The sequence below is a fragment of the Streptomyces sp. NPDC056628 genome (genome assembly GCF_042792555.1).
GTDB lineage: Bacteria > Actinomycetota > Actinomycetes > Streptomycetales > Streptomycetaceae > Streptomyces.
Window position 1 is genome coordinate 1 of record NZ_JBHTWG010000045.1, and the last position, 54,093, is coordinate 54,093.

General features: G+C 73.3%; 45 protein-coding genes and 1 pseudogene. 28 read left to right on the top strand and 18 right to left on the bottom strand.

Translation table 11 applies throughout. The features are described from left to right. Positions 1 to 132: 132 nt before the first annotated feature. Positions 133 to 735, bottom strand: a complete 603-nt coding sequence (locus tag ACFRAC_RS32770) for a TetR/AcrR family transcriptional regulator (RefSeq protein ID WP_382937246.1) — start codon at positions 733 to 735, stop codon at positions 133 to 135. 210 nt (positions 736 to 945) lie between these two features. Between ACFRAC_RS32770 and ACFRAC_RS32775 the strand changes: the two genes are divergently transcribed. The 5 genes from ACFRAC_RS32775 to ACFRAC_RS32795 all read left to right on the top strand — a co-directional run bounded on the left by ACFRAC_RS32775 (position 946) and on the right by ACFRAC_RS32795 (position 5,723). Next, complete coding sequence (locus ACFRAC_RS32775; RefSeq protein WP_382937250.1) at positions 946 to 1,815, top strand: alpha/beta hydrolase; 870 nt, start codon at positions 946 to 948, stop codon at positions 1,813 to 1,815. A 137-nt stretch (positions 1,816 to 1,952) separates the two neighbouring features. Further along, on the top strand, positions 1,953 to 3,305 hold the full coding sequence (locus ACFRAC_RS32780) for a sensor histidine kinase (protein WP_382937253.1): 1,353 nt from the start codon (positions 1,953 to 1,955) through the stop codon (positions 3,303 to 3,305). Beyond that, a complete protein-coding gene (locus ACFRAC_RS32785; RefSeq protein ID WP_062673638.1) occupies positions 3,302 to 3,967 on the top strand; it encodes a response regulator transcription factor in 666 nt (221 codons plus the stop codon). The genes ACFRAC_RS32780 and ACFRAC_RS32785 overlap by 4 nt, the downstream gene beginning before the upstream one ends. Before the next feature lie 31 nt (positions 3,968 to 3,998). Beyond that, the gene (locus ACFRAC_RS32790; RefSeq protein ID WP_382937258.1) at positions 3,999 to 4,433 is read left to right on the top strand and encodes a VOC family protein; all 435 of its coding nucleotides are present in this window, start codon (positions 3,999 to 4,001) and stop codon (positions 4,431 to 4,433) included. Positions 4,434 to 4,502: 69 nt separating this feature from the next. After that, positions 4,503 to 5,723 (top strand): cytochrome P450, encoded by a 1,221-nt coding sequence (locus tag ACFRAC_RS32795; RefSeq protein ID WP_382937260.1) that lies wholly within the window; start codon positions 4,503 to 4,505, stop codon positions 5,721 to 5,723. A 114-nt stretch (positions 5,724 to 5,837) separates the two neighbouring features. On the opposite strand, the gene ACFRAC_RS32800 is transcribed toward ACFRAC_RS32795, so the two are convergent. Both ACFRAC_RS32800 and ACFRAC_RS32805 read right to left on the bottom strand, forming a co-directional pair. Then, entirely contained in the window at positions 5,838 to 7,436 is a 1,599-nt protein-coding gene (locus ACFRAC_RS32800) for an ABC transporter permease (protein WP_382937263.1), read from the bottom strand. Continuing rightward, complete coding sequence (locus ACFRAC_RS32805) at positions 7,433 to 8,341, bottom strand: ATP-binding cassette domain-containing protein (protein WP_382937270.1); 909 nt, start codon at positions 8,339 to 8,341, stop codon at positions 7,433 to 7,435. The genes ACFRAC_RS32800 and ACFRAC_RS32805 overlap by 4 nt, the downstream gene beginning before the upstream one ends. A gap of 115 nt (positions 8,342 to 8,456) precedes the next feature. Between ACFRAC_RS32805 and ACFRAC_RS32810 the strand changes: the two genes are divergently transcribed. Continuing rightward, a complete protein-coding gene (locus ACFRAC_RS32810; protein WP_382937407.1) occupies positions 8,457 to 8,948 on the top strand; it encodes a GbsR/MarR family transcriptional regulator in 492 nt (163 codons plus the stop codon). A 16-nt stretch (positions 8,949 to 8,964) separates the two neighbouring features. Here the strand turns inward: ACFRAC_RS32810 and ACFRAC_RS32815 are convergent, their stop codons facing one another. Beyond that, positions 8,965 to 9,822 (bottom strand): diacylglycerol kinase family protein, encoded by an 858-nt coding sequence (locus tag ACFRAC_RS32815; RefSeq protein WP_382937279.1) that lies wholly within the window; start codon positions 9,820 to 9,822, stop codon positions 8,965 to 8,967. A 186-nt stretch (positions 9,823 to 10,008) separates the two neighbouring features. On the opposite strand from ACFRAC_RS32815, the gene ACFRAC_RS32820 reads away from it, so the two are divergent. After that, positions 10,009 to 11,292 (top strand): adenylosuccinate synthase, encoded by a 1,284-nt coding sequence (locus ACFRAC_RS32820; RefSeq protein WP_382937284.1) that lies wholly within the window; start codon positions 10,009 to 10,011, stop codon positions 11,290 to 11,292. A gap of 65 nt (positions 11,293 to 11,357) precedes the next feature. Here the strand turns inward: ACFRAC_RS32820 and ACFRAC_RS32825 are convergent, their stop codons facing one another. The 4 genes from ACFRAC_RS32825 to ACFRAC_RS32840 form a co-directional block, all read right to left on the bottom strand. Then, entirely contained in the window at positions 11,358 to 12,008 is a 651-nt protein-coding gene (locus ACFRAC_RS32825) for a hypothetical protein (RefSeq protein WP_108707958.1), read from the bottom strand. A gap of 77 nt (positions 12,009 to 12,085) precedes the next feature. Continuing rightward, positions 12,086 to 14,557 carry a dolichyl-phosphate beta-glucosyltransferase gene (locus tag ACFRAC_RS32830; RefSeq protein ID WP_382937292.1) on the bottom strand — a complete coding sequence of 824 codons (2,472 nt, stop codon included), beginning with the start codon at positions 14,555 to 14,557 and terminating at the stop codon, positions 12,086 to 12,088. Continuing rightward, the gene (locus tag ACFRAC_RS32835; protein ID WP_382937410.1) at positions 14,554 to 15,255 is read right to left on the bottom strand and encodes a GntR family transcriptional regulator; all 702 of its coding nucleotides are present in this window, start codon (positions 15,253 to 15,255) and stop codon (positions 14,554 to 14,556) included. Before ACFRAC_RS32835 ends, ACFRAC_RS32830 begins: the two co-directional genes overlap by 4 nt. A gap of 143 nt (positions 15,256 to 15,398) precedes the next feature. Beyond that, positions 15,399 to 16,754: an aspartate aminotransferase family protein gene (locus ACFRAC_RS32840; RefSeq protein WP_382937298.1), complete on the bottom strand. Its 1,356-nt coding sequence runs from the start codon at positions 16,752 to 16,754 to the stop codon at positions 15,399 to 15,401. Between the two features lie 340 nt (positions 16,755 to 17,094). On the opposite strand from ACFRAC_RS32840, the gene ACFRAC_RS32845 reads away from it, so the two are divergent. After that, a complete protein-coding gene (locus tag ACFRAC_RS32845) occupies positions 17,095 to 19,236 on the top strand; it encodes a protein kinase (RefSeq protein WP_382937302.1) in 2,142 nt (713 codons plus the stop codon). 4 nt (positions 19,237 to 19,240) lie between these two features. Here ACFRAC_RS32845 and ACFRAC_RS32850 read toward each other — a convergent pair whose 3' ends face one another. Beyond that, positions 19,241 to 19,993 (bottom strand): SLATT domain-containing protein, encoded by a 753-nt coding sequence (locus ACFRAC_RS32850; protein WP_382937309.1) that lies wholly within the window; start codon positions 19,991 to 19,993, stop codon positions 19,241 to 19,243. A gap of 292 nt (positions 19,994 to 20,285) precedes the next feature. Between ACFRAC_RS32850 and ACFRAC_RS32855 the strand changes: the two genes are divergently transcribed. The 7 genes from ACFRAC_RS32855 (at position 20,286) to ACFRAC_RS32885 (ending at position 26,704) form a co-directional block, all read left to right on the top strand. Continuing rightward, the gene (locus ACFRAC_RS32855; RefSeq protein WP_361345547.1) at positions 20,286 to 20,627 is read left to right on the top strand and encodes a YbaB/EbfC family nucleoid-associated protein; all 342 of its coding nucleotides are present in this window, start codon (positions 20,286 to 20,288) and stop codon (positions 20,625 to 20,627) included. 88 nt (positions 20,628 to 20,715) lie between these two features. Further along, positions 20,716 to 21,315 (top strand): recombination mediator RecR, encoded by a 600-nt coding sequence (gene recR, locus ACFRAC_RS32860; RefSeq protein ID WP_009309432.1) that lies wholly within the window; start codon positions 20,716 to 20,718, stop codon positions 21,313 to 21,315. Then, positions 21,308 to 21,970 carry a DUF5063 domain-containing protein gene (locus ACFRAC_RS32865; protein WP_382937327.1) on the top strand — a complete coding sequence of 221 codons (663 nt, stop codon included), beginning with the start codon at positions 21,308 to 21,310 and terminating at the stop codon, positions 21,968 to 21,970. Before recR ends, ACFRAC_RS32865 begins: the two co-directional genes overlap by 8 nt. 188 nt (positions 21,971 to 22,158) lie before the next feature. Continuing rightward, positions 22,159 to 23,436: an aspartate kinase gene (locus ACFRAC_RS32870; protein WP_382937330.1), complete on the top strand. Its 1,278-nt coding sequence runs from the start codon at positions 22,159 to 22,161 to the stop codon at positions 23,434 to 23,436. Further along, on the top strand, positions 23,436 to 24,500 hold the full coding sequence (locus ACFRAC_RS32875) for an aspartate-semialdehyde dehydrogenase (protein WP_382937337.1): 1,065 nt from the start codon (positions 23,436 to 23,438) through the stop codon (positions 24,498 to 24,500). The genes ACFRAC_RS32870 and ACFRAC_RS32875 overlap by 1 nt, the downstream gene beginning before the upstream one ends. A 399-nt stretch (positions 24,501 to 24,899) precedes the next feature. Beyond that, positions 24,900 to 25,580, top strand: coding sequence for a SigE family RNA polymerase sigma factor (locus tag ACFRAC_RS32880; protein ID WP_382937344.1), 681 nt, complete (start codon positions 24,900 to 24,902; stop codon positions 25,578 to 25,580). Between the two features lie 74 nt (positions 25,581 to 25,654). Beyond that, entirely contained in the window at positions 25,655 to 26,704 is a 1,050-nt protein-coding gene (locus ACFRAC_RS32885) for a hypothetical protein (RefSeq protein WP_382937346.1), read from the top strand. 40 nt (positions 26,705 to 26,744) lie between these two features. On the opposite strand, the gene ACFRAC_RS32890 is transcribed toward ACFRAC_RS32885, so the two are convergent. Next, positions 26,745 to 27,584: an SURF1 family protein gene (locus ACFRAC_RS32890; RefSeq protein ID WP_382937350.1), complete on the bottom strand. Its 840-nt coding sequence runs from the start codon at positions 27,582 to 27,584 to the stop codon at positions 26,745 to 26,747. A 133-nt stretch (positions 27,585 to 27,717) separates the two neighbouring features. On the opposite strand from ACFRAC_RS32890, the gene ACFRAC_RS32895 reads away from it, so the two are divergent. Continuing rightward, positions 27,718 to 29,553 (top strand): prolyl oligopeptidase family serine peptidase, encoded by a 1,836-nt coding sequence (locus ACFRAC_RS32895; protein WP_382937353.1) that lies wholly within the window; start codon positions 27,718 to 27,720, stop codon positions 29,551 to 29,553. Between the two features lie 37 nt (positions 29,554 to 29,590). Here the strand turns inward: ACFRAC_RS32895 and ACFRAC_RS32900 are convergent, their stop codons facing one another. Further along, positions 29,591 to 31,492 carry an NAD-binding protein gene (locus ACFRAC_RS32900; RefSeq protein ID WP_382937413.1) on the bottom strand — a complete coding sequence of 634 codons (1,902 nt, stop codon included), beginning with the start codon at positions 31,490 to 31,492 and terminating at the stop codon, positions 29,591 to 29,593. A 211-nt stretch (positions 31,493 to 31,703) separates the two neighbouring features. Here ACFRAC_RS32900 and ACFRAC_RS32905 point away from each other — a divergent pair, with 211 nt between their 5' ends. Beyond that, positions 31,704 to 32,945 carry an amidohydrolase family protein gene (locus ACFRAC_RS32905; RefSeq protein WP_382937357.1) on the top strand — a complete coding sequence of 414 codons (1,242 nt, stop codon included), beginning with the start codon at positions 31,704 to 31,706 and terminating at the stop codon, positions 32,943 to 32,945. Here ACFRAC_RS32905 and ACFRAC_RS32910 read toward each other — a convergent pair. Continuing rightward, entirely contained in the window at positions 32,929 to 33,696 is a 768-nt protein-coding gene (locus tag ACFRAC_RS32910; protein WP_382937359.1) for a glycosyltransferase family 2 protein, read from the bottom strand. The genes ACFRAC_RS32905 and ACFRAC_RS32910 overlap by 17 nt on opposite strands. Before the next feature lie 230 nt (positions 33,697 to 33,926). Continuing rightward, on the bottom strand, positions 33,927 to 37,961 hold the full coding sequence (locus tag ACFRAC_RS32915; RefSeq protein WP_382937362.1) for an AAA family ATPase: 4,035 nt from the start codon (positions 37,959 to 37,961) through the stop codon (positions 33,927 to 33,929). Positions 37,962 to 38,403: 442 nt separating this feature from the next. Here ACFRAC_RS32915 and ACFRAC_RS32920 point away from each other — a divergent pair, with 442 nt between their 5' ends. The 3 genes from ACFRAC_RS32920 to ACFRAC_RS32930 all read left to right on the top strand — a co-directional run bounded on the left by ACFRAC_RS32920 (position 38,404) and on the right by ACFRAC_RS32930 (position 41,898). Next, entirely contained in the window at positions 38,404 to 41,070 is a 2,667-nt protein-coding gene (locus tag ACFRAC_RS32920; RefSeq protein ID WP_382937365.1) for a LuxR C-terminal-related transcriptional regulator, read from the top strand. Then, positions 41,067 to 41,597, top strand: a complete 531-nt coding sequence (locus tag ACFRAC_RS32925; protein WP_382937368.1) for a hypothetical protein — start codon at positions 41,067 to 41,069, stop codon at positions 41,595 to 41,597. Before ACFRAC_RS32920 ends, ACFRAC_RS32925 begins: the two co-directional genes overlap by 4 nt. Positions 41,598 to 41,700: 103 nt before the next feature. After that, entirely contained in the window at positions 41,701 to 41,898 is a 198-nt protein-coding gene (locus ACFRAC_RS32930; RefSeq protein ID WP_382937371.1) for a hypothetical protein, read from the top strand. Between the two features lie 32 nt (positions 41,899 to 41,930). Here ACFRAC_RS32930 and ACFRAC_RS32935 read toward each other — a convergent pair whose 3' ends face one another. Then, a complete protein-coding gene (locus tag ACFRAC_RS32935; RefSeq protein ID WP_382937373.1) occupies positions 41,931 to 43,340 on the bottom strand; it encodes a DUF2252 domain-containing protein in 1,410 nt (469 codons plus the stop codon). Between the two features lie 239 nt (positions 43,341 to 43,579). Here ACFRAC_RS32935 and ACFRAC_RS32940 point away from each other — a divergent pair, with 239 nt between their 5' ends. From ACFRAC_RS32940 to ACFRAC_RS32955, 4 genes are all read left to right on the top strand, one after another. Beyond that, entirely contained in the window at positions 43,580 to 44,242 is a 663-nt protein-coding gene (locus ACFRAC_RS32940) for an HdeD family acid-resistance protein (RefSeq protein ID WP_382937375.1), read from the top strand. A gap of 18 nt (positions 44,243 to 44,260) precedes the next feature. Then, a complete protein-coding gene (locus tag ACFRAC_RS32945) occupies positions 44,261 to 45,622 on the top strand; it encodes a hypothetical protein (RefSeq protein WP_382937377.1) in 1,362 nt (453 codons plus the stop codon). 79 nt (positions 45,623 to 45,701) lie between these two features. Next, positions 45,702 to 46,172, top strand: a complete 471-nt coding sequence (locus tag ACFRAC_RS32950; protein WP_382937380.1) for an SHOCT domain-containing protein — start codon at positions 45,702 to 45,704, stop codon at positions 46,170 to 46,172. Between the two features lie 62 nt (positions 46,173 to 46,234). After that, positions 46,235 to 46,657, top strand: a complete 423-nt coding sequence (locus ACFRAC_RS32955) for a hypothetical protein (protein ID WP_382937382.1) — start codon at positions 46,235 to 46,237, stop codon at positions 46,655 to 46,657. A gap of 33 nt (positions 46,658 to 46,690) precedes the next feature. Here ACFRAC_RS32955 and ACFRAC_RS32960 read toward each other — a convergent pair whose 3' ends face one another. Continuing rightward, the gene (locus tag ACFRAC_RS32960) at positions 46,691 to 46,903 is read right to left on the bottom strand and encodes a twin-arginine translocase TatA/TatE family subunit (RefSeq protein WP_382937386.1); all 213 of its coding nucleotides are present in this window, start codon (positions 46,901 to 46,903) and stop codon (positions 46,691 to 46,693) included. Between the two features lie 167 nt (positions 46,904 to 47,070). On the opposite strand from ACFRAC_RS32960, the gene ACFRAC_RS32965 reads away from it, so the two are divergent. The 3 genes from ACFRAC_RS32965 to ACFRAC_RS32975 all read left to right on the top strand — a co-directional run bounded on the left by ACFRAC_RS32965 (position 47,071) and on the right by ACFRAC_RS32975 (position 49,963). Beyond that, positions 47,071 to 47,478: a BlaI/MecI/CopY family transcriptional regulator gene (locus tag ACFRAC_RS32965; RefSeq protein WP_382937391.1), complete on the top strand. Its 408-nt coding sequence runs from the start codon at positions 47,071 to 47,073 to the stop codon at positions 47,476 to 47,478. 6 nt (positions 47,479 to 47,484) lie between these two features. Next, positions 47,485 to 48,417 (top strand): M56 family metallopeptidase, encoded by a 933-nt coding sequence (locus tag ACFRAC_RS32970; RefSeq protein ID WP_382937394.1) that lies wholly within the window; start codon positions 47,485 to 47,487, stop codon positions 48,415 to 48,417. Between the two features lie 178 nt (positions 48,418 to 48,595). After that, on the top strand, positions 48,596 to 49,963 hold the full coding sequence (locus ACFRAC_RS32975; protein ID WP_382937397.1) for an LCP family protein: 1,368 nt from the start codon (positions 48,596 to 48,598) through the stop codon (positions 49,961 to 49,963). Positions 49,964 to 50,029: 66 nt separating this feature from the next. Here the strand turns inward: ACFRAC_RS32975 and ACFRAC_RS32980 are convergent, their stop codons facing one another. Together ACFRAC_RS32980 and ACFRAC_RS32985 are read right to left on the bottom strand one after the other, a co-directional pair. Further along, positions 50,030 to 50,485 (bottom strand): tellurite resistance TerB family protein, encoded by a 456-nt coding sequence (locus ACFRAC_RS32980; protein WP_361345508.1) that lies wholly within the window; start codon positions 50,483 to 50,485, stop codon positions 50,030 to 50,032. A gap of 80 nt (positions 50,486 to 50,565) precedes the next feature. Further along, positions 50,566 to 51,564 carry a sporulation protein gene (locus tag ACFRAC_RS32985; RefSeq protein WP_382937401.1) on the bottom strand — a complete coding sequence of 333 codons (999 nt, stop codon included), beginning with the start codon at positions 51,562 to 51,564 and terminating at the stop codon, positions 50,566 to 50,568. A gap of 706 nt (positions 51,565 to 52,270) precedes the next feature. Between ACFRAC_RS32985 and ACFRAC_RS32990 the strand changes: the two are divergent. Next, positions 52,271 to 52,354: pseudogene (locus tag ACFRAC_RS32990) on the top strand (class F sortase); the annotation flags it as partial. Between the two features lie 239 nt (positions 52,355 to 52,593). Here ACFRAC_RS32990 and ACFRAC_RS32995 read toward each other — a convergent pair. Continuing rightward, positions 52,594 to 53,628 carry a glycoside hydrolase family 5 protein gene (locus ACFRAC_RS32995; RefSeq protein ID WP_382937403.1) on the bottom strand — a complete coding sequence of 345 codons (1,035 nt, stop codon included), beginning with the start codon at positions 53,626 to 53,628 and terminating at the stop codon, positions 52,594 to 52,596. Positions 53,629 to 54,093: the final 465 nt, after the last annotated feature.

A 54,093-nucleotide genomic window follows, 5' to 3' on the forward strand; every position in this document is an offset into this window, starting at 1 on the left:
CCGCCCCCTCCCCGCGTTGGCGGGACCTGCCGCCAACCCCCAGACCGCGGACGACCTCCGCCTTGCGATGCACCGCGCCAGACGCCGCGGACCCCGCCCTTCGGGCGGACGACGCTACTTTCGAAACACGCCCTAGACCACGAACACCCCCGCCGCGGCGGCGGCGTGCGCGGCGCGTGCGGCGCGCTCCGCGGCGGGGACGTCCGGGGGCGTCCCGGTCGTCAGCAGCCCGTAGTAGAGGGGCGCCGACACCGCCCGCACGACCGCCCGGGCGTCGGTGCCCGCGGGGAACTCCCCGCGGGCGACGGCCTGCTCGACGCAGGGCGCCCACTCGGCGACCCGCACCTCGTAGAACCGGCGCAGCGCCCCCGCCGTGCGGTCGTCGCACGCCGCCGCCGCGACGACCGCGCGGAAGAGGGGCCCCTGCCGGGGGTCGGACAGGGTGCGCCGCACCAGCGTGGCGTTGGCCCGCAGGTCGCCCAGCGCGGACCCGGTCTCCTCGCGCGGCGAGGACTCCTCGGCCATCTCCGCGAGCAGGTCGGCGACCAGTGCGGTCACCGAGCCCCAGCGCCGGTACACGGTCGTCTTGCCGACCTCCGCCCGGCGGGCGACGTCGGCGAGGTCGAGGCCGTGGAACCCGTGTTCCGCCAGCGCGTCCCCGGCGGCCCGCAGCACGGCCGCGCGGACACGGGCGGTACGCCCTCCGGGACGGACGGTGCCGGGTTCGGCGGACATTTCGGCCTCCTTGGTGCACACGGCGGACGCGGGGCGTCCCGCGCGGCCAGCGTAACGGCACCACGGGACCGTTTGACCCTCACCGTGCGTGACATGCGTGTGCTGGCGCACGTCATCCGCCTGATACCGTCCCCGCCAACGGCCGAGGTGTCCCCTGGTCCGCCACCCCCGCTTCCGTCCAAATCCGTTTCGTCGCTGAGAGGTTGGAGCATGCCGGACGACGTCGCCGCAGCCCGGGACGCCGCCGAGGAGGAGTCGGCCTTCTCGCACCCGCCCGTCGATCCCGACGCCACCGCCTCCTACGGCGCCCACCCCGACCAGATCGTCGACTTCTACGCGCCGCGCGGCACCGACGTGCCCGCCGGACCGGCACCGCTGGTCGTCCTGCTGCACGGCGGCGCCTGGCGGGCCCCGTACGACCGGCGGCACCTCACCCCGTTCGCCGGCTTCCTCGCCCGGCGCGGCTTCGCCGTGGCGAACGTGGAGTACCGGCGGGGCGCCGAAGGCGACGGGACGGAGGCCGGGCGCTGGCCGGACACCTTCGACGACGTCGCCGCCGCGCTCGACGCGCTGCCCACGCTGGCCCGGGAGGCGCTGCCGCAGGCCGACCCGCGCCGGATGGTGCTCGCCGGGCACTCCGCCGGGGGGCACCTGGCCCTGTGGGCGGCCGCCCGGCACGTCCTGCCCGCGGACTCCGCCTGGCGCACCGACGGACCGCCGCCGCTGCGCGGAGTGGTGGCCCTCGCGCCGATCGCCGACCTCTCCGTCGCCGACAAGCTGGACGTCTGCGGCGGCGCGGTACGCCAGCTCCTCGGCGGCGGACCGGAGTACGCCGAGCGGCAGCCGTACGCCGATCCGGCGCTGCTGCTGCCCACCGGTATCGCGACGACGCTGGTCCAGGGCCGTGCCGACATGGTGGTCCCGCAGGCCGTCGCCGAGGCGTACGCGGACGCGGCGGCGAAGGCGGGCGAGGTGGCCGGGCTGACCCTGCTGGAGGACGTCGGGCACTTCCCGCTGATCGACCCGTCGGCGGACGCCTGCGCGGTCGTGGCCGAGGAGATCGCCCAGCTGGCGTGGTGAGCGGGCGGGCCGTGGCCCGCCGCTCCGGCCGTACCCCTCGCGACCTGCGGTGCTCCCCGTAGTACCTGAGATGTACGCGGCAGAACCCGCCTCCATGGGGACGACCGGGTCCCCGCACTGCCCCTACGGTGCTGTACGTGACCGAGACGACCCAGATGCCGCCCCCGTCGCCGGGGGACGCGGGCAGGCAGCGCAGCCCGGAGTACCGGCTGGCCCGCAACGCCCTGCGGGGACTGCGCGAGGACCTGTTCCACGACCCGTTCGCCTACCGCCCGCTGCCGCCCCGGCGGACCGACGGCCTGTTCCTGCGCCGGCTGCCCGCCCGGATGCGCACCGCCGCCGAACGCCTCCCGCACGCGGTGGTCGCGGGGACCGCGTTGTTCACCCTGCTGATCGGCGCCCTGTCCGGCAGCGAGCCCGGCGGCGACGGCAGGGCCCTGCTGGCCGGTCTGCTGTGCGCGCTCCCCGTCGTCACCACGCTGTCCCGGCCCGTCGGCGCGTTCTGGCTGTCCCTTGCGGTGACGCCGGTGATCGCGGTCCTCAACGGCGGCGGGTCGGAGTGGCCGTGGATGCCCGGAGCGTTCGTCTGCCACCTCACGGTGCTGGTGGTGGTGGCGCTGCGCACCCGGCCCCGCACCGCCGTCTGGATGTGGGCCGTCACCGCCGTATACGTCGTCCTCTCGGACGGCGTCGTCGGCGGGTCGTACTACTACTCCAACGGCGCCCCGATGCTGGTGACGTCCGCGTTCGCCCTGCTCGTGGTGTGTCTGCGGCACGTCCGCCAGGCCGCGCAGCAGGAGGTGACCGCCCAGCAGACGGTCACCGCGCAGGAGCGGTCCCGGCGCACCCTGCTGGAGGAGCGCACCACCATCGCCCGCGAGCTGCACGACGTGGTCGCCCACCACATGTCGGTGGTCGCCATCCAGGCCGAGGCCGCGCCCTACCGGGTGGAGAACCCGCCCGAGGAGCTGGAGCGCGCCTTCGCCACGATCCGGGAGAACGCGGTCGCCGCCCTCACCGAGCTGCGCCGCATCCTGGGTGTCGTCCGCGCCGAGGACTACGAGGCCCCGGACGCCCCGCAGCCCACCCTCGCCGACCTGGACGCCCTGCTCGCCAATGTGCGGGAGGCGGGGCTCGACGTGCACAAGACGGTGACCGGCGCGGTCCGCGAGCTGCCGCCCGGCGTGGAGCTGTCCGCGTACCGGATCGTGCAGGAGGCGCTGAGCAACAGCCTGCGGCACGCGCCCGGAGCGAGCGCCGGGGTCGAGGTCGGCTATGTCCTCGGCGGGCTCGGCCTGCGCATAGTCAACGGCCCGCCGCCCGCGTCGGCCCTGGTGAAACCCTCGCCGGGCGCCGGGCACGGCATCACCGGCATGCGGGAGCGGGTCTCCATGCTCAACGGGCGGATGACGGCCGCCGCGACGGACGACGGCGGCTACGAGGTGGCGGTGTTCCTGCCCGTCGAGGCGGCCGCGGAGGACAGCGCATGACCATCCGGGTACTGATCGCCGACGACCAGATGATGGTCCGCGAGGGCTTCTCGGTCCTGCTGAACGCGATGCCGGACATCGAGGTCGTCGGAGAGGCCGTCAACGGCCGCGAGGCGGTGGAGCGGGTTCGCGAGCTGGCCCCGGACGTCGTGCTGATGGACATCCGCATGCCCGAGCTGAACGGCATCGAGGCGACCCGCGAGATCGTCGCCGCCGACGGGGCGGCGAAGGTGCTGGTGCTGACCACCTTCGACCTCGACGAGTACGTGTACCAGGCGCTGCGGGCCGGGGCGTCCGGTTTCCTGCTGAAGGACGCCTCCGCGCGCCAGCTCGCCGACGGGGTGCGCGTGGTGGCCGCCGGGGAGGCGCTGCTCGCCCCGTCGGTCACCCGGCGGCTGATCACCGAGTTCTCCAAGCTGTCGGACGCCCCGCGCGCGATGTCGTCCGCGCACGCGGCGTACGGGGAGCTGACCGAGCGGGAGACGGAGGTGCTGGTGCTGATCGCGCAGGGCCTGTCGAACTCCGAGATCGCCGAGCGGCTCGTGGTCGCCGAGTCCACGATCAAGACCCACGTCAGCCGCATCCTGGTCAAGCTCGGGCTGCGCGACCGTACGCAGGCGGCGGTGTTCGCGTACGAGGCCCGGCTGGTCACACCGGGCTGAGGCCGGCGTCCCCCGGGGCTACGGTGACCCCATGGAACAGCGCATCACCCTGATCACGCTGGGAGTCTCCGACCTCGCCCGCGCGAAGTCCTTCTACGCGGCACTGGGCTGGCGGGGGCAGGAGGTCGAGGAGACCGTCTTCTTCCAGGCGGGCGGCCTCGGGCTGGTGCTGTGGAGCCGGGAGGAGCTGGCGCGGGACTGCGGGCTGGAGCCGGGGGAGCCCGGCGGGTTCGGCGGCATCGTCCTCGCGCACAACGTGCGCTCGCGGGCCGAGGCCGACGCCCTCCTCGCGGCCGTGCCGGACGCGGGCGGGACGGTCACCAAGCCGGCCGCCGTCAACGTCGTCGGCTTCTACTCCGGGGCCTTCACCGACCCCGACGGGCACCCCTGGGAGGTCGCGCACAACCCGTCCTTCCCGCTGGCCGACGACGGCACGGTCACGCTCCCGGACTTCGGCACGGCGTAGGGGGTTCCCCTACCAGGTGTCCCCCTGGACCCCTGGTCAGAAGGGGGGACGGCGGTCTACCGTCCGTTCATGGCAGCTCCTTCCGACCTCGGTTTCGACCCCTGGGACCCGGCGTTCCTCGCCGACCCGTACCCCGCCTACGCCGAACTGCGAGCCCGGGGCCGGGTGCACTGGTTCGAGCCCACGAACCAGTGGCTGGTGCCGCACCACGCCGACGTCTCGGCGCTGCTGCGCGACCGCCGGCTGGGCCGGACGTACCAGCACCGGTTCACCCACGAGGAGTTCGGGCGCAGCGCGCCGCCGCCGGAGCACGAGCCGTTCCACACCCTCAACGACCACGGCATGCTCGACCTGGAGCCGCCGGACCACACCCGTATCCGGCGTCTGGTGTCGAAGGCGTTCACCCCGCGCACGGTCGAGCGGCTGCGGCCGTATGTGCGCGACCTCGCGGGCGAGCTGGTGGCCGGGCTGGTCGCGCGGGGCGGCGGCGACCTGCTGAAGGAGGTCGCCGAGCCGTTGCCGGTCGCCGTGATCGCGGAGATGCTCGGCATACCGGAGGCCGACCGCGGGCCGCTGCGCCCCTGGTCGGCGGACATCTGCGGGATGTACGAGCTGAACCCGGCGCCGGAGACGGCCGCGAAGGCGGTCCGCGCCTCGGAGGAGTTCTCCGACTATCTGCGGGAGCTGATCGCGGCCCGCCGCAAGGAACCGGGCGACGACCTGATCTCCGGGCTGATCGCGGCGCACGACGAGGGCGACCGGCTCACCGAGCAGGAGATGATCTCGACGGCGGTCCTGCTGCTCAACGCCGGGCACGAGGCCACGGTGAACGCCACGATCAACGGCTGGTGGGCGCTGTTCCGCAACCCCGGCCAGCTCGCGGCCCTGCGCGCCGACCACACGCTGATCCCGTCCGCGATCGAGGAGCTGATGCGCTACGACACCCCGCTCCAGCTCTTCGAGCGCTGGGTGCTGGACGACATCGAGATCGACGGCACCACGATCCCGCGCGGCGCGGAGATCGCGATGCTCTTCGGCTCCGCCAACCACGACCCGGCCGTCTTCGCCGACCCGGAGCGCCTGGACCTGACCCGCGCGGAGAACCCGCACATCTCCTTCAGCGCGGGCGTCCACTACTGCATCGGCGCCCCGTTGGCGCGTATCGAACTGGCGGCGTCGATGACGGCCCTGCTGGAACAGGCGCCCGTCCTGCGGCCGGCCTCGGACCCCCGGCGCAAGCCGAACTTCGTGATCCGGGGCCTGGAGGGCCTGCAGGTCGAGGTGGGTTGATCTCCCGGGCTGGTGCCCACCGGGAGAGCGGGTTCGGCGACGCGGTCGCACTCCCGGAGCCCGGCGGCGTCGACAGCGACACCGCCGAGCTCAGGGACGTCGCCGACCGACCCCTCACCCCGTCAGGTCCCGCCTCCGCAACGCCGCCAGCCCCGCCGTCGTGAGGGCTGCCGCCAGGGCGAGGAGGGTGAGGACCGGCCCCCACTCCATCGTCCCGCCCGGCAGCTTGGGCAGGTGGCCGTACGGGGAGAGGTCCAGGACCGTCCGCGGTACGTCCAGGGCGGGGCCGACCCAGCCGATCAGGAGCACCGCGCCGGCGATACCCCACGCCGCCGTCGCCGCTCGTGGCAGCACCCCGTACAGCAGGACCGCCAGGGCGCCGACCAGCCAGATCGCGGGGAGCTGGACGAGGCAGCCCGCCAGGAGCGGGCCGACGCGGCGGCCGTGGCCGGCGGCCAGGCCCAGGCCCGCGAGCAGCATGAGCAGGGCCGAGCTGGCGAAGGCGATCAGCAGGTGGCCGGCGGCCCAGCGCACCCGGCCCACCGCGTTCGCCAGGACGGGCTCCGCGCGCAGGGAGGTCTCCTCGCCGTGCAGCCGAAGGACCGCACCGACGGCGAAGAGGGCGGCGACCAGCCCGAGCATCCCGGTCATCGACGCGAGGAAGGCGTCGGTGAGGCCGGACCGGCCGCCCATGCGCTCGAAGACCGCGCGGGCGCCCTCGTTGTCGCCGACCAGGTCGGCCACCCCGTCGGCCAGTCCGCCGTAGACGACCCCGGTCAGGAAGAACCCGGTGCCCCAGCCGAGGACGGAGCCCCGCTGGAGCCGCCAGGCCAGTGCCTGCGGTGTGCCGAGCCGGCCGGTGGCGGGGCCGGGACGGGCGGGCAGGAAGCTCATGCCGAGATCCCGGCGCCCGGCGAGCGTGTACGCCACCGCCGCCTGGGCGCAGACCGCCGCCGCGAACAGCCACAGCACCCACCAGCGCTCCCCGGCGAACGCGCGCAGGTGCTCCAGCCAGCCCAGCGGGGACGCCCAGGTCAGGGCCGAGGAGCCGTCGTCCGACGCCGCGTCGCCCGCCGCGCGCAGCACGAACGCGGCGCCCAGCAGCCCGGCGGTCAGCCCCCGCGCGAGCCGCGCGCTCTGCGTGAACTGGGCGACGATCGCCGCCAGGGTCGCGAAGACCATGCCGGTCCCGGCGAGCCCAACGCCGAACGCGAGCGCGCCCGCGACGCCGAGGCCGGCCAGGCCGGCCGTGACGAGCAGGGCGAGGACGGCGTTCGCGACGGCCGCCGCCAGCAGCGCGGCGGTCAGGGCCGCCCGGCGCCCCACCATCCCGGCGGCCACCAGCTCCTGACGTCCGCTCTCCTCCTCGTCCCGGGTGTGCCGGACGACCACGAGCAGGCTCGTCACGGCCGCGAGCGCTCCCGCGTACACGCCGACCCGCCAGGCCGTCAGGGCGCCGGTCGAGTCGCCGAAGACGGGGCCGATCAGCGCCCGGAAGGACGGGTTCGCGGCGGTGCCGCGCAGGAAGTCGGCCCGCTCGGCGGGGGTGCCGTACAGGTTCTCCAGGGTGCCCGGCATGGAGAGGACCATCAGGGCGTTCACCGCCACCCACACCGGGATCAGCACCCGGTCGCGGCGCAGGGCGAGACGCAGCAGCACCCCGGTGCCGGCGAGGGGGCGCGAGCCCGCGGACGCGAGCGCCACGGCGGTCACCGGGCGACCCCCTCGCGCACGTCGCCGGCCTGGTAGTGCCGCAGGAACAGCTCCTCCAGGGTGGGCGGCGTCGACGTCAGCGACCGTACGCCGGACGCGCCGAGCGAGCGCAGGACGGCGTCGAGACCGCCGGGGTCGACCTGGAGGCGGACCCGGTGGCCCCGCACCTCCAAGCCGTGGACGCCGGGCAGCCCCGCCAGCCCGTCGGGCGGGCCCGCCAGTTCGGCCGTCACGCTGGTCCGGGTCAGATGGCGCAGGTCGGCCAGCGAACCGCTCTCGACCGTACGGCCGTTGCGGATGATGCTGACCCGGTCGCACAGCTGCTCGACCTCGCCGAGGATGTGGGAGGACAGCAGGACCGTGCGCCCGCGGTCGCGTTCCTCCTCGACGCAGCGCCGGAAGACCTCCTCCATCAGCGGGTCCAGGCCGGAGGTCGGCTCGTCGAGGATGAGCAGGTCGACGTCGGAGGCGAAGGCGGCGACCAGGGCGACCTTCTGCCGGGTGCCCTTGGAGTAGGTGCGGCCCTTCTTCGTCGGGTCCAGCTCGAACCGGTCGATCAGCTCCGCGCGGCGGCGTGCGTCGAGGCCGCCGCGCAGCCTGCCGTACAGGTCGATGACCTCGCCGCCGGAGAGGGTGCGCCACAGGGTCACGTCGCCGGGGACGTAGGCGATGCGGCGGTGCGCCTCGACCGCGTCCTTCCACGGGTCCCGGCCGAGCACCTGCGCGGCGCCGGAGTCGGCGCGCAGCAGGCCGAGCAGGACGCGGATGGTCGTGGACTTGCCGGAGCCGTTCGGCCCGAGGAAGCCGTGGACCTCGCCGGTCTCGACCTCCAGGTCGAGCCCTTCGAGCGCGTGGGTGCGGCCGAACGACTTGTGCAGTCCGGACACGGTGATGGCCTTCGTCATGATTCAGAAGTTACGCTTCTTTCAGAAATTTGTGAAGATGAGGAAGGGAGTGAACCGCGGATACACTCGGAGTTGGCGCCTGAGCAGGCCGGACGCAGGGAGTGATCGACAGGTGATGGAGCCGACCGAGGCGGAACGCGACCCCCAGGCGGTGTCGGACTTCGTGGAGGCCTTCGCCGCGCAGCTGGTCGAGGCCGGCATGCAGCGGATGGCCGCCCGGGTGTTCGCCGCGCTGCTCGCGTCCGACTCGGGCGCGCTGACCTCCGCGGAACTCGGCGAGCGGCTCCAGGTCAGCCCGGCCGCCATCTCCGCCGCCGTGCGCTACCTCTCCCAGGTGCACATGGTCTCCCGCGAGCGGGAGCCGGGCTCACGGCGCGAGCGCTACCGGGTGCACTCCGACCAGTGGTACGAGGCGCTGACCGACCGCGACGCCGTCCTGCGGCGCTGGGAGCGCACGCTGCGCGAGGGCGTCGACAGCCTCGGCGCGAGCACGCCCGGCGGCCGGCGGCTCGCCGAGACGCTCGCCTTCTTCGAGTACCTGGAAGGTGAGCTCGCCGCCGTCATGGAGCGGTGGCGCGAGCACCGGGCGAAGACCTTCGGCCGCTGAGCGGGCCGGCGCCGGCTCAGTGCCCCGGCAGGACCAGCCGCAACGCGCCCTCGCCCACCGTCCAGGTGCGGCGGCCCACCGGGCCCGACACCGACGCGTCCGCGCGGTAGCGGAAGTGCGCGCCCGACACGGTGACCGTACGGCCCTCGGCCCGCAGCGGCACCGCGGCCGCGCCCACCGACACACGGTGCACCTCGACTGCGGCGACCCCCGGGGCGCCCGGCGTCACCGACACCGCGTCCACCGGTTCGTCCAGGTCCACCAGCGTGCTCCCGTCGACCTCGATGCGCAGCCGGGACGGCCCGGCGGAAGCCGCCGCGGTGCCGCGCGCGGCCACCAGCGTCCGCACGAGCGACTGGCAGGTGCGCAGCCACGGCCGCGCGGGACCCGGGCCCACGTCGGTGGCCCCCGCCGGGTCCGCCGGATCGTGCACCGGCGGTATCCGCAGCCCGCCCAGGACCACGCCGTCGCTGTCGTCGACCAGCAGGTCCAGCCGCCGCTCCGCGCCGTCCAGCGCCGCGCGGGCCGCCGCCACCGCGCCCATGGGCACTCCGAGGGACGCGGCCAGCGACAGCGCGCCGCCGACCGGCACCATCGACAGCACGCATTCGGCCAGCTGCCGCTGACGGTGCAGCAGCGACACCGCGCGCAGCAGCGCGCCGTCGTCACCGATCACGACCGGCCGGCGCGCACCGCGCCGCGTCAGGGCCCGGGCGAACTCGTCCGGGTCCTCCGGCAGGCACACCTTGGTCGTCGCCCCCGCGCTGAGCACGTCTTTCGCGATCCGCACGGACTCCCCGTCCGTCCTGCGAGCAACCGGATCTATCACCACCAGCAGCTGGTCGGACCTCGCGAAAGTCGCCACCTCGGCCATGCCTCGCTTCCTCGGGTAGCATCTTTGTGCAAGAGCCCCTTGCGCTATTGCGCCAGGGGTTTCGTCTATTCCGGGGCATCCGGTCCGACGGTTTGCGGCCGACGAAGGTCGCCGGTGTACCACCCGCACAGGTGCGGCGTACACCCCTGACCTTGGACATGCCCCGCCCGGAAGGGGTGTACGCGCGTGCCCGCACTTGTGCTGCTCGGTGCTCAGTGGGGTGACGAAGGCAAGGGAAAGGCGACGGATCTGCTAGGCGGATCCGTCGACTATGTGGTGCGCTACCAGGGCGGCAACAACGCCGGCCACACGGTAGTCGTGGGTGATCAGAAGTACGCCCTCCACCTGCTCCCTTCCGGAATCCTGTCCCCGGGGTGCACCCCGGTCATCGGCAACGGCGTCGTCGTCGACCCGTCGGTCCTGCTCTCCGAGCTGAGCGGTCTGAACGAGCGAGGCGTCGACACGTCCAAGCTCCTGATCAGTGGTAACGCACACATCATCACGCCGTACAACGTCACCATCGACAAGGTGACGGAGCGCTTCCTCGGCAAGCGGAAGATCGGCACCACCGGGCGCGGCATCGGCCCGACCTACGCCGACAAGATCAACCGCGTCGGCATCCGCGTCCAGGACCTGTACGACGAGTCGATCCTGACCCAGAAGGTCGAGGCGGCCCTCGACGTCAAGAACCAGATCCTCACCAAGCTCTACAACCGGCGCGCGATCGCCGTCGACCAGGTCGTCGAGGAGCTGCTGGGCTACGCGGAGAAGCTGCGGCCGTTCGTCGCCGACACCGTCCTGGTGCTCAACCAGGCGCTGGAGGACGACAAGGTCGTCCTGTTCGAGGGCGGCCAGGGCACCCTGCTGGACATCGACCACGGCACGTACCCCTTCGTGACGTCCAGCAACCCGACCGCGGGCGGCGCCTGCACCGGCGCCGGCGTGGGCCCCACCAAGATCAGCCGGGTCATCGGCATCCTGAAGGCGTACACGACCCGCGTCGGCGCCGGCCCGTTCCCGACCGAGCTGCTCGACGAGGACGGCGAGGCGCTGCGCCGGATCGGCGGCGAGCGGGGTGTCACCACCGGCCGTGACCGGCGCTGCGGCTGGTTCGACGCGGTGATCGCCCGTTACGCGACCCGGGTCAACGGCCTGACCGACTTCTTCCTGACCAAGCTCGACGTCCTCACCGGCTGGGAGCAGATCCCGGTCTGCGTGGCCTACGAGATCGACGGCCGCCGGGTGGAGGAACTGCCGTACTCCCAGTCGGACTTCCACCACGCGAAGCCGATCTACGAGATGCTGCCCGGCTGGTCCGAGGACATCTCGAAGGCGAAGACCTTCTCCGACCTGCCGAAGAACGCGCAGGCGTACGTCAAGGCGCTGGAGGAGATGTCCGGCGCCCCGATCTCCGCGGTCGGCGTGGGCCCCGGCCGGGACGAGACGATCGAGATCAACTCGTTCCTGTAGGACCACACATGTGAGCGCCCGGCCGGCGACCCCGGCCGGGCGCTCGCGCGTTCAGCCGCTACCCCTCAGCTGAAGACGATCATCGAGCCCTGGGCCAGGCTCCGCGTCGCCGCCGCGTGCAGGCCCAGCCACACGTGCCGTTCGCGGGCGAAGGGGCTCGGGTCGTAGGGCGCCGGGACCGCCGGCTCCTCCAGCGCCGTCGGCGCGAGCGGGGGCTGGGGTGCCGCGGGCGGGTTGGCCGGGTCGATGCCGATGACCTGCGCCACCGCCTCGAGTTCGCGCAGCAGCGACTGCGAGGAGCCCAGCGGGCCGCCGCCCGCGAGGAGGTCGTCGTCGGCGAGCGGGTGCGGGAAGTCGACAGGGACGTAGGCGCCCGCGTGGTCGTAGTGCCAGACCAGATGGGACTGCTGGGCCGTCGACTCGAACATCTCCAGCAACTGCTCGTAGTCGCCGCCGAGTTCGTCGACCGGTGTCACGGGCAGCCCGCACACCTGGAGCAGATAGGCGCGGCGCAGGAAGTGCAGCGCGTCGTAGTCGAAACCGGCGACCGGGGCGACGTCGCCGGACAGGCCCGGCATGTACTGGTACACCGGCACCGGCGGAAGCCCGGCCTCGGCGAGCACCTTGTTGTATTGCGCGAGTTCCTCGGCGAACGGATTGTCGGGGGTGTGGCACAACACGTCGACGAGCGGTACCAGCCACAGGTCACAGGCCAAAAGGGGCTCCTCACACAACGGTCGCACGATGTGGCAAAGACGTAGCACGGTGGTCAGGGAAGGATAATCAGTACCGCTCACGGGCGTCCCGGCCCGTGCAGGTCCCATACCCATACTCCGTCGACCCACCTGCCGGGGGCGTCCACGAGTTGGCGGACGGTCTCCCGCAGCGCGTCGGCGTGCGGCTGCGGGGCCAGGACGAGCACTCCGGCCCGCCAGTGGGCGAGGTCGGCCCGGGCCTGTTCGCGCCAGGATTCCTCGACCGGCGGCACGACGCCCGAGGCGCGCACGTCACGCAGCAGGTTGGACGTGAAGAGCGGCTCGGCGCCGTAGATGCCGACGCGCTCCTCGCCGTAGGGGCCGTTGAAGTAGCCGCCGGGCAGCCGGAAACCGAGTCCGGCCTCGGTCTGCCAGTGCAGGGCCTCCGCGTCGCCGGGGTCCGGCAGCGGCACCGGCACCAGGGATTCGCCCTCGCGGACGTACGTCTTCCAGGTGCCCTCCGCGAGGAACGCCGGCACCTCGGCGCGGTCGACGGCCCGCAGCGGGGCGGGGACCAGGGGGAGCAGCGCCAGCGCGACGGCGGTGAGGCCGGTCCGGCGGATGCGCGGTGGGGCGGACCGGAGGCGTTCCACGGCGAGCGCGAGCAGCATGCCCAGCACGGGTGCGCAGATCATCGCGATCCGGCTCTCGATGACCGCCTCGAACACCGGGGCGTCGGCGAGGAGCCGCCACGGGCCGGGCAGCGTCACGCCGGTCAGCGGGATGCGGAACGCGCGCCCGAGGGACAGGAACGCGGCGGCCACCGCCGTGCAGGCCAGGGACCGCACCAGCGGCCGCCGCCGCATCAGGACGAGGATCGCGAAGGCGAGCAGGACCAGCGGCCAGCCGTAGAACGCGTTCTGCTCGGTGGTGTTGAAGGCCAGGGCGTCCGCCCGCTCCGCGTCACCCGCGAGCCAGGACCGCTCGGCGAACGAGAGCAGGGCGAGCGGGCTGTTGAAGGTCCGGGGGTTGTGCTCGATGCCGGTGTACGACTGGGGCCCGTGGAACTGCCAGACGAGCGGGTACACCACCAGCGGCAGACAGACCGACGCGCCGATCAGCAGCCCGCGCAGCAGGGGGCGCCAGGACGCGCGGGCCACGTCGGGGCGTACGGCGGCGTGGGCGGCGGCGAAGAGCAGCATGCCCAGGGCCGCCAGCAGCAGCGGCTCCTCGCCCAGCATGATCTGGTACGCCGCCATCAGGCCCAGCACGACGCCGTCGCGGACCACGCGGGTGCCCGCGCACAGCCGAAGGGCGCGTTCGATGATCAGCGGGATCATGAACAGCACCACGAAGTTGGGGTGCGCGTGGGCGTGGCTGACCATCGGCGGGGCGAACGCCGCCAGGGACGCGCCCACGAAGGCCGCGACCCGGCTGTCCACGAGACGCCGGACCAGGAGCCGGTACCAGGCGGCGGCGGTCGCGGCCAGGCCCACCGCCATGACGAGGCTGAGGGTGACGGCGGGACCGGCGGCGAGGGTGAGGGGCGTCAGCGGGACGGACAGGCCCGGCATGACCGTGTTGGCCATCAGGTTCACGCCGTCCGGGAAGCCCTGGAGGTCGGTGAAGAGCGGGTTGCGCAGATGGGCGACGTTGTCCGCGGTGACCGCGAAGAACCACTCCCACTGGTCCTGGTCGCGCATCGAGTCCGGCAGATAGCGGCGGGCCGGGTCGAAGAGGCGGCCCGAGTAGAGGGCCATGGACATCAGCGTGAAGAGCAGCACGGCGAAGACGTCGGCGGGGCGCAGGGAGCGCGCCGCGATCCGGACGACCTCGGCGAGGACGCGCGGGTAGTCCAGCGGCCGCACCTTGGAGCCGGGCCGGTGGGACCAGCGCACGGGCACCTCGGCGACGCTCAGACCGGCCTGCCGCAGATGCCGCAGCACCTCGACGTCTATGCCCCAGCCGTTCACGCGGGAGGCGGCGTACGCGGCGCGGGCGTGGTCGCCGTCGAACAGTTTGAAACCGCACTGGGTGTCCCGGATGCCGGGCAGCGCGGTCCGGCGTATGAGCGCGTTGCCCGCCCGGCCGAGGAGTTCGCGCAGCCGGTGCTGGCGGGCGCCGATCGTCGCGCCGGGGACCGCGCGGGAGCCGACGGCCGCGGCGTGGCCCGCGCCGAGGGCGTCGTCCAGCGCCGCCAGCTCCGAGATGGGCGTGGCGAGATCGGCGTCCGTGACCAGGACCCGGCGGCCCCGGGAGGCGGCGACTCCGAGGCGCAGGGCGTGGCCCTTGCCGCGGTTGCGGGTGCCCGGGACGAGCCGGACGCGGGGGTCCTCGCGAGCCGTGACGAGGTCCGCGGTGCCGTCGGTGGACCCGTCGTCCACGACGACGATCTCCCAGCCGTCCCACGGCGAGCCGGGGGCGTCGAGGTGCCCGGTGACGGTGTCCAGGGTGCGGGCGAGACGGTCCCGTTCGTTGTAGGCGGGGACGACCACGGACAGGGCGGGCGCGCCGGAGCCGGGCCGCCGGTCGTCGGTGGACGGTTCCGGCAGGGCCCGCTCATGGCTCATCCGGCCGCCAGCCGCTCGATCAGGGCGAGCGCGTCCCGGTCGTGGGAGGCGACGACGGCGCGGGCCGTGGCCAGGTCCCGGTGGGCGAGGGCGTCGGTCAACTCGATGTGGCGGGCCCACAGATGCCCGCGCAGATCGTGCAGCCGGCGCAGGTGCTGCACCGTGCAGACCCAGGCCTGCACCCGCAGCCGGTGCAGGAAGTCGGCGAGGTACGGGTTGCCGAACAGGGCGCCCAGTTCCCGCCAGAACCGCAGGTCGTAGCCGACGAGCACGGTGAGGTCGCCGGCGGTGGCGGCGCGCTGCGCCTCCTCGGCGCGGCGGCGCACCCCCGCGACGGCGGCGGCCACGCGGGGGTCGTCCGGGTCGCGGCGGCCCGTCGGGTCACGGTCCAGGACCTGGAACATGCCCTCGATGACCAGGGCGCGGGCCTCGACGATGCCGCGGTGGTCGTCGACGGAGTACTCGTGCACCCGGAAACCGCGGTGCTGGTCGGCCTCCAGCAGTCCCTGCGCGGAGAGGTCGACCAGGGCCTCGCGGACGGGGGTGGCGGAGACGCCGTACTGCTCGGCGATCTCCTTCACGGTGAACTCCCGTCCCGCCTGGAGCCGGCCGGCCAGCACCTCGTCCCGCAGGGCGTCCGCGAGCTGCTGCCGCAGGGTGCTCCGCGTCACGGAGCCGGTGCCGCCGATCCCGGCCATGGTCAGGGCGTCTCCCGTCGTCGCGATGAGGTGGGCGTGCACGTGTCCGAGTGCACGTACATGTCTACGAGCACGCCACCTTACGCGTTCGGCTTCCGCGGGAGTTTTCGTGACGGCACCTTCCGTGCCGCCGTCGCCGGGGGTTATTCCGTGTACTCGTCCGCCACGCCCAGAGCGGCGTCCAGGGCGGCCAGACCCTCCTTCAGCTCGGCCTCCGTGACGTTGCAGGGCGGCACGACGTGGGTGCGGTTCATGTTCACGAAGGGCCAGAGGCCGTGCTCCTTCGCGGCGGCCGCGAAGGCCGCCATCGGCGCGTTCGCCTCACCGGCCGCGTTGTACGGCACGAGCGGCTCGCGGGTCTCCTTGGCGCGGACCAGCTCGACGGCCCAGAACATGCCGACGCCGCGCACCTCGCCGACGCTCGGGTGCCGTTCGGCCAGCTCGGCGAGGGCCGGGCCGACGACCGTACGGCCGAGCCGCGCGGCGTTCTCGACGACGCCCTCCTCGGCCATCACCTGGAGGGTGGCGACGGCGGCCGCGCAGGCCAGCGGGTGGCCCGAGTAGGTGAGACCGCCGGGGTACGGGCGCCGCGCGAAGGTCTGCGCGATCTCCTCGGAGATGGCGACACCGCCGAGGGGCACGTATCCGGAGTTCACGCCCTTGGCGAAGGTCATCAGGTCGGGCACGACGCCGAACAGGTCCGCGGCGAACCACTCACCGGTCCGCCCGAACCCGGCCATGACCTCGTCCAGGACGAAGACGATCCCGTACTTGTCGCAGATCTCCCGGACCCCCGCGAGGTAGCCGGCCGGCGGGACCATGATCCCGGCCGTGCCGGGGATCGTCTCGAGGATGACCGCGGCGATGGTGCCGGGGCCCTCGAAGGCGATCGTCGTCTCCAGGTGCTCCAGCGCCCGCGCGCACTCCTGCTCCTCGGTCTCGGCGTAGAAGCGGGAGCGGTAGAGGTAGGGCGCCCAGAAGTGCACGACGCCCGCGGTGCCGCTGTCGGACGGCCAGCGGCGCGGGTCGCCGGTGATGTTCACGGCCTGCTGGGTGCCGCCGTGGTACGAGCGGTACGCCGACAGCACCTTCGGGCGGCCCGTGTGCAGCCGGGCCATGCGCGTGGCGTGCTCCACGGCGTCCGCGCCGCCGTTGGTGAAGAAGATCTTGTTCAGGTCGCCGGGCGTGCGCTCGGCGATGAGCCGGGCGGCCTCCGAGCGCGCCTCGATCGCGAAGGCGGGCGCGAACGTCGTCATCCGCGCGGCCTGCTCCTGGATCGCGGCGACGACCCTCGGGTGCTGGTAGCCGACGTTGGTGTAGACGAGCCCGCTGGTGAAGTCCAGGTAGCGCCTGCCGTCGTAGTCCCAGAAGTACGACCCCTCCGCACCGGCGACGGCGAGCGGGTCGATGAGCTCCTGCGCGGACCAGGAGTGGAACACGTGCGCACGGTCCGCGGCCTTCACGGCGGCGCCGGCCTGGGGATGGGGCTGAGAGGTCATGCGCCTGAGGGTAGGCAGCGACGGCCCGTACGCGGTATCGGCGTCCTGTCTGCGGTCGGGGGCTTTTAGCGACAGGTTGTCGACGGGTGGGGGCGGGGAGATGTGACAGGGTGCTGTCGAGAAGACAGTCCGTAGCCTCGCGCCGACCGATGCCGGGCGCGCGGCGGGCCATGGGGGAGCAGGAGCTCGCCGAGGCCGTCCGCCTGCTGGAACGCCTGTCGGCCGCGCTGGAGCGGGCCGGGCTTCCTGTTACCGAACCGTAGAGCCCGGCTCGCTCACCTCGCGGAACGCCGCACTATCGTGGGGCCGACGCATAGGCGGGGGCTGTTGGGGGCGTGCGATGGAGAAGCTGGGGCCGGGGGATCCGCCGCAGATCGGGGCGTATCGGCTGCTCGCGCGGCTTGGTGCGGGCGGCATGGGGGACGTGTACCTCGCCCGGTCCGACCGCGGGCGCACCGTCGCCGTGAAGCTGGTCCGGCGCGAGCTGGCCGCGCAGGACGAGTTCCGGGCCCGGTTCCGGCAGGAGGTGCGGGCCGCCCGGCAGGTCGGCGGGTTCTGGACCGCGCCCGTGCTCGACGCGGACACCGAGGCCGAGGTCCCCTGGGTCGCCACCGGGTACGTGGCCGGGCCGAGCCTGCAGCAGGTCGTCGGCCATGACCACGGGGCGCTGCCCGAGCGGTCGGTGCGGATCCTGACGGCGGGGCTGGCGCACGCCCTGAAGGACATCCACGCCGCCGGCATCGTGCACCGCGACCTGAAGCCCTCGAACGTCCTGGTCACCATCGACGGACCCCGCGTCATCGACTTCGGGATAGCCCGGGCCCTGGAGACGGTCGACGAGACCGGCCTCACGCGCACCGGCTCGCTCATCGGGTCGCCCGGCTTCATGGCGCCCGAGCAGGTGCGGGGCGACCGGATCACCCCGGCGTGCGACGTGTTCTGCCTGGGCTCGGTGCTTGCCTACGCCGCTACCGGCCGGCTGCCCTTCGGCTCCGTCGAGAGCGGGGCGCACGCCGTGATGTTCCGGATCGCCCAGGACGAGCCCGACCTGGAGGGGGTGCCCGAGGGCATCGCCGAACTGGTCCGCGACTGTCTGCGCAAGAAGCCGGAGGCCCGTCCCTCCCTGGACGCGATCCTGGAGCGGACGGGCGCCGAGGACACCGTCTCCGGGGGCCGCTCCCGCGACCCGTGGCTGCCGAGCGCCCTGGTCGCCCAGCTCGGCCGGCACGCGGTACGGCTGCTGGACGCGGAGGACCCGGTCCCGCCCGGCCCCGCCGCCCCCGCCGGGCTCGCCGGTCCCGGCGGCCACGCGTCCCAGGGACCGGGGGGCGAGCGGCCCGGCGAGGCCGCGGCGGTGGTGCCGCCCGCCCCCGGACCGGGCAAGGCGAAGACCGCCGCGGCGGCGGCACCGGGCCCGGTCCCGGCCGCACCCGCGGCGTCCGGTCCTGCCGCGTCCGGACCTGCCGGTCCGGCGGCCTCCGGTCCCGCCGCACCCGCTGCCTCCGGTCCCGCGTCCCCGCCCGCCCCCGGCGAGCCGGCGCCCGCCGCCTCGCCCGAGCACGCCCCCGCCGCCCCGGGGACACCGGTGCACCATCTGCCCACCGTCACCGCGGGGCCGGGCGGCACCACCACCCCGTCGCCCGGCCCGCCCGGCCGCCCGGCGGGGCCCTTCGGTGACGCCTCCGCGCCCGGTGGGGCCCCGGCCCACCCCGGCTACGGCGTCCCGCAGCAGCATCCGCAGCAGCACGCGTACGGCTATCCGCCGGCCGGCCCGACCCCGCCGTACCAGCAGGCCCCCCACGGTCAGGCGCCCGCGCACGGCGCCACCCCGCCGTACGGCCCGGGCTCGCCGTACGGCCCCACCGCGTACGACCCGGCGTCGCCGTACCAGCCCGCACCGCCCGAGCGCGGGGGCCGCGGCGGCCGGTCCACGGTGGTGCTGGTGATCGTGGCCCTGGTCGTGGCGCTCGCCGCGGGCGGCTCGGTCTACGCGCTGATGAGCGGCGGTCACGAGGACGAGGGCGGCGGCCGGCCGACCCCCGCGCCCACCACCGCCGGCGTCACGCAGGACCCGGCCGGCGACCCGACGACCGCCTCCCCGACGCCGTCCCCGAGCGGCTCGGCGGACGACGGCGCCGTCCCCGCCGAGATGCTGGGCACCTGGACGGCCTCCATCGCCTCCACCGACGGCGCGAGCAGCCGCCGGCTGACCATCCGGCAGGGCGAGATCGGCGACACCGTCCTCAGCCTCGTCGCCGACGGGCCCGCCGGGAGCGGCACCTACCACTGCGAGTTCACCGCGGAGCTGGCCGCCGCACCCAACCCGGACGGCACGCTGCCGATCGGCCCGTCCACGGTGACCGCCGGCGCGCCCCCCACCTGCTCCCCGGGCAAGGCCACGCAGATCCGGCTGCTGCCCGACGGCAGGCTGGAGCGGGTGACCGTGGGCAGCGGGGAGAAGCTGACCTACACCAGGCAGTGAGCCCTCAGCGGGGCTCGGGCGGCCGCTGACGGGGCATGTTCGGGCGCGTGCCGTTCGCCGGGGGGACCGGGAAGCGGCCCGCACCCGTCCCGGCGTCCTGCCGGGCGCCGCCGGACAGCGCCGACTGGATGCCCAGGGGCGCCGAGCCCGTGCGGAACTCCACCATCCAGTCCGCCGTCTCCGCCCGCACCAGTTCGTTCAGGTCCTCCGAGAACCGCCGCAGCACCCCCAGGCACCGCTCGGCGGCCTCGCTCGCCGTGCCCTCCGCAGGGCCCAGGACCTCGCGCACGTTCTCCGTCGCCCAGTCGAACTGGAGCGCCTGCAGCCGCCGCTGCACGGCCTGGGCCGTGGCGACGTCCCTTATCCAGCCGGACGTCACCCCGAAGAAGCGGTCGGCCGCGACACAGGCCACGGACAGCAGCAGCGCCAGATACCCCCAGCGCGCCGCCCCGCCCGCGACGCCCGTCAGATCGAGCAGCGGCAGCGCCGCCCCGGCGACCGCGCCCGCCGCCGCGCCGCCGCGCAGCGCCCTGGCCCCCCGCCGCTTCCACACCCGGTCCGCGAGATACCACGCGGCGGTCTCCAGCGCCCGGTGCTCCACCCACCGGTACAGCTCGTGCAACCGCACCGCGGGCTCCCCCCAGTCCCCGAGCGGGAAGGCCCGCCCGGTCAGATCGCCCGGCCGAAGTCCGGCCGCCCCCTCGCCGCCCCACCCGCCCTGCGGCGACCTCTCGGGCTGCATCTCCGGCTGACCCACCCGGCACTCCCTACTGATCACGGTGCGTGGGACGTGCGCGCCGGGTACGACCTCCGTGGCGCACGGAACGTCACGCGACACCTGAGGCTGACGCGCCGGACCCTTCCTACCGCCCAATGGGTGGCGAAGAGATGTCTTTCGCGTCTTTTCCGCCCGGAAGTGGGTCTTGATCAGGTATAGGAATCCAGTTCCCTCGAGTTCCTCTCACTCGAAAGAGTGCCGGGGCGACGGCCGCCCGGAGCACGTAGGCTCGTGCTGAACGGGAAAGCCGTACAGACGCGAGGAGCTCGACGTGATCCCCGGTGGTGGCCAGCCCAACATGCAGCAGTTGCTCCAGCAGGCGCAGAAGATGCAGCAGGATCTTCAGCGGGCCCAGGAGGAACTGGCGCGGACCGAGGTCGAGGGCCAGGCGGGCGGTGGCCTGGTGCGGGCCACGGTAACCGGCTCCGGCGAGCTCAGGGCGCTGAAGATCGATCCGAAGGCGGTCGACCCGGAGGACACCGAGACCCTGGCCGACCTGGTCGTCGCCGCCGTCCAGGCCGCCAACGAGAACGCGCAGACCCTCCAGCAGCAGAAGCTGGGCCCGCTGGCCCAGGGGCTGGGCGGCGGAGGCATCCCGGGTCTGCCCTTCTGATCCAGTGCGCGTCATCCGCCGCCTTCCTCAGGCGGGGCCGCGCCAACTACCGTACGTACCGTAGGAACTCAGGAAGGACGGCAGTCCGTTGTACGAAGGCGTGGTCCAGGACCTCATCGACGAGCTGGGGCGGCTGCCCGGCGTCGGTCCCAAGAGCGCGCAGCGGATCGCCTTCCACATCCTGCAGGCGGAACCGACGGACGTGCGGCGCCTCGCGCAGGCCCTCATGGAGGTCAAGGCGAAGGTCCGCTTCTGCGCGACCTGCGGGAACATCGCGCAGGAGGAGCTGTGCAACATCTGCCGCGACACCCGCCGCGACCCCTCCGTCATCTGTGTGGTCGAGGAGCCGAAGGACGTCGTGGCGATCGAGCGGACCCGTGAGTTCCGCGGCCGGTATCACGTGCTGGGCGGCGCGATCAGCCCCATCGAGGGCGTCGGCCCGGACGACCTGCGGATACGGGAACTCCTCGCGCGCCTGGCCGACGGGACGGTCACCGAGCTGATCCTGGCCACGGACCCGAATCTCGAGGGCGAGGCCACGGCCACCTATCTCGCGCGCATGATCAAGCCCATGGGCCTGAAGGTCACCCGCCTGGCCAGCGGCCTCCCGGTGGGTGGGGACCTGGAATACGCGGACGAGGTCACCCTCGGCCGCGCCTTCGAGGGGAGACGACTCCTAGATGTCTGACGCCACGCTGCACGCGACCGAGCCGAACCCGGACGACTTCGCGGTCCAGATCGCGGACCAGATCGAGAGCTTCCTGGTCGCGGTGACGGAGGTCGCGAAGGGCGACGAGCCGGGCTCGACGGTGCCCTTCCTGCTGCTGGAGGTCTCCCAGCTGCTGCTGGCGGGCGGGCGTCTCGGCGCCCACGAGGACATCGTCCCCGACGAGCGCTACGAGCCCGACCTGGGCCCCGAGCAGGACGTGGACGAGCTCCGCGAGAACCTGGCCCGTCTGCTGGAGCCCGTGGACATCTACTCCGAGGTCTTCGACCCCTACGAGCCCCGCAAGGCCCCGGTCCCGGCCCGGATCTCCGACGACCTCGCCGACGTCATCGCCGACCTGCGCCACGGCATGGCCCACTACCGCGCCGGCCGCGTCGCCGAGGCCCTGTGGTGGTGGCAGTTCTCCTACTTCTCCAACTGGGGCTCCACGGCGTCGGCGACCCTGCGCGCGCTGCACTCCGTCCTCGCCCACATCCGGCTGGACCAGCCGCTGGAGGAGCTGGACGGCCTGGACACCGACCAGGGTGTGATGGGCGACGAGACCCTGGAGTTCGAGGCCGGCCGGGTCATGCAGCGAGAGATCGGCGGCCGGTTCGGCCTGCACTCGGCGCCCTAGGGGCGTCCGGCGAGCGCTTTCATCCCGGCGTTCGTCCCGCAGTGACCTCTCCCACTTTCGGAGTGCCCCGCGCCCGACCGGGCAGGGACCATGCCGGAGCGCCGAATCTCACCATCTGGGAACCTGATGGTCGTTTTCGGGCGCTCGGTAAACTGAGCCGACACACACGGACTGAGCGAGGAGCGCACGTGGGCCTTGTCGTGCAGAAGTACGGAGGCTCCTCCGTAGCCGATGCCGAGGGCATCAAGCGCGTCGCCAAGCGGATCGTGGAAGCCAAGAAGAACGGCCACCAGGTGGTCGCCGTGGTTTCCGCGATGGGCGACACGACGGACGAGCTGATCGATCTCGCCGAGCAGGTATCCCCGATGCCTGCCGGGCGCGAGCTCGACATGCTGCTGACCGCCGGAGAGCGGATCTCCATGGCCCTGCTGGCCATGGCGATCAAAAACCTGGGCCACTCCGCCCAGTCGTTCACGGGCAGCCAGGCAGGTGTCATCACCGACTCGGTCCACAACAAGGCCCGGATCATCGACGTCACCCCCGGCCGTATCCGGACGTCGGTGGACGAGGGCAACATCGCGATCGTCGCCGGTTTCCAGGGCGTGAGCCAGGACAGCAAGGACATCACCACGCTGGGCCGCGGCGGCTCCGACACCACGGCCGTCGCGCTGGCCGCCGCCCTCGACGCCGAGGTGTGCGAGATCTACACCGACGTCGACGGCGTGTTCACCGCCGACCCGCGCGTGGTCAAGAAGGCGAAGAAGATCGACTGGATCTCCTTCGAGGACATGCTGGAGCTGGCGGCGTCCGGCTCGAAGGTGCTGCTCCACCGCTGTGTGGAGTACGCCCGCCGATACAACATCCCGATCCACGTCCGGTCCAGCTTCAGCGGGCTCCAGGGCACGTGGGTCAGCAGCGAGCCGATTCAGCGAGGGGACAAGCAGGTGGAACAGGCCATCATCTCGGGAGTCGCGCACGACACGTCCGAGGCCAAGGTCACGGTCGTCGGCGTGCCGGACAAGCCGGGCGAGGCCGCCGCGATCTTCCGTGCGATCTCCGACGCCGAGATCAACATCGACATGATCGTGCAGAACGTCTCCGCCGCCTCCACGGGCCTGACGGACATCTCCTTCACGCTGCCGAAGTCCGAGGGCCGCAAGGCCATCGACGCGCTGGAGAAGAGCCGGTCGCGCATCGGCTTCGAGTCCCTGCGCTACGACGACCAGATCGGCAAGATCTCCCTGGTCGGCGCCGGTATGAAGACCAACCCCGGCGTCACGGCCGACTTCTTCAAGGCGCTGTCCGACGCGGGCGTGAACATCGAGCTGATCTCCACCTCCGAGATCCGCATCTCGGTCGTCACCCGCGCCGACGACGTCAACGAGGCCGTGCGGGCCGTGCACTCCGCCTTCGGCCTGGACTCCGACAGCGACGAGGCTGTCGTGTACGGAGGCACCGGGCGCTGATGGCCCCCTCGGGATCCCGTCGCCCGACGCTCGCGGTCGTGGGGGCGACCGGGGCCGTCGGCTCGGTCATGCTCCAGATCCTGTCCCAGCGCGCGGACATCTGGGGAGAGATCCGTCTGATCGCCTCCCCGCGCTCGGCCGGCCGCAAGCTGGCCGTGCGCGGGGAGGAGGTCGAGGTGGTGGCGCTCACCGAGGAGGCCCTCGCCGGGGTCGACGTCGCCATGTTCGACGTACCCGACGACGTGGCCGCCCGCTGGGCGCCGGTCGCCGCCGCCGCGGGCGCGGTGGTGGTGGACAACTCGGGCGCCTTCCGGATGGACCCGGAGGTGCCCCTGGTGGTGCCGGAGGTCAATCCGCACGCGGTGCGGATGCGGCCGCGCGGGATCGTCTCCAACCCCAACTGCACGACCCTCTCCATGATCGTGGCCCTCGGCGCGCTGCACGCCGAGTTCGGGCTGCGCTCCCTCGTCGCGTCCTCCTACCAGGCGGTGAGCGGGGCCGGCCGGGCCGGCGTCGACACCCTGCGCCGGCAGCTGTCCCTGGTCGCCGGCACCGCGCTGGGCACCACCCCCGGTGACGTACGACGGGCCGTCGGCGACGACACCGGGCCGTTCCCGGAGCCGGTCGCGCTGAACGTCGTGCCGTGGGCCGGTTCGCCGCGCGAGGACGGCTGGTCGTCCGAGGAGATGAAGGTGCGGGACGAGTCCCGCAAGATCCTCGGCCTGCCCCAGCTGCCGGTCGCGGTGACGTGCGTCCGCGTCCCCGTGCTCACCGGGCACTCGCTGACCGTGCACGCCGGCTTCGAGGGCGAGGTCACGGTCGCCAAGGCCCGCGAGATCCTGGCCACCGCGCCCGGGGTCGTGCTGTACGACGATCCGGAGGCGGGCGAGTTCCCCACCCCCGCCGACATCGTGGGCACCGACCCGACCTGGGTGGGCCGGGTCCGCCGCGCCCTCGACGACCCGACGGCGCTGGAGTTCTTCGTGTGCGGCGACAACCTCCGCAAGGGGGCCGCGCTCAACACCGCGCAGATCGCCGAACTCGTGGCGGCGGAACTCTCCTGAGGCCCCGGTGGCCGGAAAAATCTTCCGAGATCCGGCCCCCGCGTTTGTAGGATCTGCGTGAACAGTGTGAGCCGATCGATGGTCATGGCCCCTTGATCAGGACTGTTGCGGCGGCAGAAGATTTTCCTCCCCGCCCTGCAACCGCTTGCAGGGCGGGGAGCGTCTTTGCGGTCGCCCTTCAAGGGCGCGGAGACGCGTCTTTCCGGCGTGGGGACGCCACTGAGCAGGCGTGGGGACGCCCGTTCACAGATGAGGCACAAGGGAAGAGCGGGTAGGCATGTGGGCGTTTGACGCACGGTCGGTCGTGCTGCCTGGCACGCGAGGGCCGGTGGCGGCGACTGACGCAAAAGTGACGTCCGGCACGTACAACCCTCCTGGGGGGATGCGTGTCCAACTGACGTGGCAGAGGTTCTCGACTTCATCGCGGCGACCCGCGGTACGGCCCTACGGCCGCCCCGCCGTCCCGTCCGACCCCGCATGCCCGGTGCGCCCGGCGGCATGCCGGTGATCGCGCCCATGCCCGCAGCGCGGCCCACCCGCATCCCCAGTCAGCGTGACGGTTCCGAGGCGGAGAGCGCCGCGGCGGCCGGGACGACCGTCGACCACCTCACGGAGACCTACCGGGCGCACTACCGCTCGCTGCTGGGCCTCGCGGCGCTCCTCCTCGACGACACGGCCTCCTGCGAGGACGTCGTCCAGGAGGCGTTCATCCGGGTCCACTCCGCGCGCAAACGCGTCCGTGACCCGGAGAAGACGCTCGCGTACCTGCGCCAGACCGTCGTCAACCTGTCCCGCTCCGCCCTGCGCCGCCGCATACTCGGCCTGAAGCTGCTGTCGAAGCCGATGCCCGACATGGCGAGCGCGGAGGAGGGGGCGTACGACCAGCTGGAACGCGACTCCCTCATCAAGGCGATGAAGGGCCTGCAGCGCCGCCAGCGCGAGGTGCTGGTCCTGCGGTACTTCGCGGACATGACGGAGGCGCAGGTCGCCGAGACGCTGGGCATCTCGCTGGGCTCGGTGAAGGCGTACGGCTCGCGCGGCATCGCGGCGCTGCGGGTCGCGATGGAGGCGCCGGCATGAGCGGGGACCATAGCGGGCCGTCCGGGCGGCCGGACGAGCATCAGCCGAAGCAATCGCACGCAGGGAACGGAACTGTGAACCACGGCCCCGACGACCAGGGCCCCGAAGGGCTCGACTCGGACGAGCTGGCACTGCGCCGCATATTGCACGACGCGGTCCAGGAGATCGAACCGCGCGACGGCACGCTCGCGCATCTGCGCAGGGCGGTGCCGGCCAGGCGGGCACGCAAACGGCAGGCGCTGGTCGGCGCGGCGGCCGCGGTGCTCTTCGTGGGCACGGCCGTCCCGGCCCTCGTGCACGTGTCGAACTCCGGCGGTGCCAACGTCAATTCCTCCAACGCAGGGCACGGCGAGCAGGCGCAGGGGGGCGCCGGCCACGGCAAGGAGACGCAGGGCGGCGAGAACACGTCCGGCGGGTCCTCCGGCGGCGGGCAGGGGCAGGGCAAGGGCGGTGACAAGGGCAAGGACGGCGGCGCCGGCACCGGTCCGGACGTCGGCACGGGCGGCTCCGGCGACCCGCTGGCCACCAGCACGGCCGGGGTCCCGGCGTGCACCGCGGCCCAGCTCGGCGTCGCCGGCCAGGAGGCGGGCGTCCCCGACTCGGCCGGTGCGGTGTACGGCACCTTCCGCTTCAGCAACATCTCCACCGCCGACTGCACGGTGGCCGGTCCGGGTTCGGTGTCGCTGTCCATGGCGGGCGCGGCCGACTCCACGAAGGTGGGCCGGCTCCGGCATGTCGCGGGTGACCCGGCGACCGGTCTGCCCGACCCGTCCCAGGAGCTCCCCGCCCTCGTCCTGAAGCCCGGCGGCTCGTACGAGGTGAAGTTCGCCTGGGTGCCGTCGGCGACCTGCCCCTCGACGGGGGAGAGCGACGGCGGCGGTTCCGGCGGTCCGGACCCGACCCCCGACCCCACCCCGTCCGAAGGCGCCGGCGGCACCACGACCGGCACCTCGACGGGCGGCGACACCGGTACGGCGGCCCAGCTGATGCGGCAGGACCCGACGGCCGACGGAAGCGTCACGGTGTCCAACACGACCGAGGCGGCGGCGCCCACGGCCGCGGTGACCGTGTCCAACGCGTGCGCGGGGACCGTGTACTGGACGGGTGTACTGCCGGTCGCGTAGCGCCGGCCGGGGGCGTACCGGGCGCCGAGGCGTACCGGGGTCAGGCGTTCGCCTTCTCCGGTGCGGTTCCTCCGCCCGGCTCGCCGGGCGCGGGGTCCGTGCCGCCGGCGGCGGGCGCGGCGTCCGGGAGGAGGCCGAGCTCCGCGTCCCGTACGGCCTCCGCCTCGCGGCGCAGCAGCCGGAACCACATGAAGACCACGAAGCCCGCGAAGACGAACCACTCGCCGGTGTAGCCGAGGTTCTGGAACGCCTTGAGGTCCAGACCCGAGTCGTTGACGGAGGCGACCGGCACCGCCTTCATCCCGGTGTCGGCCTCGGCGAGGGTGATCCAGGCGTCGTAGACGTCGTACGGCACCAGGTTGACCAGGGACGCGGCGCTGATCGCCGCCGTCTGGCCGGCGGGCAGGCCGCCCCGGGCGGGGACGCCGTTCTCGCCGGGGACCTCGGACGCCTGGAGCGCCCCGGTGACGGTGACCTCGCCGGACGGGGCGGCGGGGGCCGCGGCCGGGTCGGCGTCGCCGGGCAGCCAGCCGCGGACCACCGGGAGGGCCTTGCCGTCCTCGGTGCGCAGCAGGGTGACCACGTAGCTGCCGCGCTCGCCGTCGATCTCACGGTCGGGGACGAGCAGCTGCTCGGCGTACCGGCCGTGCGCGGTGGCCTCGCGGCCCACCGTGGTCTTGTCCACAGGCAGCAGCTCGGCGAGCGGCCGGGCGGGTTCGCTCCGGTTCGCCGCGGCCTGGTCGCCGGCGCTGCGGTGGTCCTGCACCCGGTCCTCGAACCGGCCGAGCTGCCAGGACCCCATGAACACGCAGAACGGGATGGCGAGCAGCACGAAGACGTTGATCCCCCACCAGCGGGGCGTCAGCAGAAACCGGTACACGCCCCCAACGGTACGGTGCGGCGGGGTGGCGGCGGGGCGCGGGGGGTGCGGTCGTGGTCGGGCGTGGGCGGAGTTTTCCACAGGCTGGGGATCCCGGCCGCACGATGCCGTCCGGACCAGGCACTATGGGGTCATGACTGAGAGCCACGGGTCCGCTTCGCGGGATCACCGGAAGCAGGACGAGGACATGCCGGACTGGGAGCGGCGCTTCAGGGCGCCCCGGGTGTCGCTTCCCGACTGGGCGGAGGACGCCCCGGACCGCGCGCTGTTCGTGTCGAACGCCACGGGCACGTACGAGCTGTACGCGTGGGACCGGGCGACCGGCGAGCAGCGCCAGGTGACCGACCGGCCGAACGGCACGACGGACGGCGTGCTCTCCCCGGACGGCGCGTGGATCTGGTGGTTCGACGACAAGGACGGCGACGAGTTCGGCGTCTGGCGCCGCCAGCCCTTCGACGGCGGCGAGGACGAGCTCGCGGCACCGGGTCTGGACGCCTCCTACCCGGCGGGCCTCGCCCTCGGCCGGGACGGCCGCACCGCGGTCGTCGGCCGCTCCACCGACGAGGAGGGCACCACGATCCACCTCGTCCGCACGGGCGAGCAGCCGGTGGAGATCTACCGGCACCGCGAGTCCGCGGGCGTCGGCGACTTCTCGCACGACGGCAGCCTGATCGCCGTCGAGCACACCGAGCACGGCGACGCGATGCACGCGGCGCTGCGCGTGCTGCGCCCGGACGGCTCGACGGTCGCCGAGCTGGACGACACCAAGGGCGGCACCGAGGAGCTGGGCCTGGAGGTGCTGGGCTTCGCCCCGGTGGTCGGCGACGCGCGTCTGCTCGTCGGGCATCAGCGGCGCGGCCGCTGGGAGCCGCTGGTGTGGGACGTGGCGACCGGCGAGGAGACGGACCTGGCGCTGGAGCTGCCCGGCGACGTCAGCGCGGAGTGGTACCCGGACGGGACCGGGCTGCTGATCGCGCACAGCTTCGAGGCCCGCAGCGAGCTGTTCCGCTACGACCTGGGCCGGCGGGCGCTGGAGCGCGTGGACACCCCGGCGGGCTCGGTGTCGGGGGCGACGGCCCGGCCCGACGGCAGCGTCGAGTACCTGTGGTCGTCGGCGGCCGAGCCGTCGGCGGTGCGCTCCACGACCGGCCGGGTGGTGCTGGACCCGCCCGGTATGAGGTCCCCGGGCTCGGTGCCGGTGCAGGACGTCTGGGTGGACGGCCCCGGCGGCCGGATCCACGCGCTGGTGCAGCGGCCGGCCGGCGCCGAGGGCCCGCTCCCCACGGTCTTCGACATCCACGGTGGCCCGACCTGGCACGACAGCGACTCGTTCGCGGCCGGCCCGGCGGCCTGGGTGGACCACGGGTACGCGGTCGTGCGGGTCAACTACCGCGGCTCCACGGGCTACGGACGGGCCTGGACGGACGCCCTGAAACACCGGGTCGGGCTGATCGAGCTGGAGGACATCGCGGCGGTCCGCGAGTGGGCGGTCGCCTCGGGTCTCGCCGACCCGGAGCGGCTCGTCCTGACCGGTGGTTCCTGGGGCGGCTATCTGACACTCCTCGGCCTCGGCACCCAGCCGGACGCGTGGACGCTGGGCATCGCGGCGGTCCCGGTCGCCGACTACGTGACGGCGTACCACGACGAGATGGAGGCCCTGAAGGCGATGGACCGCACCCTCCTGGGCGGTACGCCCGAGGAGGTGCCCGAGCGCTTCGAGGCGTCGTCCCCGCTGACCTACGTGGACCGGGTGAAGGCCCCGGTCTATATCTCCGCGGGGGTCAACGACCCGCGCTGCCCGATCCGCCAGGTCGACAACTACGTCAAGCGGCTGGAGGCGCGCGGCGCCGTGCACGAGGTGTACCGCTACGACGCGGGGCACGGCTCGCTGGTGGTGGACGAGCGGATCAAGCAGGTGCGGCTGGAGCTGGACTTCGCCGAGCGGCACCTGCCCCCGCGCGGGAAGTAGCCGGGTTCCGGGGCCGCCCGCCCCGGAACCGTCCGGGTCACGTCCCCGCCCGCTCCCGGCCCCGGCGTCGGAGCAGTTCGGCCATCCCCCGGCGGGTGGCGGCCAGGACGACCCGGTCCCCGCGCTGCAGGACGTACGTGTCGGGCAGGTCCCACACCCAGCCGGACCGGGCGCCGGCCCGGTCGTCGTGGGGCCGCTCGGCGGCCGGGCCGTCCCGGCGTTCGCCGGGCGGGGTCCGGTCCAGCGCCAGCACCCGCCACGCGCCGGGCCGGAACGCCTCGCCGACGGTCCGGTCCTCCAGCTGGGGGTGCCCGCCCACCTCCAGCGTGGCGAACAGCAGCACCCGCCGCTCCACCGGGATGGCGCCCAGGATCTGCCGCCCCGACATCGCCCCGGCGAACGCGGGGGCGGCCAGGTGCGTCACGCTCCGGCTCCGGGTGAAGCCACGCGGGTGCGCGGCGCGCAGGGTGCGGTACACGGCCTTGGCGAAGTCGTCGTCGTACAGCCGCAGGACGACCCGCAGGTCGGGCCGTACGGAGCGGGCGTACAGGGCCGCCTCCAGATTGGTGGTGTCCTCGCTGGTCACCGCGAGGAAGGCGTGCGCGCGATGGATCTTCGCGGCCTCCAGCACGCCCTCCTGGGTGACGTCGCCGAGCACCACCGGCACCCGCAGCCGCCGTGCCGTGGGCATGCCGCGCGCCTCGGGGTCGGACTCGACGCACACCACCGGGATGTGCAGCTCCCGCAGCCGGGTCAGCACCCGGGTGCCGATCTTGCCCAGCCCGAGCAGCACCACGTGGCCGCCGAGCCCGCGCGGCGGCTTGCGCAGCGCGGACGCCGAACGGAACGTGCCGAGGGCTTCCAGCACCGCCGCCAGCAGCACCGGGAGCAGCAGCAGTCCGGTCAGCCCGGACAGCAGCTGGAGGATCTGGCGGGCCAGCGACTGGTGGAGTGCGGGCTCGTTGATGGCGAAGAGGTCGAGCAGGGTCAGATAGGTGGCGTGCAGCGGGTGATCGCCGCTCACCACGGTCAGCGCCACCGCGAGTCCCGCCACACACGTCACCAGACCGGCGAGGGACCAGCGCAGCCGCCGGGAGAACAGGGAGCCGAACGACGGCATCGGGTTCCGCCCGCCACGGCCCGACGGCATCGCTGGACCGGCGTAGGAGACCTGCTCCAGGACGACCGTGCCGCGTCCCCCGGCCGCCGCGACCTGGACGGCGTCCGGCAGCATCCGCGGGCCCTGCTCGCCGCTGTCCTCCGAGCCGTCCGCGCCCGCCGGGTCGCTGCGGGTCGTGGACAGCAGCGCCAGGGTGGCCAGGTCGGAGGGGTGGGTCTCGCCCGGCGGCCGTTCCACCGCCCGCAGTAACAGGCCGTCGGTCTGCACGACCTTGCTGGTGCCGGCGACGGCGGTGGCGGTGAGCGCGGGGGCGGCCGTGTCGGCGTCCGACAGGACGGTGGTGGAGGCGTCGAGCCCGCCCTCGCCGGGGCCGGCCGCCAACGAGGCGGCCTGGTCGAGGAGTTCCTCGATGTGCTGGCCGAGCCGGCGGTTGTACAGGCGCAGGACGAGCCGCAGCCGCGGGTTGAGCCGGCGGGCGGTGAGAGCGGCGCGGATGTTGGTCTCGTCGTCGTCGTAGACGAGGGCGAGGGCGGCGGCCCGCTCCACCCCGGCCTCGGCGAGCGTCGCCTCGGTCGGCTCGGCGGCCTCCAGCACCCGGGTGCCGCCCGGTTCACCGGCGACCGGGCCGGTGCCCGCGCGGTTGACGGCCGCGGTCACGGCGCCCAGCAGCGCCGCCGAGGCGGCCCGGGCCCGCCCGACGACCGGCGGCCGTACCGTCCGCTCGGACGGCGGCACGACGAGCGTGACCTGCTCCCGGTAGACGACGCGCAGTTCGGCGGCCAGCCGGTGCGCGAGGCCGTCGTCGCCGCACACCACCATGTGCGCGGTGCTGTCACTGATCGAGGTCTGCTGCGGAACTGCCACGAGGGAGAAGCCTGCCGCATCGTGATCGGTTGTTCCACAGCACGTGAACCCCCGCTCCGCCCGCTCCCGATGAGCCCTTGGCGGGACCCGGGGCGCGCACTACCCTGACCCTGTATCTGACGGACCGTCAGAAAATGGGCGGCGGCGCAGCAGCCAGGAGGTAGGCGTGGCCCACACCGAGAGCGGCACGAAGGACCTGCCCAAGGTCATCAGCGTGGACGATCACGTGATCGAACCCGCGCACCTCTTCGAGACCTGGCTCCCGGCCAGGTACCGGGACCGGGGCCCGAAGCCCCTCACCGCCGGCATCGGCGAACTCGCGTACGTCGGCGGGAAGTACCGGTTCACCACCGATCCGGCCGGCCAGATCACCGACTGGTGGGAGTACGAGGGCGGACTCTTCCCGTACAAGCGCATCATCGCGGCCGTGGGCTTCTCGCGGGACGAGATGACCCTCGACGGCATCACGCGCGAGCAGATGCGGCGCGGCTGCTGGGACCCCGGGGCCCGGCTCGCGGACATGGACCTCAACCATGTCGAGGCCTCGCTCTGCTTCCCCACCTTCCCGCGTTTCTGCGGCCAGACCTTCGCGGAGGCCCGGGACAAGGAGGTCGCCCTGGCCTGTGTGCGGGCCTACAACGACTGGATGGTGGAGGAGTGGTGCGGCGACAGCGGCGGACGCCTCGTCCCGCTGTGCCTGATCCCGCTGTGGGACATCGATCTCGCGGTCGAGGAGATCCGGCGCAACGCGGCCCGGGGCGTGCGCGCGGTGACGTTCAGCGAGATCCCCACCTACCTCGGGCTGCCGTCGATCCACTCCGGCTACTGGGACCCGTTCTTCGCGGCCTGCGAGGACACCGGCACCGTCGTCAACATGCACATCGGGTCGTCCTCGCAGATGCCGGCCGCGTCCCCCGACGCGCCGCCCGCCGTCCAGGCGGCCCTGAGCTTCAACAACGCCATGGCGTCGATGATGGACTTCCTCTTCTCCGGCGTCCTGGTGCGCTTCCCCCGGCTCAAACTCGCCTACAGCGAGGGCCAGATGGGCTGGATCCCGTACGCGCTGGAGCGCGCCGACGACGTCTGGGAGGAGCACCGGGCGTGGGGCGGGGTGAAGGACCTCGTCCCGGAGCCGCCGTCGACGTACTACTACCGGCAGATCTTCTGCTGCTTCTTCCGGGACCGGCACGGCATCGAGGCTATCGAGACGGTCGGCGTCGACAACGCCACCTTCGAGACGGACTACCCGCACGTCGACTCCACCTGGCCCGAGACGAAACGGGTCGCCGAGGAGCACGTCGGCGGGCTGTCCGAGGAGGTGGCGTACAAGCTGCTGCGCGGCAACGCGATCCGGATGCTCGACCTGCCCTTCGACCGCGAGGACCGGGCGCTCAGCCCGGCGCCGTGACCGGCGGGTACGTCCAGCCGAACGAGCCGAGCGCGCGGGCCCTGGCCTCCACCACCGCCATCCGCGCGGCCCGTTCGGCGGGGTCGACATGGGCCGCCTGCCCCGTCGCCTGGCCGTCCCACTTGCGGTAGAGCAGCCCCACCCGGGCGGAGAACCAGCCGCGGCTGACCGCGTTGAGCGCGAGGAGCAGACCGGTGTCCTCCGACGCGGGCAGCGCCATCCAGCCACCGAGCGCCAGCAGCAGGTCCCGGCGGACGCACAGGGTCGCCGGGTGGACCGGGGCGAGATGGTCGTTCGCCCGCCAGGCGCCGACGAGGGCGCCCGGCTCTATCGGGCCGTCGTCCGGGTCGCCCGGGAACGCGGCCGTCAAGCCGTCCGGCAGCAGGTCGAGCACCCGGGACGTCGTCCAGCCGACGGACGGGTGGTCTTCGAGGACGGCCAGGTCACGGGCGAGGGCGCCCGGGGTGAGCTGGTCGTCGGCGTCCAGGATCTTGGCGTAGGCGCCCTCGGTGTGCGCGAGGGCGAGGGTGCGGGCCACCCCCGGCCCGCCGGGCCGTCCCTGACGGAACGTCACCCTCGGGTCGTCGGGGACGTGGCGGCGGACGGCGTCGGTGCGGCCGTCCTCCTGTATCACCCAGTGCCACTCCCAGCCGGGCGGTAACTCCTGGGCGCACAGCGACGCGTGGGCCTGCGGCAGGAACGGCGCCGAGGGTCCGTGGACAGCGGTCACGACGACGACGCGCCGGAGCACGGGGCCCTCACCACCCTTCCACGGACATGCGAAGACCCGACCGCTGGCGACGGGGGATGCACCAGCGATCGGGCTGTGGCCAACAGTAACAAGGCCGCGAGCCTCGTGGGGGCCGCCGGATCGGCTGCGGTGAGGCGTTGTGATCGGGATCACGGAAACCGCTGTCCCGCGCGGCTCCGCCATACCACTTGCGTCCCCGTCCCCTCACGCTGCGCACCGGCCCCACCGAGTCAGTCCGCGCACGGCGGCTCGTAGGACAGCCGGGGCAGGTACTCGTGCCACCGCTCCCGGGTCAGCACGCCCTGGGTCGTCGAGCAGACCCGGCGGATCGCCTGGCCGACGTCCAGGTTCCACAGCCGGACGGTGTCGGTGCCGCTGGAGACGCCGAGCATCCGGCTCGCGGGGCGGAACGCCAGGAAGTTGCCCGTCCTGGCGTTGGGGCTCATCGCTTGCCCGACCGCCGACGCGTGCTCCGGGTCCCCGACGTCCCACATCCGCACGGTGTTGTCGTTGCCGCCGCTGGCGAGGGTGCGGCCGTCCGGGCCGAACGTCAGGGAGACGACCGCCTCGGTGTGGCCGGTGAGCGGGTGGCCCTGCGCCCGTGCCCCGGCCGGGTCGGTGACGTCCCACAGGCGTACCGAGTCGTCGTCGCCGGCGCTGGCCAGGGTGCGCCCGTCCGGCGCGTAGGCGAGGGAGTTGACCGGACCGCCGTGCCCGGTCAGCGGGCCGCCGAGCGCCGCCGCCCGTGCGGGCCGGGCCACGTCCCACAGCCGGACCGTGGCGTCCGCGCTGCCGCTGGCCAGGGTGCGGCCGTCCGGGCTGAACGCGAGCGAGTTGATGTAGCCGCCGTGCCCGGTCAGAGGCTTGCCCAGCGGCACCGCGCGGGAGGGGTCGCGTACGTCCCACAGCCGGATCGTGCGGTCGTCGTAGGCGGTGGCCAGCGTGTGCCCGTCCGGGCTGTACGCGAGCGCGTCGGGGCCCATGAACCGGGTGCGCAGCGTCAGCGGCGGGCCGAGCGGGGACGGGTGGGCGGGGTCGCGGACGTCCCACAGATGGACCGCGCTGCTGCCGGTCAGCACCGCGAGGGTGTGCCCGTCCGGGGAGAACACCAGGGAGCGCTGTCCGCTGTCGCCGGGCAGAAAGGGCTTGTTCAGCAGCACGGGCCGGTCGGGCCTGGCCACGTTCCACAGGCGCACGCTGCCGTCCCGCGCGGCCGTCGCCAGCACCTTGCCGTCGGGCCGGAACGCACCGGTGCGCCCGGTCATGTCGGACGTCGGGATGGACCACAGCCGGACCTTGCCGTCGCCGCTGCCGGTGGCGAGGGTGCGGCCGTCCGGGCTGAAGCCGAGCGCGTACATCTCCCCGCTGCCGCCCGCCAGCGGCTCGCCGACCTGCGAGGCGTCCGCCGGGTCGCTGACGTTCCACAGGCTCGCGGTGCTGTCCGCGCTGGCGGCGGCGAGCATGGTCCCGTCCGGGTTGAACGCCACCGACCAGACGGGCCCCAGATGCCCGGTCAGCGGGCTGCCGATCTGGTGGGCGCGGGCCCCGTCGGAGACGTCCCACAGCCGGACGGTGTCGTCGGCGCTGCCGCTGGCCAGGGTGCGCCCGTCGGGGCTGAAGGCCACCGAGTGCACCAGCCCGGTGTGCCCGGTCAGGCCGGCCAGCCGCTCGGGCCGGCGCCGGTCGGTCACGTCCCACAGCCGTATGGTGTCGTCGTCGCCGCCCGCGGCCAGCGTCCCGCCGTCCGGGCTGAACGCCACCGAGCGCACGGCGGCCTCCGCGCCGGTGAGCGTGGCGAGCGGGGCCGGGTGCCCGGGGTCGGCCACGTCCCACAGGCGGACCGTGCGGTCCTCGCTCACGGAGGCCAGGGTGCGGCCGTCCGGGCTGAACGCGACCAGGTAGACCGTGCCCTCGTGCCCGGTCAGGGGCGCGCCGAGCGGCCGCGGCCGCTCCGGGTGCCGCACGTCCCACAGCCGTACGGTGCCGTCGTCGGCGGCGCTGGCGAGGGTGCTGCCGTCGGGGCTGAAGACCGCGCTGCTCACCCAGCTGCGGTGCCCGGTCAGGGGACCGCCCAGCGCGCGAGGGCGCCGCGTGTCCGACACGTCCCACAGGCGGACGGTCCGGTCGTAGCCGGCGGTGGCCAGGACCTTGCCGTCGCGGCGGAACGAGGTGAGGTAGACCGCGCCGGAGTGGCCGCTCAGCGGGGTGGCCAGGGGCGCGTTCACGATCGAGATGAGCCGGCTGCCGGTCTCCTCGTCGTCCGGGCGCAGCCGATGGGCCACCAGGTCGAGCTGGGCGGACAGCGAGGGGTCGGTGTACTGGAAGCGGTCGGCCTCGGCCAGGACCTGCGCGAACAGGGCGTCGTCGCGCTGCTTCCACGCCACCGCCGCGGCTCCGACCGCGACCAGCGCCAGCGCGACGAGCGCCGCGATCCCGCCGCGCAGGATCCACACGGTGCGCCGGCGCAGCCGGACGGAGGCGGCCAGGAAGTCCACGGCACCGCGGGTGAGGACGGTGTCCCCGGCGGACCGCGCCCACTCGTGCGCCTGCTCCAGCCGGGAGCCCCGGTACAGCAGGGCGGAGTCCCGGTCGGACTCCTCCCAGGCCCGGCCGTCCTCCTCCAGGCGCTGGCGCAGCAGGTTGCCCTGCCGGTCCTCCTCGATCCAGTCCCGCAGCCGGGGCCAGGCGTGCAGCAGGGCCTCGTGGGTGATCTCCACGGTCTCCGCGTCCAGGGTCACCAGCCGGGCCCGGACCAGCGCCTCCAGGGACTCCTCCGTCTTCGCCGGGTCCGCCGCCTCGGCCGCGAGCTGGCGGCGGGTGCCGCGGCGCCGGGTCGCCTGGGTGTCCTCGCCGATCCGGACCAGGCGCAGCAGCAGCAGCCGGGCGGCGGTGCGGGCCGCCGGGTCGAGCTGGGCCCAGGCGCGTTCGGCGGTCGCGGCGACCGCTCCCTGGATGCCGCCGGCCGCGCGGTACCCGGCGAGCGTGAGCCGCCCGGCCTTGCGCCGCTGCCAGGTGGCGAGCATCGCGTGCGACAGCAGGGGCAGCACACCCGCGTCATGGGCGCCGCGCGGGCCGTCCGCGCCCACCTCGCGGGCGATCAGCTCGGCGAGCCCCGGTTCCAGCTCCAGCCCCACCGCCTTGGCCGGTCCGGTGACGGCCTCCCGCAGTTCGGTGGTGGTGAGGGGGCCGAGGACCATGTGCCGGTGCTGGAGGGCGTCGGCCAGCTCGGGGTGGACCAGGCACTGTTCGTAGAAGTCGGCGCGGATGCCGAGGACGACCAGGGCGGGAGCGGGAGCGGGGGCGCCGGGCCCGGGCGGGGCGCAGGCCGCGTGCAGGACACGGACGAAGGCGCGGCGGTCGGCCTCGTCGGCACAGAGAGTGAAGGTTTCTTCGAACTGGTCGACGATCAGTACGGGAGGCGCGGGCGCCACGTCGGAAGGCGACCCGGGCGGGCCGGTGGCGGAGGTCTCGCGCCGGGCCCAGTCGAGGACGGCCGCGTGCACGTCCCGCACGAGGTCCGCGTCACCGTCCTCCGCGCCGTCCGGTCCGCGGGCGGTGGACACAGTGGCCACCGCGTCTGTCAGCTCCGGCACCCGGCGGACCAGCTCGCCCAGCGGATCGGCGCCCGGCACGAGCTGGAGCACGGCGCCCGCCCGGGGCGCCTCGGCACCGCCCAGCGCGCCGTCCCGCACGGCCGGCACCAGACCGGCGTTGAGCAGGGAGGACTTCCCGGCGCCCGAGGCGCCGACCAGCATCACCAGGCCGCCGGTGCGCTCCGCCGCGCGGAGCCGGGCGACCAGGGCGTCCGTGCTGCGCTCCCGGCCGAAGAACCAGCGGGCGTCCTCCTGCCGGTAGGAGGACAGCCCCCGGTACGGGCACACCCCGCCGGCCACCGCCGTCGGGGCCGTCTGCTCCGGTTCCTGTCCCTGACCGGAGGTGGCCCGCTCCCACAGGTGCTGCCACTGCACCAGGTCGTACAGACCGGCCGACACGGGCGCGGGCCGCAGCCGCCGGGCCTGGGGGATGAGGACGTGCAGGACCGCCGAGAGCGCGGTGAACTGCGCGGGCACGTTCCTGGCCCGCCGCCAGTCGCTGATCCGCTGGACGGACACCCGCACCGGGCGTCCCCGCTCGTCCACCCGCTGCAGCCGGACGACCGCCTCGGCCACGCTCTTCAGGGGTGGGTTACCGGCCTCCTTGTAGAGCAGCGCGAGCCGTTCCGCGAAGGCCGCGCGCGCCGCCGACTCGGAACTCAAGACCGTCACTCCCTCACTCGCGCGCCACCTGGTCTTCCGGACCGGAAAACTCACCCTATATGGCTGACCTGCGAGGAAGGCCCGCTCCGGAGACCGGAACCTCCTCGCGGGCACCCTCCGACTGGCAGGATCACGACGCAAGTGCGGGAGCCGCCGCGCGCCGCCGAGGCGGGCTCACCAGCCGCAGAGCCCGAAGCCGCCTCACCCGGCGCCGCACGTTCTCGGACAGCTTTCACACCTCGCTGTCCGCGGGAGCCGCGAGCGCGTCGCGCCGCCGTCCCTCCCGCCCGACCCGCCCGGACCCGCGCCGGTCCACGGAGCCCGGAGGCACGCCGAGGACCGGCCCGCGCGCCGCCGTCCGGCACCGGTCCCCACGAGGGGAGGGACCGGTGCCGGACGACGCGGTCACCGGTGTCCGGGCCCTGACGCGCGTGAACCCCCGAAAGCTGTGATGGTGGTGGGGGAGGGGGCCGACAGGCCGGTCTCGCGCTGCAAGGCGGTGAACGAGGTGGCAGAGAGTGATGACACAGCCCCCGGACCGGGCGCCCCCCACGCGGACCCCCTGGGTGACCCGTTCCTGCGGACCCGCTTCGCGCTGCCCGCCCGCCCGGCCACGTTCCTGCGCCGCGCCCGCCTGGTCCACCACCTCGACCAGGCCCTCGGCACCCCGCTGACCATGGTCAACGGGGCCGCCGGAGCCGGCAAGACCCTGCTGGTCGCCGACTGGGCGGCCGGCCTGGAGCGCCCGGTGGTCTGGCTGACCCTCGACCCGTCGCTGCGCGGCCCGGGGATGTTCTGGGCCCATCTGCTGCAGGCGCTGCGCACCCACGGGGTGCCGGTCGCCCACGGCGTCGGCACGCCCGCCGACGCCGGCCGTGTGCACCACACGCTGCTCACCCGGCTCGCCGCCCGGCTCGGCGCCGACGGCGACGAACTCGTCGTGGTGCTCGACGAGTACGACCGGATCGGCACCCCCGAGATCGCCGAGCAGCTGGAATTCGTCCTGCACCACGCCGGGCCCGGCCTGCACCTGGTCGTCGTCACCCGCAACGAGCCGCTGCTGCCGCTGCACCGCTACCGCGCGGCCGGCGCCATCACCGAGATCCGCAACGCCGAGCTGGCCTTCACCCCCGAGGAGACGGTCGCGCTGCTGCGGCGGCACGGACTGCGCCTGTCCGTGCAGGCCGCGGCCGCCCTCGTCGAACGCACCGGGGGCTGGGCCGCCGGCCTGCGGCTGTGCGCCCTGGCAGCCCAGCAGCACCCCGACCCGGAGGCGTACCTCAAGGAGTTCGAGGCCGGGCACAGCACGGTCGCCGACTTCCTGCTCGCGGAGGTCCTCAAACGGCAGCCGCCCGCCACCCAGGACCTCCTGCTGCGGGTCAGCGTCCTGGAGCGCTTCTGCGCCGACCTCGCCAACGAGCTGACCGGCCGCGGCGACGCCGAGGCGATCCTCGCCGGACTGCACCGGGAGAACGCCTTCGTCGAGGACCTCGGGCACGGCTGGTACCGCCTGCACCCGCTGTTCCGGGAGATCCTGCGAGCGCACCTGCGCGAACGCTCCGCCGAGCTGGAGCCCCGGCTGCACCTGCGGGCCGCGCACTGGCTGGGCCGCTCCGGCTACCTGCCGGAGATGCTGACGCACGGCGCCGCGGCCGGGGAGTGGGACTTCACCGCCGGGGCCCTCGTCGACGACCTGGCGATCGGGCAGCTCTTCACCGGACTGCGCACCGGCCACCTCGTCGACCTGTTCTCCGGCATGGACACGGCTGCCTCCAGCCCCGCCGCCGAGCTGGTCCGGGTGGCACGCGACCTCTCCCGCGGCGACCTCGACCACGCCCTGGCCCGCCTCGGGCCCGTCCGCGAGCGGCTGGCCGCCGCCGGGCCCGGCAGTGCCGCGGGCCGGCTGGGCTGCGCCCTGCTGGAGGCGCTGGCGGCCCGGGTCACGGGCTCCCCGCAGCGCGCGGAGGACGCGGTGCGCGCGGCGCGCGAGGTCCAGCACGAGCTCCCCGCCGACCTGCTGGACAAGCACCCGGAACTGTCCGCGCTGCTGCTGACCCACCTCGGCTCGGCCCGGCTGTGGGCGGGCGACCTCGACGAGGCGCGGGCGGCGCTCACCACCGTCGCCGGCACCACCACCGGGGCGGCCACGGCGCTGCCCCGGGCGGACGCCCTGGAACTGCTGGCGCTCATCGACCACCTCGACGGCCGGCCGGCCACGGCGGAGCGCAAGGCGTCCGCCGCCCTCGCCGAGACCGACCGGTACGGCCTGGCCGAAGGCGCCGGCACCGGACTCGGGCACGTGGTCCTGGCCGCCGTGGCCGTCGAACACGACGACCTGACCGAGGCGCGGGCCCTGCTCGACCGGACGCCCGGACCGGTGGTGCACGACCCGGTCACGGCGGCGGGCCGCTCGCTCGCGACGGCCCGGCTGCTGCTGGCCCGCGGCAGGGCGCGCGCCGCGCTGGAGGCCGCCGAACCCGTCGTGCCCGCCACCGTCCGCTCCCCCTGGCAGCGGCTGCACACCGCGCTGGTCGCCTCGTCCGCCCACCTCGCGGAGGGGCGGCCCGACCTGGCGACGAAGGTGCTGGACCAGCTCGGCGGCGATCACCCGGTCCTCGCCGTCGCCGCCGCCCGGGCCCGGCTCGCGGCGGGCGACCCGGACGGGGCACTCGGGTTGCTCGACCCGACCGGGAGCGTCGGGGGCGCGGGTCCCGCGGTGCTCGTGCGCGCCACGCTGCTGCGGGCGCAGGCCGCGCACACGGCCGGGGACACCGCGACCGCCCGCCGCCTGGTCGCGCAGGCGGTCGCGGAGGCCCGGCACGAGCGGCTGCGGCGGCCCTTCCGGGAGGCCGGCCCCTGGATCGAGCCCTACCTGGCCGCCGGGCCGGCGGTGGGACCCGCCCGGGGAGCGCTGCCGTTCCCGGTGGAGCCGCTGAGCGGGCGGGAACGGGACGTGCTGCTGCGGCTCGCCCAGATGATGTCCACCGAGGACATCGCCGCCGACCTGTACGTGTCCGTGAACACGGTCAAGACGCATCTGAAGAGCGTCTACCGCAAGCTCGCCGTCAACCGCCGCAACGACGCCGTCCGGCGGGCGCGCGAACTGGACCTGCTGTGACGGTCCGGGGTGCCGACGGGCAGCCGTCGGCCGTGCGGGAGCGCCGGGCGCGGCTGCGGGCGCACGCCGACTACACCGGCGGCGTCTACGGCTCCATGCTGGCCGCGTCGGTGGTGATCGGCGCCGGCGCCCTGGGCACCTACCACCGCACCGAACTCGTGGTGCTGCTGCTCCTGACCGGACTGGTCTTCTGGGCCGCGCACGTGCACGCCCAGCTGTTCGGCGCGCGGCTCGCCGACCGTCCGTGGAGCGGCGGGACCGTCTGGCAGGTGTGCCGCGAGGAGTGGCCGATCGTCAAGGCGGCCGTCCCGCCGGCCGTGGCCGTGGCGGTCAGCCCCCTGTTCGGCCTGGACCTCGCCGGCACCGCGTGGCTGGCCCTCGCGGTCGCCGTCGCGGGGCAGGTGGGCTGGTCCGTGGCGGCGGCGGCGCGGGCCGGCGCGACCCGGCGGCTGATCGCCCTCGGCGCCGCCGTCAACCTGCTCCTCGGCCTCCTCATCGTCCTGGTCAAGATCGTCGTGTCGCACTGAGCCGCCCTCCGCCGCCCGGCTCACCTGCGCCGGGTGAGGTGGGGGCCGCGGCCGCGCGCGACGATGACAGCACTGCCATCGGCTGTCGGCGGGAGAGCAGCACATGCGCTACGAGATCCGCGTCGAGGGGCACATGTCGGATACGCTGGCCGGCCTCTTCCCGGAACTGGACCACGTGGTGATGTCCGGGCAGACCGTGCTGTTCGGACCGATCGTCGACGACGCGCACCTGTACGGCCTCCTGGCCCGCTGCCAGTCGCTGGGCCTGCGCGTGGTGGAGATGCGGCAACTGCCCGAGTGAGCGCCGCCGCCCCGTCGCTCCGTACGGCCGTGTCAGATGTCCCGGGCCTCGACCCGGCCCGCCGCCACCGCCGTGCCCAGCGCCTCGTGGTCCCGTTCGTTCTGGTCGGCGTAGGCCCGCGCGAACTCCGTCAGGGCGTGGTCGAAGCGGTCGCCGGACCCCAGGTAGGCCGCGATGGCCACCGGGTCGCCGGAGCGGGCGTGCGCCCGGGCCAGGCTGCCGCCGCACACCTGACCGAACAGGTACAGCGTCGCCGGGTCCCAGAGCTCCGGCCGGGCGATGCCCTTCCAGTCCCGCAGCTGGCGTACGTAGAAGTCCCGGCCGCGTCCGTCGAGGCCGCTGACGACATGGGTCCAGCCCAGGAAGATGTCGCTGGTCGTCTGGATCAGCCGCTGGCCCGTGACCACCCGGCGGCCCTGGTTGTCGAAGCGTTCCCCGCCGGTGTGCGCGGCCAGCACGGACTCCTGGGCCTCCTTGGCCTGGAGCAGCAGCGGATCGTCGTCGTCGCGGCCGAGCATCAGGACGATCCAGCAGCGGGTGCCGACGCTGCCCACGCCGACGACCTTGCGGGCGACGTCCACCATCCGGTAGCGGCGCAGCAGATGGCGGCGCTCCGACGACAGGGTCTTCGCGTAGCCCCCGATCACGGCCTGGAGCTCCTTCTCCCGCCGGTCCGTGGACGCGTCGCCCGGCAGGTCCCGCAGCGGGGTGATCAGCGGCGGGTCCGGTGCGATCACCCGGCCCACGGCGGTGCGCCGGGTCAGCTTCTCGAACGCCTGCATATGGGTGCGGGTGCGGGCCTTCGCGGTCGCCTCGGTGGTGCGGCGCCGGGTCTTCCTGCTCATCGCGGACGCCAGCAGCGCGCGCATCCGGTCGACGTCGTCCTGCGCGTACCAGATGTCCAGGGTCCGCATGCCGGAGAACTCCCGCATCCGCGTCCGGTAGCCGCGCACGCACGCGCGGACGGCCTCGCCCTGCTCGCGCTCGTCGAACCCGTTCGCCCGGGCGGCGATCACGAAGCTGGCCGCGAGCCGCTTGACGTCCCACTCGAACGGGCCGGCCAGGGTCTCGTCGAAGTCGTTGATGTCGAAGACGAGATGGCGCTCGGGCGAGGCCAGCAGGCGGAAGTTGAGCAGATGGGCGTCCCCGCACAGCTGGGCGGTGAGGCCGCTGTGCGGGTGCCGTCCGAGGTCCATCGCCATGATGGCCGCGGCGCCCCGGTAGAAACGGAACGGCGACTCCAGCATCCGGGCGTAGCGGATCGGCACCAACTCCGGTACCCGGGTGGCCGACTGATTCTCGATCACCTCGATCGGGTCGGTGCGGCCGTCCGCGTCGTAGCGTGCCTGGCCCGAGCGCGGGGCGCGCTTGCGGGCGTTCCTGCCGTGGGCGGTCCGCTCGGCCGGTGACAGGGAGGAGGTGAACGCGCTCGGGATCGTCATGGCTCGCCCTCCACGTCCGTGCGGCCGGTGTCGGCGGTCGCGGTGCGCGGCCGCCTGGCCCGCGGGCGCACCGGCAGACCCTCCCAGCGTCCACCCCACCCCCGGAGCGCCCCGCGCGGATCACCCGCCAGGGGTGACCCGGCGAGTGGCCGGGCGGGGCACGCTGATGCGGTGGGGGTGCCCGCACACCGTCCCGTCGGCGGACCGGTGACGACGGCCGTACCACGCGAGGAGGAGCCATGACCATGTCGCGTGGCCCGGCGCCGCACACCGGATCCGATCCTCTGGCCGGCGGGACGGTCCCCTCCCCCGACCAGCAGACCGAACGTCTGCTGGCGGCCCTCGGCGGCTCCTGGAAATGGCTGCTGGCCTCGGCCGTGGCCACCCTCGTGCCCGGCGCCGTGGCGCTGGCCTGGCCGGACGCCACCCTGTACGTCCTCGCGGTGATCATCGGGCTGTACCTGCTGGTGACCGGGGCCTTCCGGTTCGTCGCCTCGCTCGAGCGGGCCCACGGCGACCGGTACCTGGAGCTGCTCGCGGCCGTGCTCTTCGTCCTGGCCGGGGTGCTGTGCCTGCGCCACCCGCTGCAGACCGTCGCCGCGCTCTCCCTGATCGTCGGCGCCGTCTGGGTCGTCACCGGCATGCTGACCGCCTGGACCGCCCTCGCGCTGAAGGGCGTCCCGCACCGCGGGGTCGTCCTCGGCGCCGCCGGGCTCGGCATCGTCGCGGGCGTCGTCGTCCTGGCACTGCCCGGCGAGTCGGCCGTCGTCCTGACCCGGCTGCTCGGCCTGTGGCTCGTCCTGCTCGGTCTGGCCGAGCTGGGGGTCGCCTTCGCCTGGCGGGCCGCCCTGCGCCGGGCGCTGCCCGAGCCGCCGCCCCCCGGCCCACCGGCGGCCGCCTGAGCGACCGAGGAGGCGCCCATGCCCCCGGAGGCGAACCCCGAGCCCTCCGGCCCCGGCCACCGCACACTCGGCCCACGGACGCTCTCCGCGGAGGAGGCCGCCGCCTATGAGCGGCTGCGCCAGGCGTCCACGCAACGGCACCGCGGGGCGCGCTACGCCGGTTCGTCGCTGCTGCTGCTGATCACCCTGCTGCTTTCGGTGCCGGCCGTGGTCGCCGCCTGGACGGCCGACACGGTCTCCGACACCGACCGGTACGTCGACACCGTCGCGCCGCTGGCCTCCGAACCGGCCGTGCAAAACGTCGTCACCGACCGCCTGACGGCCCGGGTCGTCGCCGACGTCGACGTCGACGCGGTGACGAAGGAGCTGGCCAGGACGCTCGCCGACGCCGGGGCGCCGCCCGCCGTCGTGGAGCGGACCCAGGCGCTTTCCGGGCCGTTGAAGGCCGCCGTGTCCGACGCCGTGCACGGCATCATCAAGCGCGTGGTCACCAGCGACACCTTCCAGGAGGTGTGGGTGGACGCCAACCGCCGGGCCCACGCGGCGGTCGTCGGCATGCTGACCGGCGACGACAACGGGGCGGTGCGCGCCGAGGGCGACAGCGTCAAGCTGGACCTGAGCGCCCTGATCGACGAGGTCAAGCAGCGCCTGGTCGCCCAGGGCTTCGACAAGGCGTCCGCGATCCCCGCGCCGGACGCGCAGATCACCCTGTTCCAGACCGACAAGCTGAACGAGGCACAGGGCGCGATGCGGCTGCTCGACGTCATGGGCGTCTGGCTGCCGGTGATCACGGTCGTGCTGGCCGCACTGACCGTGTGGACCGCGCCGGCACACCGCATGATGCTGCTGATCACGGCCTCCGGCATCGCCGTCATGATGATCGTGCTCCTCGTCGGGCTGGCCGTCGCCCGCCGGATCTACCTGGACTCCGTGCCCGCCTCGGTCCTGCCCGCCGACGCCGCCGCCGTCATCTACGACACCTTCGTGCGCTTCCTGCGCGACACCACCCGCACCCTGCTGGTCGTCGCCGTGATCACGGCCCTCGCCGCCTATCTGTTCGGCCCGAGCCGGGTCGCCCTCTGGGTGCGCGGGCAGTCGGCGCGCGGCACCGGCGCCGTCGGACACGCGCTGCGCGACGCGGGGGTGCGCACCGGAGCGGCCGGGCGCCGGTTGGACACCCACCGGTCCTGGGCCACCGGCATCGTCATCGGCGCCGGGGCGCTGACCCTGCTGCTGTGGAACCGGCCCACGGTGGGGGTGGTGGCCCTGGTCGCCGGGCTGGTGGTGGTCGTCCTCGCCCTGGTGGCCGTGGTGGCGGCGACCGCGGCCCCGCGGGCGGCGGACGGCCCGGCGACGGGGGACTTCACCCGCCCCGGGTGAGGCCGTTCGACGTGAACATGCGCAGGCTGATGGCAGCGGGACCGCTGGACGGGCCCGCACGCAGCGACGGAGGAGAGCGATGACCGGCCACACCTACCTCGCCTACGACTATCCGCTGCTCAGCATGTTCTGGACGCTCCTGTGGTTCTTCGTGTGGATCATGTGGTTCGTCCTGCTGTTCCAGATCATCGGTGACATCTTCCGGGACGACTCGCTGAGCGGCTGGGCCAAGACCGGCTGGCTGATCTTCGTGATCGTGCTGCCGTTCCTCGGGGTCTTCGTCTACCTCATCGCCCGCGGCAAGGAGATGGGGAGCCGCGAGATCGCCCACGCCCAGGCGCGGCAGCGTGCGTTCGACGACTACGTGCGTGAGCGGGCCTGTGAGTCCGGCGGCCGCAGCAGCGCGGACGAGCTGGCCAAGCTCTCCGACATGCGCAACCGCGGTGACATCAGCGACGACGAGTTCCGCCGGGCCAAGGAACTCGTCCTCAGCGGCGCCGGACCGTCGACCGGCACCTCCACCCCGCCCTCGTCGGGCTCCCGGGTCTGACCGCCCGGGACGAGCACACGGGGCCCATGAGGGACCCCGGGGAACAAGGAATCGAGGCACACATGGCCACCTCACACTCGCGTCAGGACCAGACGACCAAGTACGCGTGGACCGCCGGCCTGACAACCTTCGCCGCGGTCATGCTCACGATCTCCGGTCTCATCGCGATCTTCCGCGGGATCATGGGGATCGCCCAGGACGATGTCTTCCTCGTCACCAACAACTACGTGTTCGAGTGGGACCTCACCGGCTGGGGCTGGCTCCACGTCATCCTCGGAGCGATCGCCGTGATCATCGGCGTCGGCCTGTTCCGGGCGCCGATGTGGGCCAGGGTCGGGGGCGTGGCCATCGCCGCGCTGATCATGATCGCCAACTTCCTGTCGCTGCCGTACTACCCGGTGTGGTCCGTGGTGACCATCGCGATCTCCGGATTCGTGATCTGGGCCCTGTGCGTCGGCCGGCGGGACGACATGCGCGAATACTGAACCCCCGGCCCCGGCGGCGGGCCGGGGCCCTTCTCACGCCCTCGGCTCGTCCGTGCGCGGCGTGACCGCCTCGCCCTGGATCACCCGCGGCGCCGGCTGCTCGTCCCCGTCCTTCATCGCCTTGGTCTCGGCCTTCAGGATGCGCGCCGACTTGCCCGCCGAACGGGCCAGCTCCGGCAGCTTCTTCGCGCAGAGGACGGCTATGACGACGATGAGGATGATCGCGATCTCGCTCAGTCCGAACATGAGGTCCGCTCCTCCTGGTGACCCGGGCGGCCGGCCGCGACGGCGGGCCGTACCGGCTGAAATCTACAGCAGTGTAGATAGCGGCGGGAGACCGTCTCTGCTTTCCTTACGGCGGACCGTTGTAGAGAACCGACGTGACGCGCGGGCCGTCGGGAGGGGAACAGGGCATGGCGGAACGACGACAAGGCTCCCGGCGCCGGGGCCAGGGCGAGCTGGAGGCACTGGTCCTGTCGGCGCTGGGCGAGGCGGACGGCCCGGCGACGGCCGGCTGGGTGCAGGAACGCCTCGGCGGCGACCTCGCCTACACGACCGTCATCACCATCCTGACCCGGCTGCTGGCCAAGGGCGCCGTGACCCGGGAGCGCTCGGGCCGCTCCTTCGCCTGGACCCCGGCCTCCGACCAGGCCGGTCTCGCCGCGCACCGGATGCGCCGCGTCCTCGACGCCGAGAGCGACCGGGAGGCGGTCCTCGCGAGCTTCGTCACCGGTCTCGGCCCCGACGACGAGCGGCTGCTGCGCGACCTGCTCGGCCGGGCCGGGCACACGGGTCGCACGCACAGCGAAGGGGAAGACTGACGCCTCATGGGGGTCTTCGTCTTTCTGCCGCTCGTCCTGCCGCTCACGGCCTGGCCGATCGCCCGCCTGGCCGAGCAGCATCTGCACCCCCGCACCGCGACCCGGCTGGTCACCGCGGTCGCCGCGGTGATGGCGGCGTGCAGCACCGTCTGCCTGGCCCTGGTGATGGTCGTGGGCACCGCCCAACTGCCCGGCAACCCGCTGCCCGACGGCTGGTCCGACCCCGAGGTGCGGGCCGCCGTGCCCTACGACGAGGTCGTCGGCAAGGCCGCGATCCCGGCGCTGTGCGCGGTGGTCGCGGCCTGCGCCCGGACGCTGTGGCGGCACGCCCGGGTACGCCGCCGGGCCCACCGCGCCCTGGCCGGGCTGCCCGGGACCGGCGTGGCCGTCCTCCCCGACGAGACGCCGTACGCGTATGCCCTGCCCGGCGGCAGGCGGGACCGCGTGGTGGTGACCACGGGCCTGCTGGAGCAACTGCGGCCCGCTGAACGCCGGGCGCTGTTCGCGCACGAGCGGGCCCATCTGACCGCCGGGCACCACCGGTTCCTGCTCGCCGTCCAACTGGCAGCCCGGGCCAACCCGTTCCTGCGCCCCCTGCGCACGGCGGTCGCGTACACCGCGGAGCGCTGGGCGGACGAGGAGGCCGCGCGGCGCATCGGCAGCCGCCGGACCGTGGCGCGCGCGATCGGCAAGGCCGCCCTGGTGTCCCGGGGCACCCCCGCACCCACCCTGGCCGGCTTCGCGGCACCCGGGCCGGTGCCCCGCCGGGTCGCCGCCCTGCTCGGCCCGGAACCCGTCGTGCGCCGCTGGCCGTCGTTGTTCACCGCGGTGGGCCTCGCCGCGTGGTGCGCGGCCGCCGGGACGGCCGTGTCCGCGATGTCCTCCGCGAACGCCGCGGTGACCATGGTCCTGATCCTGCACGCGGCGACCCCGCTCTGACTCCCCGCGCTGCCGGGGAAAGTGACCTGGTTGCGGCCGCCGGGCAACGGAAGGGACGCGGATCGACGTCTGTGACAGGGGGGACCCACGGCCGCTCCGGTCGTCGTATGTCCGTGTCCATGTAGGGTCGACGGACCCATGGGGGAGGGAACCGGTGAGCGGAACGGGGAGGCGGCGCATGGCGTCGTCCGGTGCGCGCAGGACCCGGCTGACGCGGAGAGGCCGGATAGCGGCCTGGACCGTCGGCGTCACCTCGACGGTCGTCCTCGGGGTGGCCGGCGTCGGAGCCTGGGTCTACCAGGACCTCGACGGCAGCATCGGCTCGGCCGACGTGGACGACAAGATCGGCGGCGACCGCCCGGAGAATCTCAGCCCGGGCTCCAAGAACATCCTGGTCGTCGGCTCCGACAGCCGCGACGGCGCGAACGCCGGGTACGGCAAGGACCTGACCACCATGCAGTCCGACACGCTGATGGTGCTCCATGTGCCGGCGAGCCGGAAGTGGGCCACGGTCGTGTCGTTCCCCCGTGACTCCTGGGTGGAGATACCGGCCTGCGACCGCGGGAACGGCAGCAGCTCCAGCCCCCACCACGCCAAGATCAACGAGGCGTTCGCGATCGGCGGTTCCAGCGGCGAGGTCTCCGGGGCCGCCGCCTGCTCCATCAAGACCGTCGAGGCGCGCACGGGGCTGCGCATCGACCACTTCATGTCCGTCGACTTCCAGGGCTTCAAGGGCATGGTGGACGCCCTCGACGGCATCGAGGTCTGCCCCGAGGAGGCCATCCACTCCGAGAAGGCCCGCCTGGACATGAAGGCCGGCTGCCAGACCGTCGCCGGCGAGAAGGCCCTCGGCTACGTCCGCGTCCGCTACGGCGTCGGCAACGGCTCCGACATCGGGCGCATCGGACGCCAGCAGGAGTTCATGAACGCCCTCGTCGAGAAGGCGCGGGACCGGCTGACGAGCCCCACGTCCCTCTACGGCTTCCTGAAGTCCGCCACCAAGTCCCTGACCACCGACCCCGATCTGGCCGGAATCAAGCCCCTGTACTCGCTCGCGTCGGAGCTCAAGGGCATCCCGAGCGACCGGCTCACCTTCGTCACGGTCCCCAACTACCCGCGCGAGGCCGACGTCCCCACCGACAAGGCCAACGTCGCCTGGCAGTACCCGCACGCCACCGACCTGTTCAGCGCCCTGGCGAAGGACAAGGAGGTCGACGGCGACCGTCTGAAGGCGCAGACGAAGGTCCCGCTGTACGCCTCCTCGGTACGGATCCAGGTCCTCAACGGCACCTCGACCCCGGGCCTGGCCGGCACGGTGGCCGGCAAGCTGCGCGAGGCCGGCCTGACGGTCACCGGCACGGGCAACGCGCCCGAGCCGTCCGCTCCCTCCGAGATCACCTACCCGGCGGGCCAGGATCAGCAGGCGAGGGCGCTGGCCGCGCACCTACCGGGCGCGCCGGCGCCGCGCGCGGCGGACGGGAACGCGGGGGCGGGCGTGATCACGCTGGTCGTGGGCGACGATCTGGATCTGGCCCGCATCCGCTGACGGCGCGTCCGTGCCGGGCGACCCGTGCTGTCACGGGCCGGCCCGGCGCATCCGCGGTCCGGCCGGTCAGAGGTCGAACTCGTGCGGCGGCAGACCGAGGGCGTAGCACGCCTCCCGGACCACGCCCTGCTCGTCCTTGTCGAAGTGCCCGTCGGCGCCGCCGATGACGATGCCGATCTGGATGACGGCACGCGCCTCGGCGGGCTTCTTCTTCGCCTTGGCGATCTCCTGCATCACGCTCACCTTGCCGAAGTCGAAGTCGGTGGTGAGGCGGTTCAGGTTCTCCTCGAAGCGGCGGCGCAGATCGTCGGCGGGGAAGTTCTGCAGCACCTCGTTGCCGGCGATGAGCTGGGCGACCCGCTGCCGCTCGGACGGGTCGACGGTGCCGTCGGCCGCGGCGACGAGCGCGCACATGGCCATGCTCGCGTCGCGGAAGGCGCCGCTCTTGAGGTCGTTCTTCTTCGCCACCAGCTGGGTCTGCATCGTCGATGCGGACTCCTTGATGCGGTCCCACAGGGCCATGCGGACTCCTCAGTCGCTCGTTCCACAGCTACTTCTACAGTGCTGTAGAAACTATCAGGTGCCCCGCCGGGCTCGGCCCGCTAGTCCTCGCCTTCCCCCTCCTCGCCTTCCCCCTCCTCGTCCTCGCCCTCGAAGAAGTCCCCCACCTCGTCGACGACTTCGGCGGCGACCAGACCACCGGCCACCCCGACCGCGAGCCCGGCCGCCCCGGCGGCGACGGCGGTCCCCACCCCCGGCCCGGAGTGGTGCCCGTGCGGCCGCGGGGCGTGATGCCCGTGGTACGCGTCGTGCCCGTGCCCGTCCCCGTACGACGCCCGGTGCTCGGCCAACCGCCGTACCCACCCCTCGACTTCCGCGTTCCAGTCCCGGACGTCGTGGTGCCCGACGGTGACGTGGGTGAGCGCGTCATGACCGTCGGAGAACAGCCCTCCGCGCCTGTCGGCCTCCAGGACCACCTCGACCCCGGCCGGCCCGGCGAGGAACGTCACCTCGATCTCGTCGACCTGGTGCGCGTACTGCGGCGGCGGGGTGAGCTCGATCTCCTGGTAGAAGGGCAGTTGCTGCCCGGTGCCGCCGATGTGCCCGTACTCCAGATCGGCCGACCGGAAGCCGGACCCGAGCTGCCCGAAGGCCTCCAGAACGGCCTCCTGCACGGGCAGGGGCCCGACGTTCAGGGGGTCCAGATCGCCCTTGTCCCTCGCGCCGGCGACCGACAGCTCGGTGCGCACGCCCAGGACGACTCCGAGGGGCTGGCCGTACAGCTCGGTGATCGGCGTCTCCCAGGGCAGCACCACACCGAACGGCACCGACCGCTCCTCGCCCGCCGCCAGCCGGAACCCCCCGCCCACGGTGAACCGCTCGAAGGTGACGACACCCTCGCTCTCCCCGTCCGCGTGCTCGGCCTCGACACGGGCGACCAGCTCCAGGGTGATGTGCTCGATGTCGAAGTCGGCGGTGCCGCCCCTGAGGCGGACCTGACCGTCGAGCGTGCCACCGGGGAGGGCCGGGCGCGGGTCGAGCACCGTATCCACCGTGGGACCCCCGACACCGAGCGAGCCGAGCAGTCGCTTGAACACCATCGTGGCGTCCACTCCTTCACGTCCGTACCTGCGTTGTGCTTCTACAAGCGCGTAGAAGGATAGGCCGGGCGTGCCCGGGGCGCCGGTGGCACGGGTCGAAACCGGCCGGGCCCGTGTGATCAGGGTGCGGGCGATGTTCCGCCTCGAACCCGCACCGGTGGCACCGCGCACAGGGGACGCACCGGCACGCAAAGGCCACAGAGGTCTGGCAATGCGCTCCCGTACAAACACTCAGAGACCCATCCGCGATCAGGCGAATGAGCCTCTGCCCTGTGTCGGGGTGGCGGGATATGAACCCGCGACCTCTTCGTCCCGAATTGGGACCTGGAAGATCGCCGACCTGGGACTCATACCAAAGATGCAGGCCAGAGCGTCGGGATGTGTCGGTCTCCGGTGGTACCACAGGGCCGCTTATCGCAAGACCATCTCCAGGCTTTCCCCAAGGAGGTATGGCACGGCTGCCTGGGTTTGCTGCATCTGCCAACCCTCGGCGTGCTTGACGGCCGGCGGGCGAACCGCGACGGAGACCCCCGGATGACGAGTTGTCTTTTCTGGCAGAGCGTCAAACCGATGCCTGACAGCAGGCTGTCGCGGTGCATGGCTCTGGCGGAAAGCAACGCCCTTTCCTCCGCGGTATCGGCAAGGTTCTCCAACTTCGGCCCCGCAGCTATCGCACGCCGCTTCAGACGTCGTCAGCTGCACGTAAGCCAGTCGTCAGCCGGAAGTGCGCGTCATCACCTGCGGCGGGGGCTGCACCAAGGCAACTGGCTACCAGGGGAACGTCGTGGTCCACGTCGGCCCGGCCAAGAGGGTTCCCGCCAGGCGCCGATGGCCGACTGAAGCACATCGCGCTGAACCGAGTGCACGACGGTGCCCCGCAGAGGCGCGGGGAACTGCGAGACCAGACCACCACCCGCCCATTGGGGCACTGCACTTCGCGCGGGGCGCTCAGCCCTCATCCGGTACGTCCCTGCAGCCAAGAGAACCGAGCCGCCCCCGGCAGTACTGCTGCCGGGGGCGGCTTCACCGTCAGCCTCTGATCCGCTGCCGGATCCAGACACCGTTGGGCTTGAGCACACTGGTGCCGGCGAAGCGGCCGCTCCTGCAGGTGCCTTTCCGGAAGATTTCGCCGCCACCATCGCCGTCACTGATACTCCAGTTCGTCCAGCTGATCTTCTTCCTGGCCATCAGGTCGACATACCTCTGCGACATGGCGAAGTCGTTGCCAGAGCCGTCCCACGACTGTGTGCCCCATTCCGAGACGAAAATAGGGAGCTTGGAGGAGGCGCGGTCAAGGGTCTTCAGGAAAGGTTCCCGGTGCGCCGCTGCGTAGAAGTGGTACGTGTACATGATGTTGGAGGCGCGTACCGGGTGGGCGACAACCTCCTTTTCGTTGGCGTACTCGGATGCGCCTAGCGTGGACCAGCCGCGGGTGCCGATAAGGATCACACTGTCGGGGTCCCGGGCGCGAATCACGGGGATGACCTTCTCCGCATAGCTCTTGATCTCCCGCCAGCTCGCTTGAAATGCCTCGTTCAGGATCTCGTAGATCACGTTGGGGCGGTGCCGATTCCGTGCGGAGATTTCCTTGAAGAAGGCCATTGCGTCGCGGAGGCCATGGTTCGGGTCGCCTGGGTCGACCCAGTGCCAGTCGACAATGACGTACATACCGCGGGCACTCGCCATGTCGATCAATCGGTTCGCCAGATCTGTGAACTTCTTTGGATTTCCCGTGTAGCCATCCTTGTCCGCATACGTGGCAATGCGCAGGACGCTCGCACCCCAGTCCTCGGCGAGCGCATCCAACATGCCACCGACCAGGCAATTAGAAAACCATTGAGTGCCACTCGTGCTCATGCCGCGCAGTTGGACCGGTGTCCCGGCCCCGTTGCACAGACGAGTGCCGCAGACGTGGAGCCTGCCGCCCTTCTCGACCGGAGTCTTCCGCTTTACCTCGGCCTCCATCTTCTCCCTGGCCGCGGGCGGAATCTTGGCATCGACAACGATTCCGGAGACCTGGTCCCCCGCCAAGTTCACGGCGAGGAGGCTGAGCTCGACGGCCATGACAAGGACCAGTCCGACAGTCTTGGACAGAAAAAAGCGAAGCATATTACGTTATGCATGAAGAATTACGCAATATCAAAGAGCTTCGCGGGAGTGGCCGGATGTTCACCCTCATGGAGGCGGCATGGCGAAGCCCCGACCTTACGTCGTCGCAGGGGAGTCTGGTGAGCCGCCGCATGCGTCAGGATGCCTCTCCGCGAGCTCAACCGCCCCGGCGAAGCGTGGTGCCCGCTCCACTGGCGTTCTCGCTGCGGCAGCCTTTTCGTGACCCTCAGCCTGCGCCACAGACCCGCCGTCCGCACCAGGCGCCAGGTTCGCGAGGTCATCCGTCCCGCCACGGGCCCACAGAATGACATGGCCCATCGTCTGCTGTCGGCGACGGCTGAAAAGTGGACCAGCGGCGACGCTTGAAAGTTGACCCCCTCCAGGGGCTTGGCTCGTTGAGTCAGGCCGGGAGGAGTGGTG

Coding starts and splice junctions, on each gene's coding strand:
- ACFRAC_RS32815 (WP_382937279.1), bottom strand. CDS start 9,822: ATGGCCGAGGTGGCGACTTTCGCGAGGTCCGACCAGCTGCTGGTGGTG.
- ACFRAC_RS32945 (WP_382937377.1), top strand. CDS start 44,261: ATGCCCCCGGAGGCGAACCCCGAGCCCTCCGGCCCCGGCCACCGCACA.
- ACFRAC_RS32965 (WP_382937391.1), top strand. CDS start 47,071: ATGGCGGAACGACGACAAGGCTCCCGGCGCCGGGGCCAGGGCGAGCTG.
- ACFRAC_RS32920 (WP_382937365.1), top strand. CDS start 38,404: ATGGTGGTGGGGGAGGGGGCCGACAGGCCGGTCTCGCGCTGCAAGGCG.
- ACFRAC_RS32985 (WP_382937401.1), bottom strand. CDS start 51,564: ATGGTGTTCAAGCGACTGCTCGGCTCGCTCGGTGTCGGGGGTCCCACG.
- ACFRAC_RS32775 (WP_382937250.1), top strand. CDS start 946: ATGCCGGACGACGTCGCCGCAGCCCGGGACGCCGCCGAGGAGGAGTCG.
- ACFRAC_RS32875 (WP_382937337.1), top strand. CDS start 23,436: ATGGCCCCCTCGGGATCCCGTCGCCCGACGCTCGCGGTCGTGGGGGCG.
- ACFRAC_RS32975 (WP_382937397.1), top strand. CDS start 48,596: ATGGCGTCGTCCGGTGCGCGCAGGACCCGGCTGACGCGGAGAGGCCGG.
- ACFRAC_RS32805 (WP_382937270.1), bottom strand. CDS start 8,341: ATGACGAAGGCCATCACCGTGTCCGGACTGCACAAGTCGTTCGGCCGC.
- ACFRAC_RS32935 (WP_382937373.1), bottom strand. CDS start 43,340: ATGACGATCCCGAGCGCGTTCACCTCCTCCCTGTCACCGGCCGAGCGG.
- ACFRAC_RS32845 (WP_382937302.1), top strand. CDS start 17,095: ATGGAGAAGCTGGGGCCGGGGGATCCGCCGCAGATCGGGGCGTATCGG.
- ACFRAC_RS32900 (WP_382937413.1), bottom strand. CDS start 31,492: ATGGTGGTGTGCGGCGACGACGGCCTCGCGCACCGGCTGGCCGCCGAA.
- ACFRAC_RS32770 (WP_382937246.1), bottom strand. CDS start 735: ATGTCCGCCGAACCCGGCACCGTCCGTCCCGGAGGGCGTACCGCCCGT.
- ACFRAC_RS32830 (WP_382937292.1), bottom strand. CDS start 14,557: ATGAGCCATGAGCGGGCCCTGCCGGAACCGTCCACCGACGACCGGCGG.
- ACFRAC_RS32950 (WP_382937380.1), top strand. CDS start 45,702: ATGACCGGCCACACCTACCTCGCCTACGACTATCCGCTGCTCAGCATG.
- ACFRAC_RS32785 (WP_062673638.1), top strand. CDS start 3,302: ATGACCATCCGGGTACTGATCGCCGACGACCAGATGATGGTCCGCGAG.
- ACFRAC_RS32960 (WP_382937386.1), bottom strand. CDS start 46,903: ATGTTCGGACTGAGCGAGATCGCGATCATCCTCATCGTCGTCATAGCC.
- ACFRAC_RS32810 (WP_382937407.1), top strand. CDS start 8,457: ATGGAGCCGACCGAGGCGGAACGCGACCCCCAGGCGGTGTCGGACTTC.
- ACFRAC_RS32790 (WP_382937258.1), top strand. CDS start 3,999: ATGGAACAGCGCATCACCCTGATCACGCTGGGAGTCTCCGACCTCGCC.
- ACFRAC_RS32955 (WP_382937382.1), top strand. CDS start 46,235: ATGGCCACCTCACACTCGCGTCAGGACCAGACGACCAAGTACGCGTGG.
- ACFRAC_RS32835 (WP_382937410.1), bottom strand. CDS start 15,255: ATGGCCGGGATCGGCGGCACCGGCTCCGTGACGCGGAGCACCCTGCGG.
- ACFRAC_RS32980 (WP_361345508.1), bottom strand. CDS start 50,485: ATGGCCCTGTGGGACCGCATCAAGGAGTCCGCATCGACGATGCAGACC.
- ACFRAC_RS32930 (WP_382937371.1), top strand. CDS start 41,701: ATGCGCTACGAGATCCGCGTCGAGGGGCACATGTCGGATACGCTGGCC.
- ACFRAC_RS32940 (WP_382937375.1), top strand. CDS start 43,580: ATGACCATGTCGCGTGGCCCGGCGCCGCACACCGGATCCGATCCTCTG.
- ACFRAC_RS32840 (WP_382937298.1), bottom strand. CDS start 16,754: ATGACCTCTCAGCCCCATCCCCAGGCCGGCGCCGCCGTGAAGGCCGCG.
- ACFRAC_RS32895 (WP_382937353.1), top strand. CDS start 27,718: ATGACTGAGAGCCACGGGTCCGCTTCGCGGGATCACCGGAAGCAGGAC.
- ACFRAC_RS32865 (WP_382937327.1), top strand. CDS start 21,308: ATGTCTGACGCCACGCTGCACGCGACCGAGCCGAACCCGGACGACTTC.
- ACFRAC_RS32970 (WP_382937394.1), top strand. CDS start 47,485: ATGGGGGTCTTCGTCTTTCTGCCGCTCGTCCTGCCGCTCACGGCCTGG.
- ACFRAC_RS32995 (WP_382937403.1), bottom strand. CDS start 53,628: ATGGCCGTCGAGCTCAGCCTCCTCGCCGTGAACTTGGCGGGGGACCAG.
- ACFRAC_RS32795 (WP_382937260.1), top strand. CDS start 4,503: ATGGCAGCTCCTTCCGACCTCGGTTTCGACCCCTGGGACCCGGCGTTC.